The following is a 57,285-nucleotide window of genomic DNA, read 5'->3' on the forward strand; positions in this document are numbered from 1 at the left end:
GAGCCGAGCCCGAACGATAATTTCAGGATGGAGCCTGACTGATCCGACGCGTCGTTCAGTCGACGCGTATCCGGACTTTCAGTCCGTAAGTCACTAACCCACCGACTTCAGTCGGTGGTTGTTGAGTCATTTTTGTGTCTCCTAGGCTCGGCGACTCGCGCCCTTCTCTATGCCTGGGACAGCAAAAAACCGCGACAAGTTCGACTTGCCGCGGCTTTCGCTGACTTTCATGATGCGAGTCACAACATCATGGACGACCGTCGTCTGCCTCGGCCTCGACCACTGGCGGAATCAGATCCTCCACGCTGAGCTTCAGCCATACCAGCACCGTGGCGCCGATGTAGACCGACGAGTAGGTCCCCACCACCACACCGACCAACAGGGTCAGGGCGAAGGCCGCCAGTACGTCACCACCGAAGAACAGCAGTGCCAACAAGGCCAGCGCAGTGGACAGCGAGGTGGCGATGGTACGCAGAAGGGTCTGAGTGATCGAAACGTCGATGTTCTCGATCAGCGAGGTCTTGCGCATTACACGGAAGTTCTCACGAATCCGGTCGTAGATGATGATGGTGTCGTTGAGCGAATAACCGATCATCGCCAGCACCGCCGCCAGCACCGTCAGGTCGAATGGAATCTGGAAGAACGCCAGCACACCCAAGGTGATGATCACGTCGTGCACCAAGGATGCGATGGCACCGACACCAAACTTCCACTGAAAGCGAAACGCCAGGTAGAGCATGATCCCGCCTAACGCCAGGAGCATGGCGATACCGCCCTGGTCACGCAGCTCTTCACCCACCTGCGGGCCGACGAACTCGACGCGCTTGACCTCGAAGCGCGCTGCCTCGTCGACCTTGCGCAGCGCAGCCGCGACCTCATTCCCCAGATCAGGGGAATCGCCAGCCAGACGCACCAGTACATCCGTGCTGGCGCCAAAGCTTTGCACCACGGCGTCGGTATAACCGGCCTGGCTCAACTCGGCCTTGATCAGCTCTAGGTTGGCCGGCTGCTCGTACTGCAACTCGATCAGGGTGCCACCGGTGAAATCCAGGCCGAAATTAAGCCCCTTGGTAAACAGCGCGCCGAGACCAATCAGCGTCAGCACGACCGTAATGGAGAAGGCGATATTGCGGACCGCCATGAAACGAATGGTTGACTTGATCATGGCTGCACCTCAGATCCACAGCTTCTTGAAGTTACGGCCACCGAAGATCAGGTTGACCAGACCACGGGTGAACATGATGGCGGTGAACATCGACGTAATGATGCCCAGCGACAGCGTTACCGCGAAGCCCTTCACCGGACCGGTCCCCATGGCGAATAGGATGCCGCCCACCAACAAGGTGGTCAGGTTACTGTCCAGAATCGCCGAATAGGCACGATCGAAGCCCTCGTGCAGGGCACGCTGCACCGGCAGTCCATTGGCCAGCTCCTCGCGTATCCGCGAGAAAATCAGTACGTTGGCGTCTACCGCCATACCCAGGGTCAGCACGATACCGGCGATACCCGGCAGGGTCAGGGTCGCGCCAATGGCAGACATCAGACCGACCAGCAGCACCAGGTTGAACGCCAGGGCAACGGTCGCCAGCACACCGAAGAAGCGATAGATGGCGATGATGAACAGGGACACGAAGATCATCGCCCACTCGGTGGAGGCGATACCTTTGGCAATGTTCTCGGCCCCCAGGCTCGGACCGATGGTGCGTTCTTCAGCGAAGTACATCGGTGCCGCCAGACCACCGGCACGCAGCAGCAGCGCCAGCTCTGACGACTCGCCCTGGCCGTTCAGGCCGGTGATGCGGAACTGGCTGCCCAGTGGTGACTGGATGGTCGCCAGGCTGATGATCTTCTTCTCTTCCACGAAGGAAGAAATGGCAACTTCCTGCTCGACGCCGTCGATAGTCTGACGCACGTAGCGGGTGACCGGCTTCTGCTCGATGAAGATCACCGCCATGCTGCGGCCAACGTTGTTGCGGGTGGCGCGGTTCATCAGCTCGCCGCCGTGACCGTCGAGGCGAATGTTCACCTGCGGGCGACCATTCTCGTCAAAACTGGCCTGGGCGTCGGTCACATGATCGCCAGTGATGATCAGCTCACGCTCCAGCTGTACCGGCGGACGACCTTCCTCACGGAAGCTGAAGGTCTCGGTGGCGCCACGCGGCGCATTGGGGTCGGCCTGCAGACGGAACTCCAGGCTGGCGGTCTTGCCGAGAATACGCTTGGCCTCGGCAGTGTCCTGCACACCCGGCAGCTCCACCACGATACGGTTGGCACCCTGGCGCTGCACCAGCGGCTCGGCCACGCCCAGTTCATTAACGCGATTGCGTACAGTGGTGAGGTTCTGGCGAATGGAGTACTCACGAATCTCGGCGATCTTCGCCTGAGTCAGACCCAGCTGCAGAATATGCTGGCCGCCACGCTCGACAGTGGTCAGTTCGAAATCGCTGTAATCCTTGCGAATCAGGCGCTGCGCCTTGTCCAGCGTGTCGCTGTCGGCAAAGCCGAGCTGAATCCGGCCATTGCTTTCCGGCATGCTGCGGTAGCGAATACGCTCCTTGCGCAGCAGGCTCTTGATCTCACCTTCATAAACCTTGCGGCGCACATCCAGCGCCTTGTCCATGTCGACTTCCAGCAGGAAGTGCACACCACCAGACAGATCCAGGCCGAGCTTCATCGGGCTCGCACCCAGGCTACGCAGCCAGTCGGGGGTGGTTTGCGCCAGGTTCAGCGCCACGACGTAATCATCGCCCAGCGCACGGCGGACGATGTCCTTGGCCGGCAACTGGTCATCCTGCTTGGTCAGACGAATCAGGCCAGCGCGGCCACGCTCGTCGATGCTGGCAGCCTTGACGGCAATACCGGCGTCCTGCAGCGCTTTGCTGGCACGGTCGACATCCGCCTGCTCGATGCTCAGCGCCGAGCTGGCGCCGCTGATCTGTATGGCAGGATCGTCTGGATAAAGGTTGGGAATGGAGTACACCAGGCCGATTGCCAGAACGGACAAAATCAGCAGGTACTTCCACAGAGGGTATTTATTGAGCATGAACGAGCCGCCCGCTTATGACGCGGGGCGCTAAAAGCGCCCCGTGGAATGGAAAAACCGAGAACCGAATCAGATGGCTTTCAGCGTGCCCTTGGGCAGAGTGGCGGCGATGGCCTGCTTCTGGAATTTCAGTTCGACGCTGTCGGACACTTCGATCACCACGAAATCGTCGGCAACCTTGGACACCTTGCCAGCGATACCGCCGCTGGTGACCACTTCGTCGCCCTTCTGCAGGCTGGCGAGCAGGTTCTTGTGTTCCTTGGCGCGTTTGGCCTGCGGACGCCAGATCATCAGATAGAAGATGACCAGAAAGCCGATCAGGAAAACCCACTCGAAACCGCTGCCGGCAGGGCCAGCAGCCGCGGTGTCAGCGTAAGCGGCGGGGATGAAAAAGCTCATGTATCACTCCTAATGGAAAAGATCTTGAATCGTTCGGGAATCAGTCAAGCGGCGGCACAGGCAGGCCGCGCTTGGCATAGAAGGTTTCGACGAAGGCGGCCAATGTACCCTGTCCGATAGCCTCGCGCAAACCAGCCATAACCCGCTGATAATGCCGCAAGTTATGGATGGTATTGAGCATGCTACCGAGCATTTCGCCGCACTTGTCCAGATGATGCAGATAAGCGCGCGAGAAATGTTTACAGGTGTAACAGTCGCAGGTCGGGTCCAGCGGCGAGTCGTCGTGTTTGTGCACGGCGTTGCGAATCTTCACCACGCCGGTATCGACGAACAGGTGGCCGTTGCGCGCATTGCGCGTCGGCATCACGCAGTCGAACATGTCCACGCCACGGCGCACACCCTCGACCAGGTCTTCCGGCTTGCCTACGCCCATCAGGTAGCGCGGCTTGTCGGCCGGCATGTGCGGCGGCAGAAAATCTAGCACACGGATCATCTCTTCCTTCGGCTCGCCGACCGACAGCCCGCCAATGGCCAGGCCGTCGAAGCCGATTTCGCAAAGCCCTTCGAGCGAGCGCATGCGCAGCTCTTCATGCATGCCACCCTGGACGATACCGAACAGCGCTGCGCTGCTCTCACCGTGTGCGGTCTTCGAGCGCTTGGCCCAACGCAGCGACAGCTCCATGGAACGCTTGGCTACATCGAATTCGGCCGGGTACGGCGTGCATTCATCGAAGATCATCACGATGTCCGAGCCCAGATCACGCTGTACCTGCATCGACTCTTCCGGCCCCATGAACACCTTGGTGCCATCGACCGGCGAGGCGAAGTACACGCCCTCCTCCTTGATCTTGCGCATGGCACCGAGGCTGAACACCTGAAAGCCGCCAGAGTCGGTGAGGATCGGCCCCTGCCACTGCATGAAATCGTGCAGGTCGCCGTGTTTCTTGATCACCTCCATGCCCGGACGCAGCCACAGGTGGAAGGTGTTGCCGAGGATGATCTGCGCGCCAATGGCCTCGATATCACGCGGCAACATGCCCTTGACCGTGCCATAGGTACCCACCGGCATGAACGCCGGGGTTTCCACCACGCCACGCGGAAAGGTCAGGCGACCGCGTCGGGCCTTGCCGTCGGTGGCCAGCAACTCGAAGGACATGCGACAGGTGCGCGACATACTCAAACCTCGGGCCCGCGCGCGGCGGGATTGCGGGTGATGAACATGGCATCACCGTAACTGAAGAAGCGATAGCCCTGCGCCACGGCCTCGCGGTAGGCGGCCATGGTTTCGGCATAACCGGCAAAGGCCGACACCAGCATCAGCAGGGTCGACTCGGGCAGGTGGAAGTTGGTCACCAGGGCATCGACCACATGGAAGGGGCGTCCTGGATAAATGAAGATATCGGTATCACCGCTGAAGGGTTTCAACTCGCCATCGCGAGCGGCCGTCTCCAGCGAACGCACGCTGGTGGTACCCACGGCAACCACGCGCCCGCCACGCGCACGACAGGCGGCGACAGCATCGACCACATCCTGGCCGACCTCCAGCCACTCGCTGTGCATGTGGTGATCTTCGATACGCTCGACCCGCACCGGCTGGAAGGTGCCCGCACCGACGTGCAAGGTCACGAATGCGGTTTCCACACCCTTGGCACGGATCGCCGCCAACAGCTCGTCATCGAAGTGCAGACCGGCAGTCGGCGCAGCGACGGCCCCCGCCTTCTGCGCATAGACGGTCTGATAACGCTCACGATCCGCTTCGTCGTCCGGTCTGTCTATATAAGGAGGCAGCGGCATATGGCCGACACGCTCCAGCAGCGGCAGCACCGGCTCGGCAAAACGCAGCTCGAACAGCGCATCGTGGCGCGCGACCATCTCGGCCTCTGCGCCACCGTCGATAAGAATCTGCGACCCCGGCTTGGGCGACTTGCTCGAACGCACATGCGCCAGCACCCGATACTGATCGAGCACACGCTCGACCAACACCTCCAGCTTGCCGCCCGAGGCCTTCTGGCCGAACAGACGCGCCGGGATCACCCGCGTGTCGTTGAACACCATCAGATCACCGGGGCGCAGTTGCTCCAGCACATCGGTGAACTGGCCATGGCGCAGCGCACCCGTTGGCCCGTCGAGCTGCAACAGGCGACTGGCACGACGCTCAGCCAACGGATGACGGGCAATCAGCGATTCGGGAAGGTCGAAGTGAAAATCGGCAACACGCATGATTCGGAGGGGGCATTTTTGCAGGGTCGCAGAGCTTACCGGATTTCCACTGGCCCGGCCACGTGAGCCTGCGGGGCATAGCGGGCAACGATACGCGCCAGGGTGCCATCGGCCTGCAGAGAACGGATCGCAGCATTAAAGGCCGCCAACCTGTTCGCCTGCTGCTGATGCAGGCGCAGACGCAACTGAGAGCGATTGATCGTCGGCCCCTCCTCTACCTGCCAACGAGCCCCCTGCAACATCGCATGCTCATGCTGCAGGTAGCGCCATTCCAGACGATCCAGAATGCCGACCTCGCTACGCCCCTGCGCGACCAGGTGAATCAGCGCCTGCACATCGGCACCATCGTGACGCTGGAAATACTCACTGCCGACGTAGCCATAACCACGCACGGTCGCGATCGAACGCCCACGCAAATTCTGCAGCCGTTGATAGGCAAAACGCCTGCCTGGCGCGAAAACCAGCATCTCCTCGGCCTCGAGCACCGGCACCGTCCACAACGACACCTCACCCTGCCCGGCATCACGGCGCCAGTGCTTGCTCACGCAACACTCAATCTGCAGCGCCCCCTCGCGAAACAGCTTCTGCGTGCGCAGCGGCGGCAAGGGACGACTGGCTTGCAACTGTTCTGGCAAGCGCTCATCCAGTGCGAGCATGAATTACAGGCCATAGCCATCACGCTCGCCGCCAAGGGCCGGCAAACCGTAACAACACCGCCGCGCCCGATGACAACGGCTTGCACGCAGACGGACTCAGCATTGACCAGAGAACAACAGCAACGCCGATTGACCGGCGCCAGACGCATCCCTATACTTCGCCGCCATCGTGCCCCGGTGGCGGAATCGGTAGACGCGGCGGATTCAAAATCCGTTTTCGAAAGGAGTGGGAGTTCGAGTCTCCCCCGGGGCACCACGATACAAGAAGCCCGTAAGACATTGGTCTTACGGGCTTTTTCGTTTGCGTCCGAGCAACCCGGACGCCACTCACGGGCAGCTTACTGCTACACCGGTATTGCGCCCGGACAGCCCCCGCAAAACCTGGCCGGCGACCTTGCCGGCAGGGGTTGGCATTTGCGCAAAACTTAGCGTAGAGTGAACCCACTGTTTGCATGGGTCGCTGTGAATCGTGACTCTGGTGCAGCAGATCATCAAGATCCGCTACATCCCGCTCGACTTCTATTACTCCTTGCAACCAGTCTCAGCCCTCTATCTATGTGGAGGCTGTCATCAACTCTAGTTTCAAGGAAAAAGACATGTCGAATCGTCAGAACGGTACCGTCAAGTGGTTTAACGACGAGAAAGGTTTTGGTTTTATCACTCCCGAAAGCGGTCCGGATCTGTTCGTGCACTTCCGCGCGATCGAAGGTAATGGCTTCAAGAGCCTGAAAGAAGGCCAGAAAGTCAGCTTCGTAGCTGTGCAAGGTCAAAAAGGTATGCAGGCTGACCAGGTTCAAGTCCTGGGCTAATCGCCGCCGCCTTGAAAAACCCCTGATAACTGTCAGGGGTTTTTTTTGCCTGTCTTTCCCGCAGCAGCGCCAGGTTACAGATAGCCTGCGCACATCTTTATGCCGACAGAGAAGTCGCGGTTAGAATGGCGCGCACTTTCGTCTCAGCGAGCCCATCATGCCGAAACACCCGTTACGCCCGCAGGGTGACTTCCCCACTGCAGGGCCGATTCGTCGCCTGGCGGCCCTCTTCTACGATTCTCTGCTCTGTGTGGCATTGATCATGGTGGTCACCCTGATCTATCAGCAGGGCATTTTGCGCCTGATCCACGGCGGCGATAGGCTGATGGCCATGTCCGAAGCCGGCGCACTGGATAATGACCCGCTGCTTGCCAGCCTGGTGCTGCTGTCACTGTTCGCCTTCTTCGCCAAGTTCTGGACGCACAATGGCCAGACGCTGGGCATGCAGGCCTGGGGATTGCGCATTCAGAACGCCGACGGCAGCGCCATCGACCTGTGGCAGGCTCTGCTGCGCTTCGTGGTCGCCATTGGCTCCTGGCTGTTTGCCGGCCTGGGCTTTCTCTGGCTGCTGTGGGACAAGCAGGGCCGCACCTGGCACGACATCTACTCCGACAGCCGCGTGGTGCAACTGCCGAAGAACATTCACAAGAAGTAGTGGCGCAGATGCAAAAAAGCCGGTTCATCGAACCGGCTTTTCATGCCCACGACAATCTGCTCAACCGGCACGCCGCAGCAACCACACCCCGGCCAGCGCACAGATACCGGCCGGCACCAGCACCGCCAGCAGCGGCGAGAAACCGAACACCAGGCTCGATGGGCCGAGCAGGTCCTGGGCAATACGGAAGATGAAACCCACCAGCACCCCCGTGAACACACGCTGCCCCAGGGTCACCGAGCGCAGCGGGCCGAAGATGAAGGAAATCGCCATCAATACCAGCGCGCCGGTTACCAGTGGCTGCAGCACCTTGGTCCAAAATGCCAGCCAGTAGCGCGCGTTATTCAACCCCTGCTCGCCCAGATAATGGATGTACTGCCACAGCCCGGTGACCGACAGCGCCTCGGGCTCCATCACGACAGTGCCGAGCAGTTCCGGATTGAGCTCGATATCCCAGCGCTCTTCAGGCTGGTTGATCACCTCGGAGCGATCCTCATGCAGCACGGTGGTCTGCACATTGCGCAGCATCCAGTGGCTGTCCCGGTACTCGGCACGACGGGCAAAGCTGGCCGAGAGCAGGCGACGCTCGTCATCGAAGCGATAACGCGTCACCCCCAACAGGATGCCATTGGGCTGCACGGCGTTGATATGCACGTACTCCTGGCCCTGGCGATGCCACATGCCACGCTTGGAGCTTTGCGCCGCGCCACCGCCCTGGGCCAATGCGCGATCCGCCTGGGCCTGATTCTCGGTCAGAGGTGCGACGTATTCGCCGATCAGAATACCGGCCAGCATCAGCACCAGCATGGGTTTCATCACCGCCCAGACGATACGCCCGATGGAGACACCGGCGGCGCGCATGATGGTCAGCTCACTGTTGCTGGCCAGCGTACCGAGGCCGATCAGGCAACCGATCAGCGCCGCCATCGGCAGCATTTCATAGGCGCGGCGCGGCGCCGTCAGCAGCACATACCAGAGCACCTGACCCAGGCCATAGTCGCCCTTGTTGAGGTCGCTGAGCTCGTCGATGAAGGCGAACAGCAATGCCAGCCCGAGAATGATCCCCAGTACTGCCAGAATGGCGAAGAACACCTGTGTGCCGATGTAGCGATCCAACTTAGCCATGAGCCACCTCCGCCACCGACGCACGACGAGTGGCCCACCACAGACTCAGACGCTCCCAGTACAACAACAGCATGCCGACGGCGAAGAAGATGCCATGCACCCACCACAAGCCCAGGGCCGGCGGCAGCCTGCCCTTGTCCAGCGCACCACGGGCGGCGATCAGCAGGCCGAGGTAGGCCATGTAGAGGAAAATTGCCGGCAGCAGCTTGAGAAAGCGCCCCTGACGCGGATTGACTTTCGACAGCGGCACCGCCAGCAAGGTGACGATGAAGACCAGCAGCGGCAGCGACAGGCGCCATTGCAGTTCAGCCTGCAGGCGTGGATCGTCGCTACCGAACAACTCGCGAGTCGGTGTGGCCTCGCGCTCACTGGCTTCGACGGCGACTTCAGGCTTGGGCAGCAACACGCCATAGGTGTCGTACTGGATGGCACGGTAATCCGCCTCGCCCGGCTCACCATCATAGCGATAGCCGTTTTCCAGAATCAGATAACGACTGCCATCCGCCTGAATTTCCTGACGACCACTTTCGGCGACCAGCACGGTGATACCGCGCTCGGTACGACCATCGGCGGCGAAGCGCTTCTCCGACATGAACACGCCGCGCAGCTCGCTACGATCCGCTGACAGCTCCTGCGAATAGGTCACCCGCGAGCCATCCTTGAGCGACTGAAAGCGCCCCGGCACCAGGGTATCGAGTTCGGTCAGGGCATCCTGCTCATTGAGGATGCGCGCCACGCTGGCCACGCCTTGCGGCGCCAGGCCCATGCTCAGCCAGGCGACCAACAGGGCGACGACCAGCGCCGGTGCCATGCTGTAAACAGTAAGGCGCTGCTGGCTGACACCGGTGGCCGACAGCACGGTCATCTCGCTGTCCAGGTAGAGGCGCCCGTAGGCCAGCAGAAAACCGAGGAACAGGCCGAGCGGCAGAATCAGCTGCAGGAAGCCGGGAATCCGGTAACCCATGATCAGAAACAGTACGCCCGGGTCGAGTACGCCCTGCGCGGCCTGGGCCAGATACTTGATGAAACGACCGCTCATGATGATCACCAGCAGCACGGCACTCACCGCACTGAGGGTCACCAGCACTTCGCGGGACAGATAACGGAAGACGATCAAACCGGACGCTCCAGGGTTGTCAGGCTCAGGCGCGAGCGCTCACACTAGCCGCACCTACTTGCCGGCCCACCGCAGGGTGGACCCTCGAAAAATGGCGGCTATTATCCGTCAAACCCGACTCTTTGTCTTGGGGACAGCTCACTATGGAATTCCTCGTCAAAAGCACCCGCCCGGAAACCCTGAAAACCGCGACCCTGGTCGTCGCCATCGGCGAAGGCCGCAAGCTCGGCATTGCGGCCAAGGCCGTCGACCTGGCCAGCAACGGTGCGCTGAGCGCCATGCTCAAGCGTGGCGACATCGCCGGCAAGCCGGGCCAGACCCTGCTGCTGCACAGCCTACCGGGACTCAAGGCCGAGCGTGTATTGCTGGTGGGCTGCGGCAAGGGTGATCTATCCGACCGTCAACTACGCAAGTTGGTTGCAAGCGTGCATGGCGTACTCAAGGGCCTGGGCGGCAGCGATGCCCTGCTCGCCCTCGACGAGCTCAAGGTCAAGGGCCGCGATACCTACGGCAAGACTCGTCTGATCATCGAAACCCTGGCCGACGGCAGCTACCTGTTCGAGCAGTTCAAGAGCCAGAAGACCGACCCACGTGCCCTGAAGAAGATCACCCTGGTCGTCGACAAGGCCGAGCTGGCCGATGCCGAACGCGGCCTGCAGCATGCCCGCGCCATCGCCGCGGGTGTCGCCTTCACCAAGAACCTGGGCAACCTGCCGCCCAACCTCTGCCACCCCAGCTACCTGGCCGAAGAAGCCAAGACCCTGGGCAAGGCCTACAAGAACCTCAAGGTGGAAATCCTCGACGAGAAGAAACTCAAGGAACTCGGCGCCGGCGCCTTCCTCGCCGTCGCTCAGGGCAGCGAGCAGCCGCCACGGATGATCGTCATGCACTACCAGGGCGGTAAGAAGGACGACAAACCCTTCGCCCTGGTCGGCAAGGGCATCACCTTCGACACCGGCGGTATCAGCATCAAACCGGCCGCCGGCATGGACGAGATGAAGTACGACATGTGCGGCGCCGCCAGCGTGTTCGGCACCCTGAAAGCCGTGCTCGAGCTACAACTGCCGATCAACCTGGTGTGCCTGCTGGCCTGCGCCGAGAACATGCCCAGCGGCCGCGCCACCCGCCCTGGCGACATCGTCACCACCATGAGCGGGCAGACCGTGGAGATCCTCAACACCGACGCCGAAGGCCGTCTGGTGCTGTGCGATACCCTGACCTACGCAGAGCGCTTCAAGCCGCAGGCGGTGATCGACATCGCCACGCTGACCGGTGCGTGCATCGTCGCCCTGGGCAGCAACGTCTCCGGCCTGATGGGCAACAACGACGCGCTGGTCAAGCAGATACTCAAGGCTGGCGAAAGCGCCGACGACCGCGCCTGGCAACTGCCGCTGTACGACGAGTATCAGGAGCAGCTGGACAGCCCCTTCGCCGACATCGCCAACATCGGCGGGCCGAAGGCCGGCACCATCACCGCTGGCTGCTTCCTGTCGCGCTTTGCCAAGAACTTCCATTGGGCGCACCTGGATATCGCCGGCACCGCCTGGATCAGCGGCGGCAAGGACAAAGGCGGCACTGGCCGCCCGGTGCCGATGCTGACCCAGTACCTGCTGGATCGCGCCAAGGTCTGATGCGCCTGTAGCCCGGACATAGTCCGGGCTACGATGGATATCGTAGGAGCGAGCTCTGCTCGCGAAGCTTTTGTATTGCCAAGATTCGCGAGCAGAGCTCGCTCCTACAGCCGCCCTTCAATATCGAAAATCTTCAGATGCCCAGAATCGAGTTCTACGTTCTCTCCTCCAACGACGCCACGGGCCGCCTGCGCGCCGCCTGCCAACTGGCGCTCAAGGCCTGGAGTGCCGGCCTGCCGGTGTTCGTTCGCGGCAGCGACGAGGCGCAGTGTGGTGAACTCGACGAACTGCTGTGGACATTCAAAGCCGAACGCTTTGTACCCCATGACCTGCACCATGAAGCGCCACTGTCACCCGTGGTATTGGGCATCGACGAAGTGCCGAGTAGCGAGCAGGGCGTGCTGATCAACCTCGGCAGCAGCCTGTCGCCGCATGTCGAGCGCTTTTCCCGCATTATCGAGATCGTCAATCAGCAGCCTGAACTGCTCAACGCCTGTCGCGAGAATTTCCGTACCTATCGCCAGCGCGGGTATGATCCGCAACGCGTCGAACTTTAGTGTCCGTGCACGCTCACAACACAAGCCATTCCAGCCCCTTTTCTCGCTGCGCCGATAACCATGGACACCCCCAAGCCTCCGCAAAAACCTGCTCAGTTGCTGCACGACCTGGAGTCGATACGCGAGCTGCTGGGTGATGACAGCACTGAGCCGCCACTGCTGATCGACTCGCTGGACCCGGACAGCATCCCCGTGCTGTCCGATATCGTCAGCGCGCCGCCCGGCCCGCCGCCGCCCTTTCATGCCACGCCGACGCCCAAACCAACGCCAGCCCCGCAGCCAGCGCCAAGCACGCTGCGCGAGCGCATCGAACCGCACCTGCCTGACAGCGCCCGCGATCTGCAGCATGTGCATGGCGAGTTGCGCGCCGCTGCCCAGTTGATCCTGCAGGACGTGATCGACGATTTCGTGCCGCAGATCGAGGCTGAACTCAAGCGCCGCCTCGAAGCCCGCCTGCCGCGTCTGCTGCCGCCACGCAAGTAAGCCCTGCCCTGTAGGAGCCCCGCCCCGGGGCGAATGCCAGACAGCAAAGAGCAAAAGCTTCGCCCCGAGGCGGGGCTCCTACAAAAGGTCTGCTCTGCCGCGCGGGGCTTATGGCTTGGCGCTCAGAAGCGGTATACTTGTCGGCTTTTCCGATCAGCCGTCAAAGGGTCCCGCCGCGCATGGACAAGACCTACCAGCCGCACGCCATTGAAACCGCCCTGTACCAGAACTGGGAAGCCAAGGGCTATTTCGCCCCGCAAGGCTCGGGCGAGCCCTACACCATCATGATCCCGCCGCCGAACGTCACCGGCAGCCTGCACATGGGCCACGGCTTCAACAACTCGATCATGGACTGCCTGATCCGCTTCCGCCGCATGCAGGGCCGCAATACCCTGTGGCAGCCAGGCACCGACCACGCGGGTATCGCCACGCAGATGGTGGTCGAGCGCCAGTTGGCCGCCGATGGCATCGGTCGCCACGACCTGGGCCGCGAGAAATTCCTCGAGAAAGTCTGGGAGTGGAAGGAACAGTCCGGCGGCACCATCACCCGCCAGATCCGTCGCCTGGGCAGCTCGGTGGACTGGTCGCGCGAGCGCTTCACCATGGACGAAGGTCTGTCCGAAGCCGTGAAAGAAGCCTTCGTCCGCCTGCACGAGGACGGCCTGATCTATCGTGGCAAGCGCCTGGTCAACTGGGACACCAAGTTCCACACCGCGATTTCCGACCTCGAAGTGGAAAACCACGACGAGAAAGGCCACCTGTGGAACCTGCGCTACCCGCTGGCCGATGGCAAGAAAACCGCTGAAGGCAAGGACTACCTGATCGTCGCCACCACCCGTCCGGAAACCATGCTCGGCGACTCCGCCGTGGCCGTGCACCCGGAAGACGAGCGCTACAAGGCGCTGATCGGCAGCTACATCGAACTGCCGCTGGTGGGCCGGCGCATCCCGATCATCGCCGATGACTACTGCGACCCCGAGTTCGGCACCGGCTGCGTGAAGATCACCCCGGCGCACGACTTCAACGACTACGAAGTGGGCAAGCGCCACAACCTGCCGCTGATCAACATCTTCGACAAGAACGCTGCCGTGCTGGCCACCGCCCAGGTGTTCAACCTCGATGGCAGCGTCAACGAGCAGATCGAAGCGAACATTCCAGCGCAGTTCGCCGGTCTGGATCGCTTCGAGGCGCGCAAGCAGATCGTCGCCGCCTTCGAGGCTGCCGGCCTGCTGGAGAAGATCGAAGACCACGCCCTGAAAGTGCCGAAAGGCGACCGCTCCGGCACCGTTATCGAGCCGTGGCTGACCGACCAGTGGTACGTCTCCACCAAGCCGCTGGCCGAGAAAGCCATCGCCGTGGTCGAGAGCGGTGAAATCCAGTTCGTGCCCAAGCAGTACGAGAACATGTACTTCAGCTGGATGCGTGACATCCAGGACTGGTGCATCAGCCGTCAGCTGTGGTGGGGCCACCGCATTCCGGCCTGGTACGACGATGCCGGCAACGTCTACGTCGGCCGTGACGAAGCGGAAGTGCGCGCCAAGCACAACCTCGGTGACATCGCCCTGCGCCAGGACGAAGACGTGCTGGACACCTGGTTCAGCTCCGGCCTGTGGACCTTCTCCACCCTCGGCTGGCCGCAGCAGACCGATTTTCTCAAGACCTTCCACCCAACGGATGTCTTGGTGACGGGCTTCGATATCATCTTCTTCTGGGTCGCCCGGATGATCATGCTGTCGACCCACCTGACCGGGCAGATCCCGTTCAAGACCGTCTACGTGCACGGTCTGGTGCGCGACGGACAGGGCCAGAAGATGTCCAAGTCCAAGGGCAACGTGCTCGACCCGCTGGACATCGTCGACGGCATCGACCTCGAAGCCCTGGTGGCCAAGCGCACCAGCGGCATGATGCAGCCCAAGCTGGCCGAGAAGATCGCCAAGCAGACCCGCGCCGAATTCCCCGAAGGCATCGCCGCCTACGGCACCGACGCCCTGCGCTTCACCAACCTGGCGCTGGCCTCCACCGGCCGCGACATCAAGTTCGACATGGGCCGCGTCGAGGGCTACCGCAACTTCTGCAACAAGCTGTGGAACGCCGCCAACTTCGTTATCGAGAACACCGATAACCAGGACACCGGCATCAATGGCGAAACCGTAGACCTGTCGCCGGTAGACCGCTGGATCATCTCCGCCCTGCAGCGCTGCGAGCAGGACGTGACCCGCCACCTCGATGCCTTCCGCTTCGACCTGGCCGCCCAGGCCTTGTACGAGTTCATCTGGGACGAGTACTGCGCCTGGTACCTGGAACTGGTGAAGCCCGTTCTGTGGGACGAAAACGCGCCGATCGAGCGCCAGCGCGGCACCCGCCGCACCCTGGTGCGCGTGCTGGAAGTGATCCTGCGCCTGGCCCACCCGTTCATGCCCTTTATCACCGAAGAAATCTGGCAGCGCATCAAGGCCCAGGCTGGCGTCAGCGGCGAGACCATCATGCTGCAGGCCTGGCCGGTGGCCAACGAAAGCCGCATCGACACCGCTGCCGAAGGTGACATCGAGTGGGTCAAGCAACTGATGCTCGGCGTACGGCAGATTCGTGGCGAGATGAAAATCTCCATGGCCAAGCGCATCGACATCATCGTCGCCAACGCCAGTGCCGAAGACCTACGCCGCCTGGCCGACTTCGAGCCGCTGCTGAGCAAGCTGGCCAAGCTGGAGTCGGTGCGCGTACTGGCTGCCGGTGAAGAAGCGCCGATGTCCGCCACCACCCTGGTCGGCGAGATGGAAGTGCTGGTGCCGATGGCCGGGCTGATCGACAAGGACGCCGAACTGGCGCGCCTGGACAAGGAAGTTGCCCGCCTCGAAGGCGAGGTCAAGCGCGTCGGTGGCAAGCTGGCCAACGAAGGCTTCGTCGCCAAAGCCCCGGCCGAAGTGCTGGAGAAGGAGCGCGCCAAGCTGGCCGAGGCCGAGCAGGCCCTGGCCAAGATGGTCGAGCAGCGCAGCAAGATCGCCGCACTCTAAGCACCGCGCGACACCCACAGGCCCGCGCCCTAACCGGCGCGGGCTTGCTTTTTTGTGGGGCCCCGCCCGTAGGGTGGGCTTCAGCTCGTAGGGTGGGCTTCAGCCCACAATCGATACTGCGCCTCAATTGAGCCGCCCTCGCAAAGCCCGTCCAACAATAGACTTGGCCTTTTCATAAGAGCGCCGCCACGGCCTCTACCCCTTGTTTGATCGATCCCCCGGAACACCCATGACCGCCCGTGCCCCTTCCCTGTCCGACGCCTTGCTACCCATTGGCGTGCTCGTCGTACTGCTCAGCCTCTCCGTTTACCTGTTCGGTGACGCCTCCTCCAGCGGCCCGAACCAGATCGCCCTGATGAGCGCCGCCTTCATCGCCGGCCTGGTCGGCCTGAAGAATGGCCTGCGCTGGACCGAGATCGAGGAAGGCATCCTCGCCGGCATCCATATGGCGATGAAGGCCAACCTGATCCTGCTGGCGGTCGGTGCGCTGATCGGCACCTGGATTCTCGCCGGCACGGTGCCGACCATGATCTGGCTGGGCCTGAAGCTGATCAGCGCCGAGTACTTCTACCTCACCAGTTGCCTGATCTGCGCGCTCACCGCACTGTCCATCGGCAGCTCGTGGACGGTGGCCGGCACCCTCGGCATCGGCCTGATGGGCGTGGCGGCCGGGTTGGGCCTGGACCCGGCGATCACCGCCGGCGCGATCATTTCCGGCGCCTACTTCGGCGACAAGCTGTCACCGCTGTCGGACACCACCAACCTGGCCCCGGCCGCAGCCGGCGCCGAGCTGTTCGCGCATATCCGCAACATGTTGCGTACCACTGTGCCGGCGCTGCTGATCGCCCTGGTGATCTTCTTCGCCCTCGGCCAGCAGGCCAGCGCCGAACATGACACCGGGCGCATCATCGAAGTGCTGGGCGCGCTGGAGGGGCAGTTCAACCTGGGCTGGCACCTGCTGCTGCCGGTGGCCTTCCTGCTGCTGCTCGCGGTGCGCCAGTGGGCCGCCTTCCCGGCGGTGTTTCTCGCCGCCCTGCTCGGCGCCGTATTCGCCATAGTGTTCCAGCCAGAAGTGATGGCGCGCCTGGCTGACCCACAAGCCGGCGTCCTGGCGCCACTGAAAACGGTATGGACTGCGCTTTTCGCCGGCTACGCGTCGGCCAGCGGCAACGCCGAACTCGATGGCCTGCTGTCCAAGGGCGGCATGGCCAGCATGCTCACCACCGTCTGGCTGATCATCTGCGCCATGTGCTTCGGTGGCGTACTGGAGCGCCTCGACCTGCTGCAACGCCTGCTGCAAAGCGCACTGCGTTTGGTACGCAGCAACAGCGGCCTGGTCGCCAGCACCATCACCACCACTATCGGCACCAACATCATTACCGCCGACCAGTACATCGCCCTGGTGCTGCCGGGGCGCATGTACCGTGCCGAATACGAGAAACGCGGCCTGGCGCCGACCAGCCTGTCACGCGCGCTGGAAGACGGCGGCACCCTGACCTCGGTGCTGGTGCCGTGGAACACTTGCGGCGCCTACATGGCCGCCACACTGGGCGTGGCAACGCTAAGCTACCTGCCGTACTGCTTCTTCAACCTGATCATGCCGGTGCTGGCCATCGCCCTCGCCTATCTGCTGCCACCCAGGGTGCAAACGGCCGTTTGAGTCATACGCACTGACGCCGCCGAACGCCCGGCACCTCTGCATTGGCTGACGGCCTGGCATGCGGGGCTACCTCAACGGTGCCAGCGGCTATATGCTCAGGCCATTCGCCGGCTTCGGTGGCGAGGATCAACGCATAAGGACTTCTCATGCAGACGAGCAAGACCCGCACCAGCTTCTACCGTCGCCTCTACGTGGCCTGGCTGATCGACAGCGGCCAGGCCGTCAGTGTGCCGGCACTGATGGACGTTACCGGCATGCCCAGGCGCACCGCGCAGGACACCCTGGCCGCCCTTTCCGAGCTGGATATCGACTGCCAATTCGAGCAGAGCGAGGGCGAACGCAACAACGCCGGTCACTACCAGATTCGCGACTGGGGGCCGATCGACAAACGCTGGATTGCCGCCAACCTGCAGCAGATCAAAACCACGCTCGGTTATCCCTGAGATAATTCTTCCCATACCTCCTGGGAATTACGATGAATCCGGATCTGTTCTGGGTGCTCGGCCTGCTGGCCGGCGCCGTCACTCTCTTCATCATCGGCAAACCGCGCATGGACGTGGTCGCCCTGCTGGTGCTGGTCGCCCTGCCGCTGACCGGCGTACTCGACTTGCAGCAGGCTCTGGCCGGTTTCAGCGACGCCAACGTCATCCTGATTGCCGCATTGTTCGTCATCGGCGACGGCCTGGTGCGCACCGGCATCGCCTATCGCCTGGGTGACTGGCTGGTGGCCAAGGCCGGCAGCAGCGAGACGCGCCTGCTGATTCTGCTGATGTTGGCCGTGGCCGGGCTCGGCTCGGTGATGAGTTCCACCGGCGTGGTGGCGATCTTCATCCCGGTGGTACTTGGCGTCGCCGCCCGCCTGCGCATTGCTCCGGCACGCCTGATGATGCCGCTGGCCTTCGCCGGGCTGATCAGCGGCATGCTGACCCTGGTGGCCACCCCGCCCAACCTGGTGGTGCATGCCGAACTGCGCCGTGCCGGGCTGGAGGGTTTCGACTTTTTCGCCTTTACCCCCATCGGCCTCACCGTGCTGCTGCTCGGTATCGGCTACATGCTGCTGGCGCGCCGCTGGCTGGTGCGCAGCGAAGCAGGAGGCAACGACGAACCGCCACACCTGACTCTGGCCGATCTGGCCGAGCGCTATCGCCTGGGTGAGCGCGAGCGACGCCTGCAGGTGCGCGCCAACTCGCCCCTGGCCAATCAGGTGCTCAACGAACTGCAACTGCGCCGCGAACATGGCATCAACGTCATCGCCGTCGAACGTCGCCAGCGCCTGCGCACCCTGCTGCTGATGGCCAGCGGCAATACCCTGCTGGAGCCGGGCGACGTACTGCTGGTGGATATCGCCAGCCCCACCATCGGCCTGCTCGGCAGCTACCAGGCGCTGGGCCTGGAGCCCATGCCGCTGCCGCATTCGTATTTCAGCCTGCACGCCCATGAACTGGGCCTGGCCGAAGTGGCGCTGCCGCCGGAGTCGCAGCTACCCGGCAAAACGATTCAGGAACTGGGTTTTCGCTCGCGGCACAAGCTCAACGTGGTCGGTCTGCGCCGTCAGGGCCAGGCGCTGGAAGGCGTGCTGGTGGACGAGAAACTCAAGGCCTCCGACACCCTGCTGGTGGCCGGCGCCTGGCGCGACATCCACCGCCTGCAGGGGCTGAGCCGCGACTTTCTGGTGCTCAGCCTACCAGCGGAAGTGGCCGAGGTGGCACCTGCCGCGCGCAAGGCACCCTATGCGCTGCTGAGCCTGGTAGTGATGGTGGGTTTGATGGTCAGCGGGCTGGTGCCCAATGTGCAGGCCGCACTGATCGCCTGCCTGCTGATGGGGGCATTCCGCTGCATCGATCTGGACAGCGCCTACCGCGCCATTCACTGGCCGACGCTGATTCTCATCGTCGGCATGCTGCCCTTCGCCCAGGCGCTGCAGCAGACCGGCGGCGTCGAGCTGGCCGTGCAGGGCCTGGTCGGCGGCCTGGGCGATGCCGGGCCGCATCTAATCCTGGCCAGCCTGTTCGCCCTCACCGCGGTGATTGGCCTGTTCATTTCCAACACCGCCACGGCGGTACTGATGGCCCCGGTGGCCATCGCCACGGCGCAGGCGCTGGATGTGTCGCCCCTGCCCTTCGCCATGACCGTGGCCCTGGCTGCCTCGGCCGCCTTCATGACGCCGATCTCCTCGCCGGTGAATACCCTGGTGCTCGGTCCCGGCCAGTACCGTTTCGGCGACTTCGTGCGCATCGGCGTGCCCTTCACCCTGCTGGTGATGATGGTCAGCGTGCTGCTGGTGCCGCTGATCTTTCCGCTGTAGGAGCTGACTTGCCAGCGATCATCCGCTACCGCTGATCGCCCGCAAGCGGGCTCCTACAAGAGCAGAGACCTAGGGTCTGTTGCCGTTTCGCGCACGGCCGCGACGAAACGGCAACAGACCCTAGGGTGCGCCGCGCTCACCGGCTTCCCTTGTCCCGAATGCAGTGCGTGCTCGGCCCGACTGTGGGAAAATCCGCGCCCCAATCGCTAGATGCCCGTTCATGCCCCAGCCGCCGAAACGCCCGCGCAAGCCCACCCCCGCCGCCGTAAAAACCGCGCCGAGCAAGGGCGAGCTGCACCCTCGCAACCGTCACCAGGGGCGCTACGATTTTCCCGCGCTGATCAAGGCAAGTCCCGAGCTGGGTGACTTCGTCATCAGCAATCCCTATGGCAAGCCGAGCATCGACTTCGCCAACCCGGCAGCGGTCAAGGTGTTCAACCGCGCGCTGCTGGCGCAGTACTACGGCATCCGCCACTGGGATATTCCCGACGGCTACCTGTGCCCACCGATCCCCGGTCGCGCCGATTACCTGCACAACCTTGCCGACCTGCTGGCGAGCGACAACGACGGGCAGATTCCCCACGGAGAGAAGGTGCGAGCCCTGGATATTGGCGTCGGCGCCAACTGCATCTATCCACTGATTGGTCGCTGCGAATATGGCTGGCAGTTCATGGGGACCGACATTGCCAGCGAAGCACTGGCATCGGCGCGTGCCATCGTCGCTGCCAACCCGCAACTGGCCGACGGCGTCGAGCTGCGCCAACAGGCCAATGCCGAGCACATCTTCCTCGGCCTGCTGCAGGCGCAGGAGTATGTCGATCTGACCCTGTGCAACCCGCCCTTCCACGCCAGCGCCGACGAAGCCAGCAGCGGCAGCATGCGCAAATGGCGCAACCTCGGCAAGCTCGACCCCAAACGCCAGTTACCGGTACTCAACTTCGGCGGGCAGGCGGCCGAGCTGTGGTGCCCCGGTGGCGAGGCCGCCTTTCTCAAGCGCATGGCCAGCGAAAGCGCGCAGGTCGCCGAGCAGGTGCTGTGGTTCAGCAGCCTGGTATCGAAAGGCGGTAACGTTGAACTGCTGCAAGGCTGGCTGGCCAGGGCCGGTGCGGTCGAGGTACGCATCCTCGGCATGTCTCAGGGTCAGAAGCAGAGCCGCCTGGTGGCCTGGACGTTCAAGGACGGACAAGCCCGCTGCGCCTGGCGCGACAGCCGCTGGCGCTGAGACCTACTGGTGCGCACGGCGCACCCTACCCGGAGGCGACGTTGATACCGGGTTGGGCCGCAGGATGTGCCGTGCGCACTGCTCGCCCTACCAGGGCAACCAGCCGCCCAGCGCCAGCCAAAGCCCGGCCACGGCCATGCTCAGCGACGCCCTGCTCGATGAACAGTTCGTGTTCTTTCACTTGAAAACGCAGCCCTTCGACTGGCTGCACTTCGATGACCTCAGCGGCATGACCCTCGGCGGCGGCCTGAAATACAGCTATGGGCCGGCGTTCGATGCCTTTCTCGCCGAAGGCAAGGTACGCCTCGAACGGGTCTCCAGCGACCGACAGAACTTCGAAAAGCTGCTCAAGGAGCGCGTGGTGCTCTACCCGCAGGAGATCAATGTCGGTTACGCCGCGCTGCGCAACACGTTCACCAGTGCGGAGGCCGAGCGCATCACCCATCACCCCAAGCCGCTGCTGGTCAATCGCAGTTACCTGATGCTGCCCAGGCAACTGGCGCAAAGCGACGTGCTACGCGAACGCTTCAACGCCCGCCTGCAGCAGTTTCGCGACGACGGCCGTTACCAGCAGTATTTCGACGCTCTGCAGACTGGCCACTACCAACCCGTGCCGGAAGATGCCGCGCCATAACTGAAAAAACGTGGTGCCTGGATTCCCGCCTGCGCGGAAATGACGAGGACTCCAGACAGTCGTCATCCCCGCGAAGGCGGGGACCCAAAAATAAGCAGTCAATGATCAGCGAATAAAGCCCTTGCTGACCTCGCGAAACAGCTCGGTGCCAGCCTGTTCCAGCCACTCGAAGGCGACCATCTCACGCGACACGATCACCGCCCCGGCACGCTCCATGCGCCCCAGGCCCAGTGCCTTGTCGCGCGGGCGGCGCGAGCCAACGGCTTCATCCACCACGAATACTTCACGCCCGGCCGCCAGCAGGCCCATTACCGTCTGCAGCACGCAGACATGGGTTTCCGTACCGCAGACCACGAACTGCTGGCGCTCGCCACCGGGCAAATCAAACACCCCGGCCCCGGCCGTGGCGGAAAAATGAATCTTCTCGCGCAGGCCATCGCCCGGCAGCAGTTCATGCAGGGCCGGCTCGGTGTAGCCCAGCCCCTTGGGATATTGCTCGGTGGCGATCACCGGCACCTGCAGGCGCTGCGCCACGCGTACCAGCCAAGTGGCATGCTCGACCACCGCCGCGCCGCCATCGATGGCGGGCAACAGGCGTTCCTGCAGGTCGATCACCAGCAGGGTGGAATCCTTCGCTCGCATCAACATCGTCATGCCCCTTCTTTGACTGCAAAACGTGCGTCGAGCCGGCTGTAACCCAGGCCAACGCCCTTGTGTACCCGTAACTGCACCGGAATACGTTCCTTCATTGCCTCGACATGGCTGATCACGCCGATGGTCTTGCCGCTGGCGTTGAGGTTATCCAGCGCGTCCAGCGCCACCTCCAGCGTCTCGCCATCGAGGGTGCCGAAGCCTTCGTCGAGAAACAGCGAGTCGATGCTGGTCTTGTGGCTGACCAGATCCGACAGCGCCAGGGCCAACGCCAGGCTGACCAGGAAACTCTCGCCACCGGACAGCGTGCGGCAGTCGCGTGCCACATCAGCCTGCCAGGTGTCGCAGACCTCCAGCTCGAGTTCGCCGCTACCCTTGCGCGCCAACTGGTAACGCCCGTGCAGACGCGTCAGTTGGCGATTGGCCAGGTGGATCAGATGATCGAGGGTCAGGCCCTGGGCGAACTTGCGGAACTTGGCGCCGTCGGCCGAGCCGATCAGGCCGTTGAGCTGTTGCCACAGGCGCTGCTCACTCTCCTGTGCACTAATTTCGGCGAACAGCGACTGCTGGCTGCTGCGCCGCGTCTCGTCGGCCTGCAACTGCGCACGCAGCTCGCCCTGGCGCTGGCTCAGGGCACGCAATTCGCTCTGCAGTATCTGTAACTGCTCATCCAGTTCACCAAGCGCCAGCTCGGTCTGCTGCGTGGCGCTGAGTTGCTGCAGCTGCGCGTCGGCGGCAGCCAACAGCGTCGAAGCCTCGGTCAAGGCGCGCTCCACACGTGCCTGCAAAGCCGCCAGACGCTCTCGCTCGCCCTCTTCCAGCAGCGCAGCGAGAAACGCCGCAAGATCGCTGAAAGGACTGCCCGTCAGAGCCGTCAGCCAGTGCTGCTCGGCCTCGCTCGAGCGTTGCTGCAGCTGCAGCAACAAGGTCTGCTGACTCTGCTCGCGGCCGCGCAACGCATCGCTTTCGCGCTGGGCACTGGCCAGGCTGTTGGCGGCCTCATTCAACGCCAGTTGCGGCTGTGCCGATGGCTCGGGTTCAGCCAGCGTCAGCGCACCTTCGTCCTGCCAGCGCTGTTGCCAGTGCCCGGCCTGTGTCTCGGCGTCGGCGAGCAGGCGCTGCGCCTCGCGCTGCTGCTCCTGCAGTTGCTGATCCTGCGCCTGGGCCTGCTGCCAGTCGCGCCAGGCCTGCTCCTGCTCGTCCAGCCAGAGGCCAGCGTCCGACGGCAACTCAACAGCAAAGCCCTCGAGACTGCTCAGCAGCATTTGCTCGTGGCGCCGAAGCGCCTGCTGCAAACGCTGCAGGTCCTGGCCCTGCTCGGCTTGTCGCGCCTGCAGGTTCTCCTCATCACGCGCCAGTAGCGCCAGGCGCTGCTGCGCATCAGCCAACGCCCGCTCGGCCACTTCACGTGCACCACGCGCCTGTGCCAGTTGCGCCTGCCCGGTCTCGACCAAGGCGAGTCGTGACTGCAGATGCGTCAGACTCTGCTCATGCTGGCGCTGCAATTCGCGCAAAGCGGTGCCGTCAGAAATCTGCAAGGCCTGCTCGGTCAGTTGCTGCTGCCACTGCGCATCCTGCTGAGCGGCCTGCTGGCTCGCCTGCTCCAGCTGCTGCTGAACCTGAGCGATCTGCGTGACCAGCCGAGTCAGCTCGTCACGCAGGGTGCCGCCTTGGCTTTCCAGCTGCGCCAGTTCGTTGCGGCACTGTTCCAGCGCCTGGCGCGTGGCGGAGACGTTGAGCGCCTGGTACTGACTGACCGCCGGATGCTCGTGCGAACCACACAACGGGCAGGCTTCGCCGGGCTGCAGCTGGGCGCGGTAGGCTTCCAGATCCTGAATGCGCTGCTCCTGTTCAAGCAGCTTTTCCTTGTCGGCCTGCTGTTGCTTGAGCGCCTTGTAACGCTCGCGCAGGCCGGTGATTTCATCGTTCTTGCGGGTGTGCTGTTGCTGCAACTGAGCCAGACGCGGGGTCAACTCGGCGACCTGTGCAGCCGTTTGCTCACGGCTCTGCGCCAACTGTTCCAGACGATCCAATACGCGCCCTTGCACTTGCAGTTGCTGCCAACGCTGGCGCAGTCCGGCCTCGTCGCCCTCGCCCAGCAGGGCCTGCAGCTCGCTCTGCTGCCTGGCCTCGCTGGCGCGCGCATCCTCCAGCCGCTTCAGCGCGTCGGCCTGCTGCACACCGAGCTGATCACGCTGCTGCTGCAAGGCGGCGAGCTGCTCACCCTCCTGCGCCATGCGTGCGTGCAGTGCCTGTTGCTCCTTGAGCAGTTGCCCGCGCTGATCGAACTGCACACGCCAACTACCCAGAAGCTCGCCCAGGCGTTCCCGTTGCGGCGCAGTACTCATGCGTGCGTGCAGCGTTTCACGCTGCCCGGCCAGACGCTGCAGCTCCTCGTGACGCAGGCTCACGCTTTGCTGGGCATAGCGGCTGGCCAGCCAGAGTTGCTGGTGCTCGCGCTCAGCGCTGTGGCGTTGCTGCTGATGCAGGTCATCCAGCACCTGCTGTGCCTGCTGCCTGTCCTGCTGCGCCTGCTGCCAGGCCAGATACAGCGGCTGCAATCGAGCTGCCGGCTCACTGGCGGCCAGGCGCTGCAGTTCACCGGCTGCCTCGTTACGAGCCTGCTGGGCCTGCTGCAGTCCGAGTCGCGCCTGCTCCCGTTGCTGCTCGGCCTGCTGCAGTGCCTCACGCCAACGGCGCTGGGCCTGCAGAGCCTGCTGCCGGGCCAGCAGCGGCGACTCCTCCAAGCTCAGACGCTGCTGCTCGGCCTGCAGCTCGGCGCGCTGCGCTTCGTCGAGCAACTCCATGCCCTGAGCGCGGCTTTTCAGCAGATTGAGTGCCTGTTCGGCAGCCTTGGTGCGCTCGTAGACCTGCTGCGAGATCTGCCCATACACCTCAGTGCCGGTCAGTTCCTCCAGCAGCTCCGCGCGCTGGTTGGCATTGGCTTCGAGAAACGCCGCAAAGCCGCCCTGGGCCAGCAGCATGGACTTGGTGAAGCGCTCGAAATCGAGGCCGGTCAGCTCGGCGGTGAGACTTTCCTTCTCGCGAATCTTGTCGGTGAGGATTTCACCATCGGCGATACGTGCCAGCTCGACCTTGGGCGCCTGCAACGCACCGTCGACCTTGTCGCGCGCGCGGCGCTGGCTCCAGAAGGCGCGGTAGCCCTGCCCCTTGACCTCGAACTCGACCTCGGCCAGGCAGTCGGCGGTATGCCGCGTCATCAGCTCGTTGCCACTGGCCGACAGCGTGCTCATGCGCGGCGTGCGGTGATACAGGGCTAGGCAAATGGCGTCGAGCAAGGTGGTCTTGCCCGCACCGGTCGGCCCGGTAATGGCGAACAGGCCGCTACCGGCGAAAGGCTCGGCAGCGAAGTCGATCTTCCACTCGCCCTTGAGGGAATTGAGGTTCTTGAGGCGCAGGCTGATGATTTTCATGCGGGAATGGCTAGCCGGGAATCAGGCAGGCATTCTGGCATTGTTGGCCGCTGGCTGCAGCGGCTTGGCTGGTTCAGCCGCCTGCGCGGACTGCAGAACGACCAAGGCGGTAGATTTCAAGAACAGCCTGAATATGTGAATGCAACCGCGCTGGCGACGGGATCGAAAAGCTATTAACCCGGCAATCAAATACCCCGAATCATGCTGCGTAGGCGATACGTGGATGCCGGAAATAAGAACGGATCTTTCAGGGTGTAATTGCAATCGTCTCATGACCGAGCGAACACGCCTTTCCAGTTCGTCCTGATTACACGCCGGCAAGCCCGTACGAACCTGATGTTTCAAATCACAATTCAGATACTCGGTCAGGGTTCAACTCCGGGGCATAGGCCGGCAAGAAGAACAGTTCGATTTGCTCTTTGCGGTCGCCGACCCAGGCACTCACCTTTTTGCTGTGGTGTACGCGCAGGTTGTCGAGAATCAGGAACACCTTGCGGCCCTGAGCATCGCGAATCAGGCGACTCAGGAAGCGAATCAGCGCTGGGGCTGTCAGCGTTTCCCGATACAGCATGAAGCGCAGTTTGCCCCGATTGGTCACGGTGGAAATCATGTTGGTGGAAAAACGACTGCCGCTGACCAGGCGCACCGGCCTTTCGCCAATAGGGGCGTAGCTGCGGCCAGCATGGCTGTCACTGCGCATACCGGTTTCGTCGCCCCACTGAATCTCACCATTCTCAGCCTTGGCCCGCTGTGCGATGCGTGGATATTCATTATCCAGCCAGTGCTGAACCACTTCAGGTTTCTGCTGATAAGCCCGATGCAGCGGTCGCTGCGGGGTGTAGCCCCAACGCTTGAGGTATTCACCAACCGTTCGAACCGGCATGAGAAAACCACAGCGCTGGCGGATCAGTTCTCGCACCGCATCACGCGTCCAGAGCGCAAAGCCGAGCTTGAGTTGCTCGGGCATCTTATCGGTCATCAAGGTGCGAATCAGCACTTCCTGGCTGGAGCTCAAACTGCGGCGATCACCCTGGCGCACACCACGCTGGCCGCCGGCTATGGCAGCCTTTTCGCCTTTATGTTCTGCGACCTGCGCCCAGTGAGCAATAGTGCGGGGGTGAACACCAACCGCTTCGCCAATAGCCTTGTAGGTGTAACCCTGCTCACGCATGCGTAGGGCCGTGGAGCGCTTTTCACGTTGTTCTTGGGGGCTGAGTTTGCGGGCATCTATTTTCATGGAGGTAGATTATGCAATATGCCCTATTTATTTGCCATATTAATAGAGCGCCGCGGACCACCAGATGCACTGAGCACGCTCACCGAGGAAGCCGACGAGGGGCCTCATTTGCAGCAGGGTGGATAGGTAGGATTCCTTCATTTCATTTCTCTTTGTTCGTTGGTTTTTCCAACACGACCCGCGTAGGCTGATGCATCTGTTGATCAGTCATTAGCAGCTCCCGCGCCAGAGCTACCTGGTGCCGCATATCCCGGGGCCAGCACAGCATTGCGCACGCCGTAGATGGCAAGGTGGTCTCTCAGCCAAAGCCGGTACTCATGCCCGCGGAGGCTGTGGTCAGGAGAGCAGTCGACACTCCATTTGCGCAGGATGTATCCAGCCGTGGCAGCGCGCAGCTTCATCCGCAGCACGCCGTCGCGCATGCCGTAATCCATTTCGGTGATCTCCGGCCGGGGCTGATCCGGGTGCGGCACCAACTCCAGTTCGACGATCCGCGTCCACTGGATGTCTTGATCGCTCATCTCATGGGCTGCAACTGGCCGCCCCTTGAGCACGACAGGGTTCTTGATCCGGGTGATGACGAAATCCCGGAACTCCTGGGACTTCCGGTCGAAGGCGCGGACATGCCAGCGCAGGCCGTTGTCGATCAATGCGAAGGGAACAATCTCTCGTTCGGACTTGCCACTTGAGATCGAGTAATAGTCGATAGCAAGTGCGCATTCCTGGTGAATCGCTCGAGTCACACTTGCCAACACATCCAGATCTGGGTGCGTAAGCCGCGACGGACTCTCGCTGGCCACCCACACCTTGAGTCGCATCGGCTCGCCGTCTCCAAAGCCTTGCGTTAGCCACGACATCACCCGTTCCGGGGGATAGTCGAACACGGGCCGGAAGTCCGACCCCAGGACGTAGGCCTTGCCTTTCGGGTCATATTCGATGTTGCCCGGAGACAACTCCTTATAAAGCGCTAAATCCCGAGTTGCCGCTGCGGACTGGATGCCAAACCGCGCAACCAAGTCCTGCCGGCGGATCTCCCCCACGAAGCGCACACGCAGCTCAATGAAGGCGAGCCGGTCGCGCTGAGACTGGGTCAGTTCTGCAAGTTGGTCTTTGGGCATTCCTGAGTGCTCTATCGGGTTAACGAATGCTTGTGCGGATTATTGCGCGAAGTATATAAGCTGCTCTAGAATGCGGCAATGCAATGTTTTTGATTCTTGCATGCGTTGCATTTTGATTACTACATGACGGGCGATGCCCGCACTTTGGAGCATGGGAGTGAAAGCAGACAAAGCCATCGCGACCTACCGACGCATGCGGGCGCAGCCGCTGTGGCGTCTGCTTGCCTCGACTACCGGGCCTACCGTCATTGGCCTGCTTCAATCTCATCTGTATGAGGGCGAGCGAAGCCTCCCTGCCTCCATTTTTCACGAACGCATCGCAAGGGATCTGGAAGAGCTGCGCGCCCAAGGCGAAGACTTTCCCCAAACGGCACAGGCGTATGTCGCCAGCTGGCTCGCCGATGGGTTCCTCGAGCGACGCTTCCCGGCTGGCGCTTCCGAAGAGGAATATGAACTCACCACGGCGGCCGTCGAAGCCATCCGGTTTGTCTCTGGCCTGGCACAGCCGCATTCCGCCGCCACCGAAAGCCGCCTGACGCTCGTCATCGAGGCCTTGACCAGACTTGCCGAGGACACCGACACCGACAAGTTCCGCCGCATCGACCGGCTCATGGCCGAGCAAGCCCGCATCGACAAGGAGATTGACGCCATCCAGAAGGGGCAGATGCGCGTGCTGCCCCATACGACGGCGCTCGAGCGCACGCGGGAGATCATCACGCTGGCTGACGATCTGGCCGGTGATTTCCGCCGCGTTCGAGATCAGTTCGACCAGCTTAATCGCGATCTTCGTGAACGCATCATGGACAACGATGGCAATCGTGGGGATGTGCTGGATTCGCTGTTCGCCGGAATCGACCTGATTTCAGAGAGTGACGCCGGAAGAACTTTCTCCGCTTTCTGGCGATTGCTTACGGACCCAGAGCAAGCGGCCACGCTTGATCAGGCGCTTGATAGCGTTATGTCGCGGGAGTTCGTGGGGCAGCTCGAAGCCAAGGAGCGACGATTCCTTCTGCGGCTGACGCGCACCCTTCTTGAGCAGGGCGGCATGGTTCACGAGGTGCTCCAGACCTTCGCGCGCAGCCTGAAGCACTTCGTCCAGAGTCGTGAATACCTCGAGCAACGCCGACTCAATCACCTGCTGAAAGACGCCCAGCGCGCAGCACTGGCCCTGAAGAACGAGGTCAGGGCCACAGAAACCCTCCAGTACACGCTTGAGCTAACGAGCAGTCGTTTGCGCTCATTGTCTCAATGGGTGCTGCACGACCCATCCCTACAAGCATTGCCCGGGCAGATGGCAGAAGGGGATGCGCCGCCAATCGACCTTGAGTCTGTGAGCGAACTGGTCGCACAGTCCGAGATCGACTTCCGAACACTGAAGGCCAACGTGCTGGCTGTCCTGGAGCAACGCTCCCAGGCATCCATTGCCGACGTGCTGGAGCAGTTCCCCGCTGCACAGGGGCTGGGCAGCGTCGTCGGCCTGCTGGCGTTGGGCAGTCGGCATGGGTTCAAAGCCGACCACAGTGAAACCGTAGGCTGGGTTGGAGGCGACGAGCAGCGTCGTAGCGCCCGAATTCCAAAGATCTTCTTTTTGAGGGAGCGGGCCAATGAACTGGTCTGAGAACGACGAATCGGCAATACCAGCCGAAACACAAGCGCCAGATGCTGCTCAAGCACCTACCAACACCCTCTTCATGGGTGACAGCGGCGAGTTGCCACTGGATACCCGGCGCGCATTAGTACAACTGTTGGCAGGGCCATCGCTCGACGGTCGTCGGCATCCAAAACTCTGGCCGATCTTGGCGCGAGACGAAGCGGTGATCCGTCGGCGTCTTGCCGAACTGTTTCTCGAACTGGTCATCGATCGGGATGTGCAAGTGGCCTTCACGCGTCAGGCAGATACCGGCGACCTTGAAGTGCCCCTGCTGCTGCGTCGCGCCCAACTGACGTTCATTGACTCCATTCTGTTGCTCCACCTTCGCCAGCGATTGACCCAGGCGGACTCGCAGGGGGATCGTGCCGTGGTGTCGACAGACGAGATCACGGAGTTTCTCTCCCTCTATGAGCGCGCCGCCAACACCGACCGTGCAGGGTTCGTGAAACGGGTTCATGCCTCCATCGAGAAGATCAAGAAGCACAGCATTCTTCAGAAAATTCGCTCGAGTGAGGATCGCTTCGAGATTTCGCCGACGCTGAAGCTCCTCTTCTCGGCAGAGGAAATACAAGCGCTGACGCACCTGTATCAGCGAATGGCTGCCGCAGAAACGCCAGCGCAGCTGGTTCAGACTGAAGCTGATGAGGAGGCTGACCAATGATCTCGGAACCCCAAACCGCCTCCTTGTTTGCCCGCGAGCAGTTCCGGATGACCCGCCTGCAGGTTTACAACTGGGGTACTTTCTCCGGCCTGCACGACGTACCAATCAGCGAGCGAGGCTTTCTGTTTGTGGGTCGATCCGGCGCAGGGAAGTCGACGCTGCTCGATGCATTTTCGGCGTTGCTGACGCCACCTCGCTGGATCGATTTCAACGCTGCTGCGCGTGAGGCAGACCGCAGTGGCCGAGACCGGAACCTCGTCACCTACATACGTGGTGCGTGGGCTGAACAGAAGGATGGGGAGTCGGGAGAGATCGCAACGCGCTACCTGCGCGCGGGGACGACCTGGTCAGCCTTGGCGCTGACCTACCAGAATGCCTTGGGCCAATCTGTGGCGTTGGTTCAGGTGTTCTGGCTGCGGGGCAATGCGAACGGCAGCACCGACGTCAAACGCCACTACCTTGTCATGGAGCGGGCCTTTGACCTGCGCGAGCTCGAGGACTTCGGCCAATCCAACTTCGACATCCGTAAGCTCAAGCAGTCCTTCCCGGAGGCATTCGCCCGCGACGAATTTCGTCCCTATTGCGAACGGTTCTGCCGTCTGCTCGGCATCGAGAGCGAAATGGCGCTACGTTTGCTGCACAAAACCCAATCCGCCAAAAACCTCGGCGACCTCAATACCTTCCTGCGCGACTTCATGCTCGACAAGCCCGAGACCTTCGAGGTAGCGGATCGCTTGGTCAGTGAATTTGGCGAGCTCAATGCGGCCCACCAGTCAGTCGTCACGGCCCGCGAGCAGGTTCAAACGCTCGCCCCAGCGCGGGACCAGCACCTGCGCAGGGACTCGCTGATGCTGCAGCGCAATGGCTTGGATGAGCTTCGGTTGGGCGTGGACGGCTACCGGGAGACCCGCCGCATTGATCTCCTCAAGGAGCACGTGGCATCCCTGGAGGTGCAAGCCAACGGCTCAGAAGGTGAAGTGGGGCGACGTCAAAGCACGCTGGATAACCACGCCGCAATCTTGCGCGATCTGGAGCGACAGCACCGTGAGGCAGGCGGTGATCAGATCGAGCAATGGGAAACCGAGAAATCGGGGCTGGAGGGCCAGCGCACGGATCGTTTGCGCAAACGCGCCCAGGCCGAAGATGCGTGCAAGAAGCTGGGCTGGAGTCTCCCGGATTCGCCTCAAGCCTTTGCGGAACTGTTGGGCAGCGCGCGGCAGGAGGTCGAAAACTGGGAGCAGCGCAGCAACGATAGCCGCGCCGAGCAGTTCCGCCTGGACAGAGAAAAGAAGGATGCCGAGACCGCGTTTTCGCAAGCATTGAAAGAGGTGCAGGCACTCCAGCGCCAGCCATCGAACATTCCGGCGGACATGCTGGAAATGCGTCGAAACATCGCCGCCGCCATCGGGATCTCGGAGTCGGCACTTCCCTTTGTTGGCGAACTCGTCGAGGTGAAGTCTGACGAGGTCGAATGGCAGGGGGCCATTGAGCGCGTACTGCACGGGTTTGCGCTCTCACTCCTGGTAGACGAGCGCCAGTATTCGGCATTGGCCAATCACATCAACACCACCCACCTTGGGCAGCGCTTGGTGTATTACCGGACTGGCCGCCCGGAGACGCGGCAGGCCAAGCCCATCGGGACCAATTCGCTCGTCCTCAAGCTGAACGTCAAGGAGGGGAGCTACGCTGATTGGCTCCAGGCCGAGCTGCGGCAACGCTTCGATTACGCGTGCGTCGATTCCATTCAGTCGTTCAGGAGCGCAGATCGCGCCATTACCCGCGAGGGTCAGGTCAAGCACAGCAAAACTCGGCATGAGAAAGACGACCGCAGAAGTGTCGGCGACCGGCGAAACTGGGTGCTCGGATTTGATAACCGGGAGAAGCTAGGGCTCTTTCAAGCTCAGGCGCAGGAGCAGGCTGACGCGGTTGCGCGCCTCGCCGGGGAGATCGACAAACTCTCCGAGCAAGACAAGAATCGTGCGGCCCGAGCGATGCAGTGCCAGACTCTGGTGAATCTCCAGTGGCAAGAAATAGATCTGCTCCCATTGCTGGATCGCATCTCCACCATTGAGCGGCAAATCCGCGAAGCGCGCGAGGGGAACACCACCCTGCTGCAAATCAGTGAGCAGATCGAGAAGCAAAAGAAACTCGTCGATGATGCTGACAAAGATCTTCGGCAGGCAACGCGTGCGCACGACTCGATTGTTGACCAGATCAAGACCAACACCCAGAAACTGGAATCCCTCCTGCAGGACGCGTCTATCGTTCCATTGACGTCCCATCAGGTTTCGGGTCTCGATGAGCGCTTCGCCAAGCAGTCAGATGCAGTCCGGCTCGACAACATCGACAAGGTGACAACTTCTGTAGAACGCGCACTCAATGCGGAGATCGAAGAGGTCAACCGTGGGATTGGTGCCTGCGAGAAGGAAATAGAAGCACGCTTTGCCGACTTCAAACGGCAATGGCCGATGGACGCGGGCGACATGGACACGAGCCTTGCCAGCGCGCCAGACTTCTTCGCCAAACTGGTTCGGCTGGAGACAGATGGGCTGCCCGCCTATGAGCAGCGATTCTTTGAATTGCTGCAGAACCAAAGTCACCAGAATCTGGCGGCGCTTTCCACCTACCTGAACGATGCGCGTAAGGCGATCCTGGAGCGGATGGATCTGGTCAACGACAGTCTTGGCCAGGTGCCCTTCAACCAGAGCGCCAATCAACGCACCTATCTCCACATCGACGCCAGTGACCGGCAGCTTGTCGACGTCAAGGAATTCAAGCGGGAGATCCAGCAGGCACTGAGCCACGCATGGACGGAGGATCGCGAGTTTGCCGAGGCGCGGTTCCTGGCCTTGCGGCGACTTGTTGATCGACTTGCCAGTCAGGACCCCGAGCAGAAACGCTGGCGTGAGACTGTGCTCGATGTTCGACAGCATGTTGAATTCATCGGGCGGGAGATCGACGAAAGCGGTGTCGAGGTCGAGATCTACCGCAGCGGAGCAGGCAAGTCCGGCGGCCAACGGCAGAAGCTAGCCACCACGTGCTTGGCCGCAGCCCTGCGATATCAACTGGGCGGGAACGACCACGGCGTGCCGATGTATGCCCCCGTCGTGCTGGATGAAGCCTTCGACAAGGCGGATAACGAGTTCACCGCGTTGGCGATGAACATCTTTACCAATTTCGGATTCCAGATGGTGGTCGCTACGCCGCTAAAGTCGGTCATGACCCTTGAGCCATTCATCGGTGGCGCCTGCTTTGTGGATATCAGCGATCGGCGCGTCTCAGGCGTCCTGCTCATCGAGTACGACGGTGATCGTCAGCGGTTGAAGCTGCCAGAGCACGCACGAGAGGAGGCTAGCGTTGAAGCTTCCTGAAGATGTTCGGCAGTTTCTTGCCCGTCGCTTTCAAAGCAAGCACCGCGAGTGGTTGGTCGGTGATCCGGGCGAGGGCCAATGGCCATTGGAAGTTCCCCTCGGCATACCGACGGAGCAGGCTGCGCTGAGGCAAGTCGACGGCGTTCGCGCTTGGGTGAGCGCATGGCAAGGCTGGCAAGGAGTCGGCACCCTGTCCTGGTGTGAGCGTCGGTGGAAAGCGCTTGGTGTCCAGCGACTGCCAGAGAAACTGGCGTTACGAGGCCCTGAAGATGTTGCCATGTGGATCGGTGCATCCGCACGGTGGGTTCGTTCCCTGTCTCGGTATCAGACGCTCACTGCTCGCTGGCCGGTGCTTGCACAGCAGTTGCCGAGATACTTTGATGTCCTCGCTGACTACAGCGATGCCGATTTCCGTCGACTGGCAGAGATGCTGGATTGGATCAGTCGCAATCCGAAATCGAATCTCTACCCACGACAAATTCCGGTTGCCGGTGCCGACAGCAAATGGCTGGATTCTAGAAAGGGCATCATCTCTGACTTGATTGCAACGCTCCAGGGTGACCCAACAGGAGAGCGCGACTTCTTCTGGCGCTGCGGCTTGAGGGCACAGCCGCAGTTAATGCGCATGCGCGTTCTAGACCCGGATCTAAGGGCCCATTTTGGCGGTCTTGGCGATATCTCTGCGCCTTGTGATGAGGTCGCGAGAATTGGTATACGACCAAAGAGTGTCTTCGTTGTTGAGAACCTTCAAACTGGCCTGGCCTTTGATGATCTGCCAGGGGCGGTTGTGATCATGCGACTGGGTTACGCGGTTGACGTTTTGGGACAGCTTCCATGGCTACAACAGGCGCAATGTATCTACTGGGGTGACATTGATACGCACGGCTTTGCCATTCTTAATCGAGCCAGAACATACATCCCAAGCCTGAAGTCTGTGCTTATGGACGAGTTTACGCTGATGAGTCATCGCGATTTATGGGTCGAAGAGAAAGACCAGCACTCTTCCACAGAGCTCCCACTACTCACCAATACCGAACAAAAGCTCTACCAGTCGATTAAAGGAAATGTCTGGGACCAACAAGTCCGCCTCGAGCAGGAGCGGATACGCTGGGATGTGGCGTGGAATGCCATACAGGCAAGTATTCGATGATCCAGGATCAGGGAAGTCAGTCGTGAGTGGAAATCGATGGGACCAGCCGGGTGTGCCCCACAAGGGATGGCACTGCGTTGACGTGGTCGATCTGAGGGCCGACGGCGAGTCAGCAGACGAGACCGACTAAGCGACCTGCCAAATGTGCGGCAACGAGAAGATCCGCTACGTCCACATCATGGAGCATCCCGATCTGGACGAGAGCTTCGACGTCGGGTGCGTCTGCGCCGAGAAGATGAGCGGCGACTACGAAGGGCCGAAACGGCGTGAAGCCAAGTTGCGCAACCGAGCAGCACGCCGAACCCGATGGCTGCAGTGCAAGTGGCGGATGTCCGCAGCAGGCGCAGATAGCGCACGCGGTAGCCGGCCCGGCAGGCCTGGTGGGCCAGGGTACAGGCCAGCCAGGTTTTACCGACACCGGTGGGGCCGCCGATGATCAGGTTGAGACCGTCGCGCAGCCACTGGCCACTGCTCAGTTGCAGGATCAGCGCCTTATCCAGCCCGCGCGGGCTGCGGTAGTCGATGTCTTCGATGCAGGCGTTGTGCTTGAGCCGGGCCTGGCGCAGGCGGCTACTCAGGCGCTTGTCGTCGCGGTCGGTCAGCTCGCGGTCGACCAGCAGGCCAACGAGCCTTTCGTGCTCGCCTGCCGGCGCGATCATCCCCTGGCCAAACGCTCGGAGGCGGCCTGGCGCGAGCTCAGCGACTATCGCCTGATTGGCGTCGGCCGTCTCAGTGGCAACCGCGTGCTGCTCGATCACGGCCTGGCCCATCTCGACTGGCGCCCGAGCTGGTTCTACGAGGTGCAGCACCTGTCGACCTCACTCGGCATGGTCGAGGCCGGCCTGGGCATCGCCGCCCTGCCCAGCCTGGCGATGCCGGCCGAGGATCACCCGATTCTGGTCAGCCGGCCGCTGGTCGCCCGGTAATCAGCCGTACCCTGGGCCTGGTACGCCGCCGTGGCTCTTCGCTGTCGCCGGCAGCCGAACAGTTCGTCGAAACCCTGCTGCGGCAATGGCCGAGCTACACCTCCATTGGCACCAGTAACACCGCCGAACTCGACAGCTGAGTCATTGCTCGGGCCACCGTCGCACTCGCCGCCGGTCCGACGCGCTTTCATCCGCAACCAGCGAGCAAGACAGACCGGCGAAAACCCGGATAATGGCGGCCATTTTGTTTCGCTCGCTGGTACTGCCCCATGGAAATCAAGGTCAACTTTCTCGACAACCTTCGCCTCGAAGCCAAGTTCGATGACTTCACGGTGATCGCCGATCAGCCGATCCGTTACAAGGGCGATGGCTCGGCGCCGGGGCCGTTCGACTATTTCCTGGCCTCCTCGGCGCTGTGCGCGGCGTACTTCGTCAAGCTGTACTGTCAGACGCGCGACATTCCCACCGAGAACATTCGCCTGTCGCAGAACAACATCGTCGACCCGGAGAACCGCTACGCGCAGATCTTCAAGATCCAGGTCGAGCTGCCGGCGGACATCTCCGAGAAGGATCGCCTGGGCATCCTGCGCTCCATCGACCGCTGCACGGTGAAGAAGGTGGTGCAGCAAGGCCCCGAGTTCATCATCGAGGAAGTGGAAAACCTCGACGCCGATGCCCAGGCGCTGCTGATGCCGGTGAGTGACACCACCACCTACATCCCGGGCAAGGATCTGCCGCTGGAGCAGACCATCGCCAACATGTCGGACATCCTCGCGGATCTCGGGATGAAGATCGAGATCGCTTCCTGGCGCAACATCGTGCCCAACGTCTGGTCGCTGCATATCCGCGACGCGCAGTCGAACCTGTGCTTCACCAACGGCAAGGGTTCGACCAAGGAAAGCGCCCTGGCCTCGGCCCTGGGCGAGTTCATCGAGCGGCTGAACTGCAACTTCTTCTACAACGACCAGTTCTGGGGCGAGGACATCGCCGCTGCCGAATTCGTCCACTACCCCAACGAGCGCTGGTTCAAGCCGGGGCCGAAGGATGCGCTGCCCAAGGAAATCCTCGACGAGCACTGCCTGGCCATCTACAACCCGGATGGCGAACTGCGCGGCTCGCACCTGTTCGACACCAACTCGGGCAACACCGCACGCGGCATCTGCTCGCTGCCCTTTGTGCGCCAGAGCGATGGCGAGACGGTGTATTTCCCGTCCAACCTGATCGAAAACCTGTACCTGTCCAACGGCATGAGCGCTGGCAACACCCTGGCCGAGGCGCAGGTGCAGTGCCTGTCGGAGATATTCGAGCGGGCGGTGAAACGCGAGATTCTGGAGAACGAGCTGTGCCTGCCGGACGTGCCGCAAGAAGTGCTGGCCAAGTACCCGGGCATCGTCGCCGGTATCCAGGGCCTGGAGGAACAAGGCTTCCCGGTGTTGGTCAAGGATGCATCGCTCGGCGGTGAATTTCCGGTTATGTGCGTGACCCTGATGAACCCGCGCACCGGCGGCGTATTCGCCTCCTTCGGCGCGCACCCGAGCCTGGAAGTGGCGCTGGAGCGCAGCCTCACCGAACTGCTGCAGGGGCGCAGCTTCGAAGGCCTCAACGACCTGCCGCAGCCGACCTTCGACAGTCTGGCGCTGACCGAGCCGAACAATTTCGTCGAGCACTTCATCGACTCCAGCGGCGTGGTGTCCTGGCGCTTCTTCGGCGCCACACCGGACTTCGAATTCGTCGAGTGGGACTTCTCCGGTGAAGGTGCCGACTCCAACGAGCAGGAAGCCGCCACTCTGTTCGGCATCCTCGAGGACATGGGCAAGGAGGTCTACGTAGCCACCTATGACGACCTCGGCGCCAACGCCTGCCGCATCCTGGTGCCCGGCTACTCGGAGATCTACCCAGTCGAGGACCTGATCTGGGACAACACCAACAAGGCGCTGCTGTTCCGCAAGGACATCCTCAACCTGCACGCCCTGAGCGACCGCGAGCTCAAGTCGCTGCTGCGCAACCTCAACAACACCGAAGTCGACGACTACACCGACATCACCACGCTGATCGGCGTGGAGTTCGACGACAACACGGTGTGGGGCCAGCTGACCATTCTCGAGCTGAAGCTGCTGATCAACCTGGCGCTGAAGAAATACGACGACGCCAAGGAGTTGGTCGAGGCCTTCCTGCAGTACAACGACAACACCGTCGAGCGCGGCCTGTTCTACCAGGCAGTCAACGCCGTGCTGGAGATCCAGCTGGACGACGAGCTGGAGCTGGCCAACTACGAGCACAACCTGCGGCGCATGTTCGGCAGCGAGCGCATGGACGCGGTGATCGGCTCGGTGGACGGCAGCGTGCGCTTCCATGGCCTGACCCCGACCAGCATGAAACTGGAAGGGCTGGACAAGCACCTGCGCCTAATCGACAGCTACAAGAAACTGCACGCTGCGCGCGCCAAAGCAGCCGGGCTGGCCGGTTGAACATGGTCAGCGAGCGCCCAGCCCACAGGGTCGCAGCGCTGATGCTGGCGGCCGGCTACAGCCGCCGCTTCGGCGCCGACAAGCGGCGTGCAACACTGGCAGACGGTCGCTCGCTACTGGCGGCCAGCCTGGCGCTACCCTGTTCGATGCTCGAAGAAGTCTGGCTGGTGTTGCGCCCGGACGAGTCCATCACGGAGCTGGGATTACCCGCCAACATCAAGCTCGTCCAGCATCCGCTAACGGCCCAGGGCATGGGCCACAGCCTGGCGGCAGGTGCCGAGCGACTACTGGCCGAATCGCGCGCTGACGCGGTGGCGATCTTTCTCGCCGATATGCCTGCGATTCGCCGTGACAGCCTGGAAACCCTGTTCGCTCACGCCAGCGCGAACGCCATCGTGCTGCCCAGCTATCAGGGCAAGCGCGGCCATCCGGTGCTGTTCGGCCGCGCTTTCTGGCCGCAGCTCGCGACGCTGAGCGGCGATGCTGGCGCCAAGCCGGTGCTGCAGCAACATCCCGAGGCTGTGCGCATCGTCGAGCTGAACGATCCTGGCGTACTGCAGGACATCGACACCCCGGCAGACCTGTCTCAGTTCTAGGCTCGTAGGGCGGGTGCAACCCGCCACAACGCAGGCGGCGGGTTTCACCCGCCCTACTGCCCGACCTGATGCAGCAGCACCTCGCTCAACGCCTGCGCCGCGCTGGACAGTTGATGCCCGGCCTGGTGCAGCAGGCCGACGCGGCGCGATACCTGCGGCTCGCTCAGCGGCAGGCAGCGCGCGCCGAGTTCTTCCATCTGCTGCCGGCACAGTTGCGGCACGGCGCTGACGCCGAGGCCTTCGGCAACCATGCGCCCGACCGTGACCAACTGATGACTCTCGAACGCCACCGGTAGCTTGCCGTGGCTGGCGGTCACGCTGTCTTCCAGTAGCAAACGCACCGCCGAGGGCCGTTGCAGGGTGATAAAGGGTTGTTCCAGCAGCTGTGCCCAGGTCAGCGCGGACTGTTCGGCCAACTCGCTGGCGACAGGCACCACGGCGACGAAACGGTCCTCGTACAGGGGGGTAAACTGCAAGCCATCCAGTGTCGTTGGTTCGAAGGCGATGCCCAGCTCGACGCGACCGTCGCGCACCATCTCCATCACCTGTTCGTTGATCACGTCGTGCACCGCCACGTTGACCCGCGGGTAGGCATCGCGAAACGCGCGCAGCGCCGCCGGCAAACGGTTGCCGGCGAACGACGGCATGGCCGCTACCGCCACCTTGCCCATCTGCAGGGTGAAGTGCTGACGCAGCAGATCCTCGGCGTTGTCCCAGTCGGCCAGCAGGCGCACGGCAATCGGCAACAACGTCTCACCCTCCGGCGTCAGCGCCACGCTGCGGGTGGTGCGCACCAGCAACTGGCCGCCGAGCGATTGCTCCAAGTTCTTGATCGCCAGGCTCAGTGCTGGCTGCGACAGATGCAGGCGCTCGCAGGCCTGGGCGAAGCTCAGGCTCTGCGCCACGGCGAGAAAGGCGCGTAGCTGCTTGACGGTCATTGATTTATTTACCTGATCAATCAAGAGGAAAAACAAACTTAACAAATAAGCCCATAGCGCAGAAGCTTGGTCTCACCCCAGATAACAACAAAAGAGGCAGCCTCTAATGAGCGGACTCGACAAACGCGTCGGCAGCTATGCAGAAGCCCTGGACGGCCTGCAGGACGGTATGACTGTGCTGGCCGGCGGTTTCGGCCTGTGTGGCATCCCCGAGAACCTGATCGCCGAGATCCGTCGTCGCGGCGTGCGTGACCTGACCGTGGTGTCCAACAACTGCGGTGTCGACGGGTTCGGCCTCGGCGTGCTGCTGGAAGACCGGCAGATCCGCAAGATGATCGCCTCCTACGTCGGCGAGAACGCCCTGTTCGAGCAGCAACTGCTCTCCGGCGAGCTGGAAGTCGAACTGACCCCACAAGGCACCCTGGCCGAGAAGCTGCGCGCTGGCGGCGCCGGCATCCCCGCGTTCTTCACCGCCACCGGCTACGGCACCCCGGTCGCCGAAGGCAAGGAAGCGCGCGAGATCAATGGCCGCCACTACATCCTCGAGCCGGCCATCACCGGCGACTTCGCCATCGTCAAAGGCTGGAAGGCCGACCACTTCGGTAACGTGGTCTACCGCCACACCGCGCAGAACTTCAACCCGGTGGTCGCCACCGCCGGGCGCATCACCGTGGTCGAGGTCGAAGAGATCGTCGAGCCCGGTGAACTCGACCCGACGCAGATTCACACCCCCGGCATCTACGTCGACCGGCTGATCTGCGGCAGCTTCGAGAAACGCATCGAAAAACGCACCCTGCGCGCCTGAGGAGAGACCAGCATGGCACTGACCCGTGAACAAATGGCCCAGCGCGTCGCCCGCGAGTTGCAGGACGGCTTCTACGTCAACCTCGGCATCGGCATCCCGACTCTGGTGGCCAACTATGTGCCCGAGGGCATGGCCGTGATGCTGCAGTCGGAGAACGGCCTGCTCGGCATGGGCGCCTTCCCCACCGAAGAGGAAGTGGACGCCGACATGATCAACGCCGGCAAACAGACCGTCACCGCAATCAAGGGCGCGGCGATCTTCGACTCGTCGCAATCCTTCGCCATGATCCGTGGCGGCCACGTCGACCTGACCGTGCTCGGCGCCTTCGAGGTGGACGTTAACGGCAACATCGCCTCGTGGATGATCCCCGGCAAGCTGGTCAAGGGCATGGGCGGCGCCATGGATCTGGTGGCCGGCGCCGACAACATCATCGTCACCATGACCCACGCCTCCAAGGACGGCGAATCCAAGCTGCTCGAGCGTTGCAGCCTGCCACTGACCGGCAGCGGTTGCATTCGCAGGGTACTGACCGACCTGGCCTACCTGGAGATCGAGAACGGCGCCTTCATCCTGCGCGAACGCGCACCGGGCGTGAGCGTCGAGGAAATCGTCGCCAAGACCGCCGGCAAGCTGATCGTCCCCGAGCACGTCCCGGAAATGCAGTTCTAGGTTGTCTACCGTCTCGAAGGCGCCACCACGCACGGCGTCTTCGAGGCGTTTTTCTACATTGTGGGAGGCGCTTTAGCGGCGAGACTTTCTCGTCGCGGCTAAAGCCCCTCCCACAATACGCGGCCCATCAGCCGAGAGGAGTCATCCCATGCAAGACGTCGTCATCGTCGCCGCCACCCGCACCGCCATCGGCAGCTTCCAGGGCAGCCTGGCCGATATTCCCGCGCCGGAACTCGGCGCCATCGTCATCAAGCGCCTGCTGGAACAAACCGGCCTCGACGCCGCCCAGGTCGATGAAGTCATCCTCGGCCAAGTACTCACTGCAGGTTCTGGTCAGAACCCCGCACGTCAGGCCGTTATCCGCGCCGGCCTGCCCCATGCCGTGCCGGCCATGACCCTGAACAAAGTCTGTGGCTCGGGCCTCAAAGCCCTGCACCTGGCGGCCCAGGCCATTCGCTGTGGCGACGCCGAGGTGATCATCGCTGGTGGCATGGAGAATATGAGCCTGTCGCCCTACGTGCTGCCGAAAGCCCGCACCGGCCTGCGCATGGGCCATGCACAGATGCTCGACAGCATGATCGTCGACGGCCTGTGGGACGCTTTCAACGACTACCACATGGGCATCACCGCCGAGAACCTGGTGGAAAAGTACGGCATCAGCCGTGAAGCCCAGGATGCCTTCGCCGCTGCGTCGCAGCAGAAAGCCGTGGCGGCCATCGAAGCCGGACGCTTCGATGCCGAGATCACTCCGGTGCTGATCGCGCAGCGCAAGGGCGACCCCATCGCCTTCGCCCGTGACGAGCAGCCGCGTGCCGGCACCACCGCCGAATCCCTGGCCAAGCTCAAGCCGGCGTTCAAGAAAGACGGCAGCGTCACCGCCGGCAACGCCTCCAGCCTCAACGACGGCGCCGCCGCCGTGCTGCTGATGAGCGCGGCCAAGGCACAGGCGCTGGGCCTGCCGGTGCTGGCGAAGATTGCCGGCTACGCCAATGCCGGCGTCGACCCGGCGATCATGGGCATCGGCCCGGTCTCGGCCACCCGTCGTTGCCTGGAAAAAGCTGGCTGGAGCCTGGCTGACCTGGATCTGATCGAAGCCAATGAAGCCTTCGCCGCCCAGGCGCTGTCGGTCGGCCAGGAGCTGGGGTGGAATGCCGACAAGGTCAACGTCAACGGCGGCGCCATCGCCCTCGGCCACCCCATCGGCGCCTCGGGCTGCCGCGTGCTGGTCAGCCTGTTGCACGAGATGATCCGCCGCGATGCCAAGAAAGGCCTTGCCACGCTGTGCATCGGTGGCGGCCAGGGCGTGGCCCTGGCCATCGAGCGCGAGTAAAGCGCGAAACCGTAGGGCGGGTGCAACCCGCCACTATCGGAACCGGCGGGTTTCACCCGCCCTACGGAGCAACACAACCATCCGCTCGGCTCCGGCCGGGCGTTGTCATTTCCACCCGCCAGGCACAACCGACCTGAATGCCTGGAACAGCCCTTACACAACCATAAGAAAGAGGCGTCATCGATGTTCAATACCCTCACCCGCATGAGCGTGAGCCTGGTACAGAAGTACCTGCCCTCGCCCTTCGTGTTCTCCGCCTTGCTCACGCTGGGCGTACTACTCGCCGGCATCCTCTCCACCGGCCAATCGCTACCGGCCATGGTGCAACACTGGAGCGGCGGCTTCTGGACGCTGCTCGGTTTTGCCATGCAGATGTCGCTGATCTTCGTCACCGGCCACGCCCTGGCCAGTGCGCCGATCATCAACCGTCAACTCGACCGCCTGGCCGGCCTGGCACGCACACCCGGTCAGGCAATCATCATGGTCACCCTGGTGGCGCTGGTCGGTTGCTGGGTCAACTGGGGCTTCGGCCTGGTCATCGGCGCGGTGTTCGCCCGCGCCCTGGCACGCAAGGTCGATGGCGTCGATTACCCGCTGCTGGTGGCCTCGGCCTACTCGGGCTTCCTGGTCTGGCACGGCGGCCTGGCCGGCTCGATTCCGCTGTCCATGGCCACCGGCGGCCCGGATCTGGCGCGCATCACCGCAGGCGTGCTGACCGACCCGGTAAGCATCACCGAAACCCTGTTCAGCCCGTTGAACCTGACCATCGTGGCGCTGCTGTTCATCGGCCTGCCGCTGCTCAACCGCGCCATGCATCCGCGCCAGGGTGCCAAGGTGGCCGACCCGGCCAAACTGGTGGAATCGCGCGCGGAACTGCCGGCTCGTGAAACCCCGGCGCAGCGCCTGGACGACAGCCGCATCCTCGGTCTGGCACTGGTGGCCATGGCCGGTATCTACCTGTTCAACCACTTCGCCACCAAGGGCTTCGTGCTTGGCCTGGATGTGGTCATCGCCATCTTCCTGTTCAGCGGCCTGCTGATGCACGGCACCCCGGAGCGCTACATGCGCGCGGTGGACGAGAGCGTGCGCGGCATCGGCGGCATCGTCCTGCTGTTCCCCTTCTACGCCGGGATCATGGGCATGATGATGGGCGCCAACGCCGACGGTATTTCCCTCGGCCGGCAGATCACCGAAGCGTTCATCTCCTGGTCCTCGGCCGACACCTTCCCACTGCTGGCCTTCCTCAGCGCTGGCGTGGTCAACGTGTTCGTGCCGTCCGGTGGTGGCCAGTGGGCCGTGCAAGGGCCGATCATGCTGCCGGCTGCCGAGGCGCTGGGTGTGTCGACCACCGTTACCGCCATGGCGATTGCCTGGGGCGACGCCTGGACCAACATGATCCAGCCGTTCTGGGCACTGCCCCTGCTCGGCATCGTCGGCCTCGGTGCACGCGACATCATGGGCTACTGCCTGATCATACTGCTGTACTCGGGCATCGTCATCAGTGGTGCGTTCTACTTCCTCGGCTAAAAGCCATCAGGCCCGCTCAGCGTTCCGAGCGAGCCTGTCTCAACGCCAGCGATCGAGCAGATTCACCGCCAGCCGATCCAGCCAACCCCACAGGCGCTGTTGCGCACGGCGCCACCAGGGGCGCTGGTGCCAATCATCGAGGGTGATCTCGCGGCTGACGCCGAAGTCCTCGATGAAGCTGGCCGTCACTGCCCGGGTGAAATCCGGATCCAGCGCCTCGACATTGGCGTCGAGGTTGAAGCGCAGGTTCCAGTGGTCGAAGTTGCACGAGCCGACGCTGACCCAATCGTCCACCAGCACCATCTTCAGGTGCAGGAAACGCGGCTGGTATTCGAAGATGCGCACCCCCGCCCTGAGCAACTTGGGGTAGTAACGCTGCTCGGCAAAACGCACCGGCGGATGATCGGTGTTGCGCCCGGCCAGCAGCAGGCGCACCTCGACACCGCGCGCTGCAGCGCGGCGCAGGGCACGGCGGATTTTCCAGGTCGGCAGGAAATAAGGCGTGGCCAGCCAGACGCGCTGCTTGGCGCCCTTCAGTGCGCGCAACAGCGACAGCAGAATGTCGCGATGCTGCGCAGCATCGGCATAGGCCACACGCCCCAGCCCAACGCCGGCAGGCGGACACTTAGGCAGGTTTAGCGCAGTCGGCTGATGATTCGGGCGCCATAAAAAACGCGTATGCCAGAGTTGCTCGAACAACTGCTGCCAGTCGCCGACCAGTGGCCCCTCGATTTCCACCATGACCTCATGCCAGGAGCTGCGAGCCTCATCCGGCTGCCAGAACTCGTCGGTAGAACCGGTGCCACCGACGTACGCCAGGCGCTGGTCCACCAGTAGCAGCTTGCGGTGATCGCGATGAAAGTTACGGATACCCCGCCGCAAGCGCACCGGGTTGTACCAGCGCAGCTGCACACCGGCGGTCTGCATGCGCTCACGTAGCGCGATGCCCAGGCCTGCGGAACCGTAGGCATCGAACAGACCACGTACCCTCACCCCACGCTCAGCCGCTCGGCACAGCGCATCGACCAGACGCTCACTGCAGCGGCCGTCCTCGATCAGGTAAAGCTCGATCTCCACTTGCTGGCTGGCGCCTTCGATGGCCGCCAGCATGCGTGGGAAGAACGCCGGCCCGTCCAGCAGCAATTCGAAGCGATTGCCACCCCGCCAGGGAAAGATGCGGCCGCGCTTGTGCACGCTCACCGCGCCGTGAAGATCAGCACGGCGCCCACCGGCACCGACAGGCTGATGGCCGGCAGGTCAGCGACCTTGCGCAGCGCCTCGACGCCACTGGCCAGGGCGAAGTCTTCGGCGTGCAACACCAGCGGAGCCAGGGTCACCACCTGGAAGCGGTGATCATCCAGCCGCGTTACCAGCAGTTCGCTGTGCAGCTCACGCGTGCGCTCGTTGAGGGTCAGTTGCAGCGGTAGTCGCAGTTCCAGCTGTGCCCCGGGTGCCAGGTCGGTGAGTTGCGGCAGGTTGACCTGGGCGCTGATGCGCGCCTCGGGCAGACGTGAAGTGTCGAACAACATGGTGCGCAGGCGCTCGTCACGCAGAGGGACACCGGTGCTCAGCGAGTCAAGATCCACGCGCAGGCGCGCGCGACCGTCGGCGGCGATCTGCCCGTGCAGGGTGAGAAAGCGATGCACCTCCGACTGACTGCCGGAATGGGTGGAGATGAACGACAGCCGCGAAGACTCGTTGTCCAGGTACCAGTCGGCGTGGACGGGCAAGGCAGCGGCAAGCAACAGGGCGAGAAGCGAACGGCGCATGAGAACTCGAAAAACGGCATGACCAGGCAGCAACGATAGTCGCCAGCGCGAGCCTTGCAAAGCCCGGCGCGCACAGAACCGTAGGGCGGGTGCAACCCGCCGCTGCCGAGGTGGCGGGTTTCACCCGCCCTACTTGCTCGGCAGCAACTGGCAGCCCTGCCGCTCACCCAGCCAGACAGCGCTGTGGTTGCGGCCAAGGCCGCTGGCGGTCACACGCTTGGCGCTTTCGTCATCCAGCAGGCTGCTAATCGGCACGTACTGCGCGACATAGCCTTCACAGTAGGCCGCCGGGTTGCCGCTGACGTAACGGCAGGAGCAGTATTCCTTGGCCGTGTAGGCGCCGATGATGTCGGGGAAGGCGGCCAGATGGGCGCGATTAGGCCAGGCCCAGGCCAGCAGCAGAACCAACAGCAGCACCAGCGCGCTGCGGATCGGATGGCGACGGATCATGGCTGCACCTCCGCGGCGAAGGCCGCACGCACGCGTTTGAGCAGGTCGTTGTGCTGGAAGCTGCCGTCACGGTCATCGGCGTAACGCACCACCAGCAGGTTTTCTTGTGGCATCACGTACAGCCCCTGCCCCCAATGCCCGAGCGCGGCGATGGTATCGGCCGGTGCATCCGGCCAGGGCCGCGTGCTGCCTGGCAGTTCGGCGTTGAGCCACCAATGCCCGCCTGGCACGGCATCCCCCGACTTGGCCAACTGCGGCTGGTAGCCAGCGAAAGGCGTGGAGACGAAATCGACCCAGGCAGCCGGCAGCAACTGGCGCTCGCCCCAGCGACCGCCGCGCTGCATCAGCAGGCCGACACGGGCCAGGTCGCGCGCGCTCAGGTAGGCATAGGACGACGCAACGAAGGTGCCGCTGGCGTCGCGCTCCCAGGTCGCGCTGGTAATGCCCAGCGGCTCGAACAGCGCTGTCCAGGGATAGTCGGCGTAAACCTGCTCGCCGACCATGCCGCGCAACGCGGCAGCCAGCACGTTGCTGTCGCCACTGGAATAACGAAAGCGCGTGCCCGGCGCAGCGTCCGCCGCATGCGCAGCGGTGAAGGCCGCCATGTCGGCGCGGCCGCGGGTGTAGAGCATGGCCACTACCGAGGATTTCAGCGGCGCGTACTCGTAGTCCTCTTCCCAGGCCAGGCCCGAGGCCCAGTTGAGCAGATGACCGATCTTGATCTGTGGGTGGTCCGCCATCGGCGGGTAGTACTGTGCCACCGGTGCATCGAGTTTGAAGCGCCCCTCGGCGTAAGCGACGCCGAGGGTGGTGGCGAGCAGGCTCTTGGCCATCGACCAGGTCAGGTGCGCGGTCCGCGCCGTGGTCGGCTCGGCGTAGCGTTCGTAGACGATCTGCCCATCGCGGATCACCAGCAGCGCATCGGTGCGCACGCCCGTACGCTCGACGTCATCGCGTTTCGGGAAGGCGTACTGTTCGAGCTCGGCCAGCGCGGGGCTCTCGATACGGGGTTGGCTCTGCCAGTCGGGTTGCGGCCAGTTTTCCGCCAAGGCATTGCTGGCAGCCAGGCTGAAACCGAGCGCCAGGCTCAGTCGACGAAGCAAGGAGATGGACATGGACGGCCTCGATCAGAAATCGTGGCGCACCCTAGCATGGCCATGATGACGGCTTGAAGCGACGAAAACGCCATCTCTCACCTTCATTTGGGCAGTTGGTAATCCTCCGGCCCCATCAGGTCGAGACCGCATTCCAGGTTCTCGATCCAGTAGAGGAAGGCGCTGATCATTTCCGGGCCGACGAAGGGCCGGCCGTGCTGCGGCACAATCATTTCCACATCCATCTGCCGCACCATCGCCGCCCACAGGCGACAGGCCTTGTTGCCGGCCATATAACGGCGATGGAAACCTTCCATGTTCGGTACGTGGTTGACGAAGTCGCGCACCGGCGAGGCATCATCGACCAGCGAGGCGCCCATGTCACCGGAGAACAGAATCTTGCTCACCGGGTCATAGACCTGGAAGTTGCCCACCGAGTGAAGAAAGTGCGCCGGCACGGCCTTGAGCGTGCATTTGCCCAACGGGATGCTCTGGCCACGATCGGGCAGCGCGATGATGCGGTCATAGGTATTGATGCCACGGCTCAACGCCAGGTAATTGGCCGTCAGGTGCGGCAAAAAACGCGCCCAAAGCTTGGAGCAGATTACCCGCGCGCGGGTGTGCAGCAGCCACTTGTCCAGCGAGGCGATGATGTCCGGGTCCTGGTGCGAGGCGAAGATGTAGGTCAGATCCTGCACCGGAATATGCTTGGACAGTTCCAGCGACAGCGGCGTATAGGTCAGGTCACCGCCCGGGTCGAGCAGCAGATACTGTTCGTTGTCGGTGATCAGGAACTGGTTGGATTGCACGCCCTCGCCGCTGACCAGGTCATCGAACATCAGGCATTGGTGGCTGCCGTTATCGAACAGCACGATGGGCTCGCGGCGCATGGAAACCTCGTAGAAGAAACGCGAGGCAAGCTTAGGCGCGCAAGCAACAATGGGTACTGATATGGGTCAACGGCCGGCGACAATCCGCCGCGCTTTCTCCAGGCGCTTGCTGCGTGCCGCCTCGGCGATGCGCAGCAAGCCCTTGTCGCGCTGCCACAGCTCGGCCCAGTGCACAGGCCCGCCGGCAAAGGCCACCTTCAGTTCAACGGCCAACGCCTGCTGCTCGGCGAACAACCCGGCCAGCAGCAGATGGGTGGTGGGCGCATCGGGCGCCTGCCGCGCGACCTCGGCACAACCGGCCAGCAGCGCTTGCAGGCGCAATAGCAGCGTTTCAGGCCAGGCACAATCGCGCCCCACGCCAAACTGCCAGGCGACAACAGCGGTAAGTACATGCACGTCTTCCAGGGTGCGGAAGGGTTTGACGTAGTCGCCCCAGCCGTCGCCGGCCAGGCGCTCGCCGTGGGCCTGTTCCAGGTGCAGTCGCGCATGGCCGATATCCGGCATCAACGGCAGGGCCGGCAGCGGCTCGATACGCACACCTGGCGCGCCCTGGCGTACCACGCCCAGAGCCAGACGCGGCGCCTGCCCCTCGTCCTCCTCGCGCGCCGCCACCAGCAGCCAGTCGGCACATTCGGCAGCGGTGACGAAATCCTTGCGCCCCGTGATCTGCAGGCCGTCGATACGTGTGTTCATGTCCGCCGGGCGGGTGCTGCGGTTCTCCGTCACGCACAGCGCGCCTGCCGTCCAGGGCGCCGCCGGCCACAGCATGCGCAACGCCGCCTGATAGCCGGCGAGAAACGCCAACCCCGGCGTGGCCGCCAGCAGGCCGCCCACCAGTGCCAGCTCGAAGGGTTGCGGCGTATCCCCCAGGCGGGTCAGCAGACGGGCGTACCAGTCCTCCAGGCCCTGCTCGGCAGACAGGCGCTCGACAGACTGAAACAGACTCGACCAGGGCATCACGGGCCTCCTCGCAGCAGCGCTTCGAGCGCCGTCATATAAGCATCAAAAAAGCGTCACGGTGGTGACACCACAGCTACCTAGCCTGAGCTTGCCCAACAAGATCGACCGGCTGCAAGCATTCAGCCGGCACACGGAGGATCTGGCATGACTCAAACCGCTCGCCGTCTGCAGGCCGAACGCCTGCAAGGCCCCGCCGCCCTGCGTGAAGCCCAGGCCTTGCGCTACCGCGTGTTCAGCGCGGAATTCGATGCCAAGCTCAACGGCGCCGAACTGGGTCTGGACATGGACGACTACGACATCCACTGCAGCCATATCGGCGTGCGTGATCTCAACAGCGGTGAACTGGTCGCCACCACTCGCCTGCTCGATCACCAGGCCGCCGCCGGTCTCGGCCGCTACTACAGCGAAGAGGAATTCGCCTTGCACGGCCTGGCCAGACTGGAAGGCCCGGTACTGGAAATCGGCCGCACCTGCGTCGATGTCACCTACCGCAACGGCGCCACCATCGCCGTGCTCTGGGGCGAACTGGCCGAGGTGCTCAACGAAGGCGGCTACCGCTACCTGATGGGCTGCGCCAGCATCTCCATGCAGGACGGCGGCATCCAGGCCCAGGCCATCATGCAGCGCCTGCGCGAACGCTACCTGTGCACCGAGCACCTGCGCGCCGAGCCCAAGCACCCGCTGCCACAGCTGGATCTGCCGGGCAACGTCATCGCCGAGATGCCACCGCTGCTCAAGGCCTACATGCGCCTGGGCGCGAAGATCTGCGGCGAGCCCTGCTGGGATCGCGACTTCCAGGTGGCCGACGTGTTCATCCTGCTCAAGCGCGACGAGCTGTGCCCGCGCTATGCCCGGCACTTCAAGGCGGCAGTCTGACACCCGGCTGTAGGAGCGAGCTCTGCTCGCGAACGAGAGTGTCCAGCATTCATGAGCAGAGCTCGCTCCTACACATCAGCATGCCCCCAAGCATCGCCAAACGACTCTATCAATGGATAATGCCGCCACTCGTCCTCAAGCGGAGGCCTCAATGGCCAAACTGCGTCTGTCCCTGCGCCTCTTTCATCTGGCCCTGGTAATCGCCTTTGGCGCCCTGCTGGCCGGCATCGTCAGCCTGTTCGAGCGGGTGGTTCGGCATGACCTGATGCCGCTGCGCCAACGTCTGACCCGCGGGTTCCTGGCACGCCTGGGTGGCGCCCTGCCGTTTCGCGTGCGGGTCGAGGGCGAGCTGCCGACGCAACCGATGCTGTGGGTCAGCAACCATGTGTCATGGACCGACATTCCGCTGTTGGGCGCTCTGCAGCCGCTGTCCTTCCTGTCCAAGGCGGAGGTGCGCGACTGGCCGGTCGCCGGCTGGCTGGCACACAAGGGTGGTACGCAGTTCATCCGCCGCGGTGCGGGCGACAGCAGCCAGGTCGGCCAGCAGCTCACTCGCCATCTGCAGCAGGGTCATCACCTGCTGATATTTCCCGAAGGCACCACCACCGACGGCCTGGCCCTGCGTACCTTCCATGGCCGTCTGCTGAGCAGCGCCATCGACAGCGGCGTGGCGCTGCAACCTGTGGCCATCCGTTATTTGCGCGATGGCCAACCGTGTCCGGTAGCGCCCTTCGTCGGCGATGACGACATGCTCTCGCACCTGCTGCGCCTGCTCTCGCAGCCGGCCTGCGAGGTGGAGATACACCTGCTCGCGCCGATTCCCAGCGCCTCACGCAGCCGTAACGAACTGGCCCGGCACAGCCAGGCCATGATCGCCAGCGCCCTGCAACTGGAAACGCCGGTCACGCTGCCGACCGAAGCCGAAGCCGAAGCCGCCTGATCCACCGCGTAACCCGGATGCAATCCGGGGGCTTTGCCAAGGGTGCCCCGGAGTTCATCCAGGCTACAGGTCGTAGCCGCTCAGTCAGCCGGCGGTACGATCAGCGCGTCGCTGTCGAGCGAGGCCAGCAGGCGACTGGCGACGCTGCCGAGGAAGAAGCGCGAAACCCCTTCACGGGCATGGGTACCGAGTACCAGCAGGTCCGCGCCACTCTGGCGTAGCGCCTCGCCGATCACCCCTTCCGGTGAGCCGATCTGCACCAGCAGGCGCTCGTCATTCAGGCACGCGCCGACCGCCGCCAGGCGTTCCTGCAGTTGCTGGCGCAGCAGTTGGCGCTGGTTTTCCAGCACCTCGGCACTGATCCCGGGCTCCATGATCGCGCCGGCGGCTAAAGGCTCGACGGCACTGGCCACATGCAGTTCATCCAGGCTCACCAGGCCCAAGTCGCGCGCCCGGCTCAATGCCTGCAGCGAGGTACGCGACAGATCCATCGCCAGCAAGGCATGCCGGTACTCGTGGGTGACCGGGCCGTTGACCCGCAGCACCGGCAGATGACTGCTGCGTACGACGCGCTCGAGCGTGGTGCCGACAAAGAAGTCACGCAGCGTCGACTTGCGATGCGCCCCCACCACCAGCAGATCGGCGCCCATGCCCTGCGCACTCTCGACGATCACCGCGGCCGCTTCGCCCGTGCCGACAATCACACGCGGCACACTGCCGGCCTGCTCCCCCAGGCGTTCGGCCTGGGTCTGCAAGAGACTCTCGGCCTGCTGTACCTGGCGCTGCACATAGGCGGCAGGGGCCTCATCATCGATCACATGCAACAGACCCCATTCACCGCCACCCTGACGACGAATCAGTTGCACGGCACGCTGCACCGCATGCGCCGAACGCTCGGACAGATCGGTTGCTACCAGAATCTTGATCATCTCGTTTCCTCCATTGCATTCCAGGGTCTGTACGAAAAGTCGCCGGGCGAAGATCAGGCGATACCGATGGCGCCCCCATAAAAACGGATAAGATCCGGACTGGGCTCGCACTCGGGTTTACGAGCTGTAGATGAGCATTCCGGCCCCATTTTCACCAAGCACAGGCACTTTTCGTACAGAACCTAACACCGCGTTACATTCAAACGCCTGCCGACGCCCCAGTCCTTGATGCAGGTCAGCTCCTGTGCGTTAACGCGCACTTAGGGTAACCCGCAACACTCGCCGTCCCGCCGCACGCTGGCCCGCGAGCACGGCCCGGACACCGCAGGAGACTCGCCCCATGGGCAATGCCCCCTCAGAATATACCGACCACACCTGGCACGCCTTGACTGCACAGGACGCCCTGAAAGTGCAGCGCAGCAGCGCCAGCGGTCTCAGCCAGGACGAGGCGCAGCGGCGCCTGCAGCAGCATGGTGCCAATCGCCTGCCGCCGCCACAACGCCGGGGGCCATTGCTGCGCCTGCTCTACCAGTTCCACAACGTGCTGCTCTATCTGATGCTGGTGGCCGCCATCATCACCGCGCTGCTCGGCCATTGGGTCGACACCTCGGTGATCCTCGCCGCGGTGCTGATCAACGTGATCATCGGCTTCATCCAGGAAGGCAAGGCAGAGAACGCGCTGGACGCCATCCGCAGCATGCTCTCGCCCCACGCCATGGTGCTGCGTGGCGGTGAACGTCATGAAATCGATGCCGAGCGCCTGGTGCCCGGCGACATCGTGTTGCTGGCGTCCGGCGACAAGGTGCCGGCAGACCTGCGCCTGATCAGTGTGAAGAACCTGCTGGTGGAAGAAGCGGCGCTGACCGGCGAATCGGTACCGGTGGAAAAATCCGTAGCCCACTGCAACGCCGACGCCGCGCTCGGCGACCGCCGCTGCATGGCCTATTCCGGCACCCTGGTCAGCAGCGGACAGGCCAGCGGCGTGGTGGTGGCGACCGGTGCCAACACTGAACTCGGCCGAATCGGCGCGATGCTGCAGCAGGTGCAGGCGTTGTCCACGCCACTGCTGCGACAGATCGAACAGTTCAGCCGCTGGCTGGCGGTGATCATCCTGATCCTGGCGTTCGCCACCTTCATCCTCGGCATCCTCTGGCACGGCCAGAACCCCGGCGAGATGTTCATGATGGTGGTGGCACTGACTGCCTCGGCCATCCCCGAGGGGCTGCCGGCGATCATGACGGTGATCCTGGCCCTCGGCGTGCAGCGCATGGCCGGCCACAACGCCATCGTGCGGCGCCTGCCGGCGGTGGAAACCCTCGGTTCGGTGACGGTGATCTGCTCGGACAAGACCGGCACCCTGACCCGCAACGAAATGACCGTGCAGCGTGTGGTCAGCGCCAGCCGCATCCTCGATGTCTCGGGGGTGGGCTATGCCCCGGAAGGCGCCTTTCATCAGGACGGTGCGCTGTGTGAGCCTGACGCCGCCCTGCTGGAAGTCGCCCGCGCCGCGCAGTTGTGCAACGACGCCCGCCTGCAACAAGATGATGCCGGCCACTGGCGGCTGCATGGCGACCCGACCGAAGGCGCACTGCTGACCCTGGCGCTGAAAAGCGGTGTGGATGGTCCGACCCTGCACGCGCAACTGCCGCGCAGCGATGCGATCCCGTTCGAGTCCGAACACCGCTTCATGGCCACCCTGCACCATGACCACGCCGGCCATGGCTTGATCTATCTCAAGGGCGCTCCCGAGCGCGTGCTGGAGATGTGCAGCAACCAGCGCAGCGCCGATGGCAGCAGTGAGGCGCTGGATACCGACTACTGGCGCCGCCAGGCCACCGACCTGGCCGCGCGTGGCCTGCGCCTGCTGGCACTGGCCAGCAAGCCGGCGACGGCCGAACAACGCACGCTGAATTTCGCCGACGTGGAAAGCGGCCTGACCCTGCTGGCACTGGTCGGCATCATCGACCCGCCGCGTGCCGAGGCCATCGCCGCCGTCGCCGAATGCCAGCGCGCCGGCATCCGGGTGAAGATGATCACCGGCGATCACGCAGAAACCGCCCGCGCCATCGGCGCGCAACTGGGCATCGGCGTCAGCATGCCGGCGATGACCGGGGCGGAACTGGAACTGCTCGACGAGCGCCGCCTGCGCGAGGTACTGCCCGGCATCGAGGTGTTCGCCCGCGCCAGCCCCGAGCACAAGCTGCGTCTGGTGCAATGCATGCAGGACAGTGGCCAGGTGGTGGCGATGACTGGCGACGGGGTCAACGATGCCCCGGCGCTCAAGCGCGCCGACGTCGGCGTGGCCATGGGGCTCAAGGGCACCGAGGCGGCCAAGGAAGCGGCCGAAGTGGTGCTGGCCGACGACAACTTCGCCACCATCGCCGGCGCCGTGCGCGAAGGCCGGGCGATCTACGACAACCTGAAGAAATTCATCCTCTTCGCCCTGCCCACCAACGGCGGCCAATCGCTGATCGTGATCTTCGCCATCCTCTTTCAGGTGGTGCTGCCACTGACCCCGGCACAGGTACTGTGGGTCAACATGGTCACCTCCAGCACCCTGGGCCTGGCGCTAGCCTTCGAGCCCTCCGAACGCGGGCTGATGAAACGCGCGCCACGGGCGCCCAACGAGCCGCTGCTATCGGGCTTCTTCGTCTGGCGCGTGGTGATGGTGTCGGTACTGATCGCCGGCGCCGGCATCGGCCTGTTCCTCTGGGAGCTTGAGCGTGGCAACAGCCTGGAGAGCGCCCGCACCATCGCGGTCAATGCCGTGGTGATGTGCGAGATTTTCTATCTGCTCAACAGCCGCAGCATCTTCGGCTCGGTACTCAGCCGCGACGGCCTGTTGGGCAATCGGGTCGTGCTGCTGACCATCGCCGCCTGCATCGTGCTGCAGATGCTGTTCACCTATGCCCCGCCGCTGCAACAGGTGTTCGGCTCCACCGGGCTGAGCTTTGATGAATGGCTGCGCGTGCTGCTGGCCGGCCTGGCACTGTTCTGCGCGGCGGAACTGGAGAAGTGGGTGGTGCGGCGCTTCGGCCTGCATGCACAGGCCCGTAGGGCGGGTGCAACCCGCCGTTAGCCGGGCTGGCGGGGTACCCCCGCCCTACGCCTGACGGGCGAAGGCGATCAGCTCGGGGTAGAAGGCGCGGAAATCCTCGCTGAGCGGCTGGTACAGCCGCTCCAGCTCGGCCAGGCTGCCGTCGAGCAACTGCGGCCTGGACAGGCGCCGCTGCATGCCGGCGATCACCTGCTCCAGCACCGCGAACTCGCGGTAGCTGCCGAGCCAGTCCTGCGCCGCCATGCGCGGCGCCATCAGCGCCAGGCGTCCCGGCAACTCCGGTTCGGCGGCCAGCACCCGGTACACCTCGCGGGTGAAATGATCCAGCGGCTGCGCCGCATACTCGACCCAATCGCGGGCCAGGCAATGGTCGAAGAACAGATCCAGCAGCATGCCGGCCGTGCGGCGCCGCGCGGCGGGAAACCGGGCACGCGCGCGCGCCTGTAGCGGGTGGCTGTCGGTAAAGGCGTCGATACGCCGGTGCAGGCGGATGGCCGCTTCGATCTCAGTCGGCCAGCGTCCGGCCAGGGGGCCCTTGACGAAGTCGCCATACAGGCTGCCGAGCAGTTGCGGCGGCGCATCGCCGCCAAGATGAAGATGGGCCAGGTAGTTCATGACACGAGCTTACCGCCCTGAGCAGGACAATCGAAGCTGTTGATGGGGACTATTGGCACAATCAATCTGTATATCGCCCAGAGACGATATAAAGTTCGCCCCATGACGATACACACCGACACTGCCATGGACATCGACACCATCATCAAGGCCCTCGCCCACCCCGTGCGCCGCGACATCCTCTACTGGCTGAAGGAGCCCGAGCGCCACTTCGCCGAGCAGGAGCATCCGCTGGAGATCGGCGTCTGCGCCGGCAAGATCTACCTGCGTACCGGGCTTTCGCAATCCACCGTTTCCGCCCACCTGACCACCCTGCAACGCGCCGATCTGGTGACCAGCCGCAAGGTCGGCCAGTGGCACGTCTTCAAGCGCAACGACGAGCTGATCCAGGCTTTCGTCGAGCGCCTCGGCCAGCAACTCTGATTTGACCTTTCCCTCGGAGAAACCACCATGCCCACACTGTTCGACCCCATCCAGATCGGTGATCTGCACCTGAACAACCGCATCATCATGGCGCCGCTGACCCGCTGCCGCGCCGACGAAGACCGCGTGCCCAACGCGCTGATGGCCGAGTACTACGTACAGCGTGCCTCGGCCGGTCTGATCATCAGCGAAGCCACTGCCGTCACGCCGATGGGCGTGGGCTACCCGAACACCCCCGGCATCTGGTCGGATGCGCAGATCCGCGGCTGGAGCAACATCACCCAGGCGGTGCATGCCAATGGCGGCAAGATCGTCCTGCAGCTGTGGCACGTCGGCCGCATCTCCGACCCCATCTACCTGAACGGCGAACTGCCGGTCGCTCCCAGCGCGATCAAGCCGGCCGGCCACGTCAGCCTGATCCGTCCGCTTAAGGACTACGTCACCCCACGTGCGCTGGAGACCGAAGAAATCGCCGATATCGTCGAGGCTTATCGTCAAGGCGCCGAGAACGCCATGGCCGCCGGTTTCGATGGCGTGGAGATCCACGGTGCCAACGGCTACCTGCTCGACCAGTTCCTGCAGAGCAGCACCAACCAGCGCACCGACCAGTACGGCGGCAGCGTCGAGAATCGCGCGCGTCTGCTGCTGGAAGTGACCGACGCCGCCATCTCGGTGTGGGGCGCCGGCCGCGTCGGCGTGCACCTGGCGCCGCGCGCCGACGCCCACGACATGGGCGACGCCAACCGCGCCGAGACCTTCGGCTACGTCGCCCGCGAACTGGGCAAGCGCGGCATCGCCTTCATCTGCGCCCGCGAGAAGGAGGGTGACGACAGCCTGTCGCCGCAACTGAAGAAGGAATTCGGCGGCGTGTTCATCGCCAACGAGCGCTTCACCAAGGAGCAGGCCAATGCCTGGTTGGCCGAAGGCAAGGCCGATGCCGTGGCGTTCGGCATCCCCTTCATCGCCAACCCGGACCTGCCCGAGCGCCTGCAGAAGGACGCGCCGCTGAACGAGCCGCACCCGGAAACCTTCTACGGCTCCGGCCCGGTCGGCTATATCGACTATCCGCGTCTGTGAGATCGCAGCTAATGCACCTCCCGCAAGCGATATCCCGTGGGAGGGGCTTTAGCCGCGACCAATAAACGAACGCCCCGCATTGCTGGGCGTTCGTTTATCGAGATGGTGGCACTCAGCGCTGATTGATCTGCTGCTGCAGATTCAT

General features: G+C 63.3%; 47 protein-coding genes, 1 tRNA gene and 3 pseudogenes (1 of these 51 only partly in view). 28 read left to right on the forward strand and 23 right to left on the reverse strand.

Annotated features, from left to right (window positions below; translation table 11 throughout):
* Positions 1-247: 247 nt before the first annotated feature.
* The 6 genes from secF to PSOLE_RS12790 all read right to left on the reverse strand — a co-directional run bounded on the left by secF (position 248) and on the right by PSOLE_RS12790 (position 6,318).
* The gene (gene secF, locus PSOLE_RS12765; RefSeq protein ID WP_074859254.1) at positions 248-1,165 is read right to left on the reverse strand and encodes a protein translocase subunit SecF; all 918 of its coding nucleotides are present in this window, start codon (positions 1,163-1,165) and stop codon (positions 248-250) included.
* Positions 1,166-1,174: 9 nt separating this feature from the next.
* On the reverse strand, positions 1,175-3,043 hold the full coding sequence (gene secD, locus PSOLE_RS12770) for a protein translocase subunit SecD (protein ID WP_003459675.1): 1,869 nt from the start codon (positions 3,041-3,043) through the stop codon (positions 1,175-1,177).
* 69 nt (positions 3,044-3,112) lie between these two features.
* Entirely contained in the window at positions 3,113-3,442 is a 330-nt protein-coding gene (gene yajC / locus PSOLE_RS12775; RefSeq protein ID WP_003459673.1) for a preprotein translocase subunit YajC, read from the reverse strand.
* A 40-nt stretch (positions 3,443-3,482) separates the two neighbouring features.
* Positions 3,483-4,598: a tRNA guanosine(34) transglycosylase Tgt gene (gene tgt, locus PSOLE_RS12780; protein ID WP_088339319.1), complete on the reverse strand. Its 1,116-nt coding sequence runs from the start codon at positions 4,596-4,598 to the stop codon at positions 3,483-3,485.
* 20 nt (positions 4,599-4,618) lie between these two features.
* Positions 4,619-5,662 (reverse strand): tRNA preQ1(34) S-adenosylmethionine ribosyltransferase-isomerase QueA, encoded by a 1,044-nt coding sequence (queA, locus tag PSOLE_RS12785; protein ID WP_074859261.1) that lies wholly within the window; start codon positions 5,660-5,662, stop codon positions 4,619-4,621.
* Between the two features lie 35 nt (positions 5,663-5,697).
* The gene (locus tag PSOLE_RS12790) at positions 5,698-6,318 is read right to left on the reverse strand and encodes a substrate-binding periplasmic protein (RefSeq protein WP_074859264.1); all 621 of its coding nucleotides are present in this window, start codon (positions 6,316-6,318) and stop codon (positions 5,698-5,700) included.
* A 171-nt stretch (positions 6,319-6,489) separates the two neighbouring features.
* Between PSOLE_RS12790 and PSOLE_RS12795 the strand changes: the two genes are divergently transcribed.
* From PSOLE_RS12795 to PSOLE_RS12805, 3 genes are all read left to right on the forward strand, one after another.
* Positions 6,490-6,574 (forward strand) — tRNA-Leu (locus PSOLE_RS12795).
* A gap of 340 nt (positions 6,575-6,914) precedes the next feature.
* On the forward strand, positions 6,915-7,127 hold the full coding sequence (locus PSOLE_RS12800) for a cold-shock protein (protein ID WP_003459665.1): 213 nt from the start codon (positions 6,915-6,917) through the stop codon (positions 7,125-7,127).
* Between the two features lie 157 nt (positions 7,128-7,284).
* A complete protein-coding gene (locus PSOLE_RS12805) occupies positions 7,285-7,782 on the forward strand; it encodes an RDD family protein (RefSeq protein ID WP_003459663.1) in 498 nt (165 codons plus the stop codon).
* Positions 7,783-7,842: 60 nt separating this feature from the next.
* Here PSOLE_RS12805 and lptG read toward each other — a convergent pair whose 3' ends face one another.
* The gene (gene lptG, locus PSOLE_RS12810) at positions 7,843-8,907 is read right to left on the reverse strand and encodes an LPS export ABC transporter permease LptG (protein WP_074859267.1); all 1,065 of its coding nucleotides are present in this window, start codon (positions 8,905-8,907) and stop codon (positions 7,843-7,845) included.
* Entirely contained in the window at positions 8,900-10,024 is a 1,125-nt protein-coding gene (lptF, locus tag PSOLE_RS12815; RefSeq protein ID WP_074859270.1) for an LPS export ABC transporter permease LptF, read from the reverse strand. Before lptF ends, lptG begins: the two co-directional genes overlap by 8 nt.
* A 143-nt stretch (positions 10,025-10,167) precedes the next feature.
* On the opposite strand from lptF, the gene PSOLE_RS12820 reads away from it, so the two are divergent.
* The 9 genes from PSOLE_RS12820 (at position 10,168) to PSOLE_RS12860 (ending at position 21,527) form a co-directional block, all read left to right on the forward strand.
* Positions 10,168-11,655 (forward strand): leucyl aminopeptidase, encoded by a 1,488-nt coding sequence (locus tag PSOLE_RS12820; RefSeq protein WP_074859273.1) that lies wholly within the window; start codon positions 10,168-10,170, stop codon positions 11,653-11,655.
* 137 nt (positions 11,656-11,792) lie between these two features.
* Positions 11,793-12,212, forward strand: a complete 420-nt coding sequence (locus PSOLE_RS12825) for a DNA polymerase III subunit chi (RefSeq protein WP_074859276.1) — start codon at positions 11,793-11,795, stop codon at positions 12,210-12,212.
* Between the two features lie 60 nt (positions 12,213-12,272).
* Complete coding sequence (locus PSOLE_RS12830; RefSeq protein WP_074859279.1) at positions 12,273-12,695, forward strand: DNA polymerase III subunit chi; 423 nt, start codon at positions 12,273-12,275, stop codon at positions 12,693-12,695.
* A gap of 179 nt (positions 12,696-12,874) precedes the next feature.
* A complete protein-coding gene (locus tag PSOLE_RS12835; RefSeq protein ID WP_074859282.1) occupies positions 12,875-15,706 on the forward strand; it encodes a valine--tRNA ligase in 2,832 nt (943 codons plus the stop codon).
* A 229-nt stretch (positions 15,707-15,935) separates the two neighbouring features.
* Complete coding sequence (gene nhaC, locus PSOLE_RS12840) at positions 15,936-17,366, forward strand: Na+/H+ antiporter NhaC (RefSeq protein WP_074859284.1); 1,431 nt, start codon at positions 15,936-15,938, stop codon at positions 17,364-17,366.
* A gap of 146 nt (positions 17,367-17,512) precedes the next feature.
* Positions 17,513-17,809: a winged helix-turn-helix domain-containing protein gene (locus PSOLE_RS12845; protein WP_074859287.1), complete on the forward strand. Its 297-nt coding sequence runs from the start codon at positions 17,513-17,515 to the stop codon at positions 17,807-17,809.
* A gap of 32 nt (positions 17,810-17,841) precedes the next feature.
* The gene (locus tag PSOLE_RS12850) at positions 17,842-19,671 is read left to right on the forward strand and encodes an SLC13 family permease (protein ID WP_074859290.1); all 1,830 of its coding nucleotides are present in this window, start codon (positions 17,842-17,844) and stop codon (positions 19,669-19,671) included.
* Positions 19,672-19,891: 220 nt separating this feature from the next.
* The gene (gene rlmF / locus PSOLE_RS12855) at positions 19,892-20,893 is read left to right on the forward strand and encodes a 23S rRNA (adenine(1618)-N(6))-methyltransferase RlmF (protein ID WP_074859292.1); all 1,002 of its coding nucleotides are present in this window, start codon (positions 19,892-19,894) and stop codon (positions 20,891-20,893) included.
* A 64-nt stretch (positions 20,894-20,957) separates the two neighbouring features.
* A complete protein-coding gene (locus PSOLE_RS12860) occupies positions 20,958-21,527 on the forward strand; it encodes an ABC transporter substrate-binding protein (protein ID WP_174575449.1) in 570 nt (189 codons plus the stop codon).
* A gap of 105 nt (positions 21,528-21,632) precedes the next feature.
* Here PSOLE_RS12860 and PSOLE_RS12865 read toward each other — a convergent pair whose 3' ends face one another.
* From PSOLE_RS12865 to PSOLE_RS12880, 4 genes and pseudogenes are all read right to left on the reverse strand, one after another.
* Positions 21,633-22,175, reverse strand: a complete 543-nt coding sequence (locus PSOLE_RS12865; protein ID WP_074859295.1) for a hydrolase — start codon at positions 22,173-22,175, stop codon at positions 21,633-21,635.
* A gap of 2 nt (positions 22,176-22,177) precedes the next feature.
* Entirely contained in the window at positions 22,178-25,612 is a 3,435-nt protein-coding gene (locus PSOLE_RS12870) for an AAA family ATPase (protein ID WP_074859296.1), read from the reverse strand.
* A 199-nt stretch (positions 25,613-25,811) separates the two neighbouring features.
* A pseudogene (locus tag PSOLE_RS12875) lies at positions 25,812-26,849 on the reverse strand (IS630 family transposase).
* A gap of 203 nt (positions 26,850-27,052) precedes the next feature.
* Entirely contained in the window at positions 27,053-27,967 is a 915-nt protein-coding gene (locus PSOLE_RS12880; RefSeq protein ID WP_003459634.1) for a WYL domain-containing protein, read from the reverse strand.
* A 151-nt stretch (positions 27,968-28,118) separates the two neighbouring features.
* Between PSOLE_RS12880 and PSOLE_RS12885 the strand changes: the two genes are divergently transcribed.
* The 4 genes from PSOLE_RS12885 to PSOLE_RS12900 are packed head-to-tail and all read left to right on the forward strand — an operon-like array spanning position 28,119 to position 34,800.
* Positions 28,119-29,585: a DUF3375 domain-containing protein gene (locus tag PSOLE_RS12885; RefSeq protein ID WP_249044922.1), complete on the forward strand. Its 1,467-nt coding sequence runs from the start codon at positions 28,119-28,121 to the stop codon at positions 29,583-29,585.
* Entirely contained in the window at positions 29,572-30,279 is a 708-nt protein-coding gene (locus tag PSOLE_RS12890; protein ID WP_003459631.1) for a DUF4194 domain-containing protein, read from the forward strand. The genes PSOLE_RS12885 and PSOLE_RS12890 overlap by 14 nt, the downstream gene beginning before the upstream one ends.
* Positions 30,276-33,650, forward strand: a complete 3,375-nt coding sequence (locus PSOLE_RS12895; RefSeq protein ID WP_074859299.1) for an ATP-binding protein — start codon at positions 30,276-30,278, stop codon at positions 33,648-33,650. Before PSOLE_RS12890 ends, PSOLE_RS12895 begins: the two co-directional genes overlap by 4 nt.
* Complete coding sequence (locus PSOLE_RS12900; RefSeq protein WP_003459627.1) at positions 33,637-34,800, forward strand: Wadjet anti-phage system protein JetD domain-containing protein; 1,164 nt, start codon at positions 33,637-33,639, stop codon at positions 34,798-34,800. Before PSOLE_RS12895 ends, PSOLE_RS12900 begins: the two co-directional genes overlap by 14 nt.
* 296 nt (positions 34,801-35,096) lie before the next feature.
* On the opposite strand, the pseudogene PSOLE_RS12910 reads toward PSOLE_RS12900, so the two are convergent.
* Positions 35,097-35,507 (reverse strand): annotated as a pseudogene (locus PSOLE_RS12910) (ATP-binding protein); the annotation flags it as partial.
* On the opposite strand from PSOLE_RS12910, the pseudogene PSOLE_RS12915 reads away from it, so the two are divergent.
* From PSOLE_RS12915 to PSOLE_RS12925, 3 genes and pseudogenes are all read left to right on the forward strand, one after another.
* Positions 35,427-35,866 (forward strand): annotated as a pseudogene (locus tag PSOLE_RS12915) (LysR substrate-binding domain-containing protein); the annotation flags it as partial. The pseudogenes PSOLE_RS12910 and PSOLE_RS12915 overlap by 81 nt on opposite strands.
* 129 nt (positions 35,867-35,995) lie before the next feature.
* The gene (locus PSOLE_RS12920) at positions 35,996-38,194 is read left to right on the forward strand and encodes an OsmC domain/YcaO domain-containing protein (RefSeq protein ID WP_074859302.1); all 2,199 of its coding nucleotides are present in this window, start codon (positions 35,996-35,998) and stop codon (positions 38,192-38,194) included.
* Between the two features lie 2 nt (positions 38,195-38,196).
* On the forward strand, positions 38,197-38,790 hold the full coding sequence (locus PSOLE_RS12925; protein ID WP_074859305.1) for a nucleotidyltransferase family protein: 594 nt from the start codon (positions 38,197-38,199) through the stop codon (positions 38,788-38,790).
* A gap of 53 nt (positions 38,791-38,843) precedes the next feature.
* Here the strand turns inward: PSOLE_RS12925 and PSOLE_RS12930 are convergent, their stop codons facing one another.
* Complete coding sequence (locus PSOLE_RS12930; RefSeq protein WP_003459617.1) at positions 38,844-39,728, reverse strand: LysR family transcriptional regulator; 885 nt, start codon at positions 39,726-39,728, stop codon at positions 38,844-38,846.
* Positions 39,729-39,834: 106 nt separating this feature from the next.
* Here PSOLE_RS12930 and PSOLE_RS12935 point away from each other — a divergent pair, with 106 nt between their 5' ends.
* The 4 genes from PSOLE_RS12935 (at position 39,835) to PSOLE_RS12950 (ending at position 44,059) form a co-directional block, all read left to right on the forward strand.
* A complete protein-coding gene (locus tag PSOLE_RS12935; protein WP_074859308.1) occupies positions 39,835-40,533 on the forward strand; it encodes a CoA transferase subunit A in 699 nt (232 codons plus the stop codon).
* 12 nt (positions 40,534-40,545) lie between these two features.
* A complete protein-coding gene (locus tag PSOLE_RS12940; protein WP_074859311.1) occupies positions 40,546-41,202 on the forward strand; it encodes a CoA transferase subunit B in 657 nt (218 codons plus the stop codon).
* Positions 41,203-41,350: 148 nt separating this feature from the next.
* Complete coding sequence (locus PSOLE_RS12945; RefSeq protein ID WP_074859314.1) at positions 41,351-42,532, forward strand: acetyl-CoA C-acetyltransferase; 1,182 nt, start codon at positions 41,351-41,353, stop codon at positions 42,530-42,532.
* Between the two features lie 183 nt (positions 42,533-42,715).
* Positions 42,716-44,059 carry a short-chain fatty acid transporter gene (locus PSOLE_RS12950; RefSeq protein WP_074859317.1) on the forward strand — a complete coding sequence of 448 codons (1,344 nt, stop codon included), beginning with the start codon at positions 42,716-42,718 and terminating at the stop codon, positions 44,057-44,059.
* Between the two features lie 39 nt (positions 44,060-44,098).
* On the opposite strand, the gene PSOLE_RS12955 is transcribed toward PSOLE_RS12950, so the two are convergent.
* The 6 genes from PSOLE_RS12955 to PSOLE_RS12980 all read right to left on the reverse strand — a co-directional run bounded on the left by PSOLE_RS12955 (position 44,099) and on the right by PSOLE_RS12980 (position 49,219).
* On the reverse strand, positions 44,099-45,253 hold the full coding sequence (locus PSOLE_RS12955; RefSeq protein WP_172480658.1) for a phospholipase D-like domain-containing protein: 1,155 nt from the start codon (positions 45,251-45,253) through the stop codon (positions 44,099-44,101).
* Between the two features lie 2 nt (positions 45,254-45,255).
* On the reverse strand, positions 45,256-45,828 hold the full coding sequence (locus PSOLE_RS12960) for a YceI family protein (protein WP_074859324.1): 573 nt from the start codon (positions 45,826-45,828) through the stop codon (positions 45,256-45,258).
* 129 nt (positions 45,829-45,957) lie between these two features.
* Complete coding sequence (locus PSOLE_RS12965; RefSeq protein WP_074859327.1) at positions 45,958-46,278, reverse strand: amidase; 321 nt, start codon at positions 46,276-46,278, stop codon at positions 45,958-45,960.
* Positions 46,275-47,393: a serine hydrolase domain-containing protein gene (locus tag PSOLE_RS12970; RefSeq protein ID WP_074859329.1), complete on the reverse strand. Its 1,119-nt coding sequence runs from the start codon at positions 47,391-47,393 to the stop codon at positions 46,275-46,277. The genes PSOLE_RS12965 and PSOLE_RS12970 overlap by 4 nt, the downstream gene beginning before the upstream one ends.
* A gap of 83 nt (positions 47,394-47,476) precedes the next feature.
* Positions 47,477-48,262, reverse strand: a complete 786-nt coding sequence (locus PSOLE_RS12975; RefSeq protein ID WP_003459601.1) for an oxygen-binding di-iron domain-containing protein — start codon at positions 48,260-48,262, stop codon at positions 47,477-47,479.
* A 66-nt stretch (positions 48,263-48,328) separates the two neighbouring features.
* Positions 48,329-49,219 carry an acyl-CoA dehydrogenase family protein gene (locus tag PSOLE_RS12980; RefSeq protein WP_074859332.1) on the reverse strand — a complete coding sequence of 297 codons (891 nt, stop codon included), beginning with the start codon at positions 49,217-49,219 and terminating at the stop codon, positions 48,329-48,331.
* A gap of 147 nt (positions 49,220-49,366) precedes the next feature.
* Here PSOLE_RS12980 and olsB point away from each other — a divergent pair, with 147 nt between their 5' ends.
* Both olsB and PSOLE_RS12990 read left to right on the forward strand, forming a co-directional pair.
* Positions 49,367-50,098: an L-ornithine N(alpha)-acyltransferase gene (gene olsB, locus PSOLE_RS12985; protein WP_003459597.1), complete on the forward strand. Its 732-nt coding sequence runs from the start codon at positions 49,367-49,369 to the stop codon at positions 50,096-50,098.
* A gap of 151 nt (positions 50,099-50,249) precedes the next feature.
* Positions 50,250-51,038 (forward strand): lysophospholipid acyltransferase family protein, encoded by a 789-nt coding sequence (locus tag PSOLE_RS12990; RefSeq protein ID WP_074859335.1) that lies wholly within the window; start codon positions 50,250-50,252, stop codon positions 51,036-51,038.
* 80 nt (positions 51,039-51,118) lie between these two features.
* On the opposite strand, the gene PSOLE_RS12995 is transcribed toward PSOLE_RS12990, so the two are convergent.
* Positions 51,119-51,967, reverse strand: coding sequence for a universal stress protein (locus PSOLE_RS12995; RefSeq protein ID WP_003459594.1), 849 nt, complete (start codon positions 51,965-51,967; stop codon positions 51,119-51,121).
* A gap of 340 nt (positions 51,968-52,307) precedes the next feature.
* Between PSOLE_RS12995 and PSOLE_RS13000 the strand changes: the two genes are divergently transcribed.
* A complete protein-coding gene (locus PSOLE_RS13000) occupies positions 52,308-55,046 on the forward strand; it encodes a cation-transporting P-type ATPase (RefSeq protein ID WP_074860202.1) in 2,739 nt (912 codons plus the stop codon).
* Positions 55,047-55,070: 24 nt separating this feature from the next.
* Here the strand turns inward: PSOLE_RS13000 and PSOLE_RS13005 are convergent, their stop codons facing one another.
* Positions 55,071-55,640 (reverse strand): acyl carrier protein phosphodiesterase, encoded by a 570-nt coding sequence (locus tag PSOLE_RS13005; RefSeq protein WP_003459592.1) that lies wholly within the window; start codon positions 55,638-55,640, stop codon positions 55,071-55,073.
* A gap of 102 nt (positions 55,641-55,742) precedes the next feature.
* Here PSOLE_RS13005 and PSOLE_RS13010 point away from each other — a divergent pair, with 102 nt between their 5' ends.
* Positions 55,743-56,063: an ArsR/SmtB family transcription factor gene (locus PSOLE_RS13010; RefSeq protein ID WP_039964365.1), complete on the forward strand. Its 321-nt coding sequence runs from the start codon at positions 55,743-55,745 to the stop codon at positions 56,061-56,063.
* Between the two features lie 27 nt (positions 56,064-56,090).
* Entirely contained in the window at positions 56,091-57,140 is a 1,050-nt protein-coding gene (locus PSOLE_RS13015) for an alkene reductase (protein ID WP_003459590.1), read from the forward strand.
* A 112-nt stretch (positions 57,141-57,252) separates the two neighbouring features.
* On the opposite strand, the gene PSOLE_RS13020 is transcribed toward PSOLE_RS13015, so the two are convergent.
* On the reverse strand, positions 57,253-57,285 hold the 3' portion of the coding sequence (locus PSOLE_RS13020) for a hypothetical protein (protein ID WP_003459589.1). It continues 816 nt past the right edge of the window; 33 of the gene's 849 nt are visible here — the last part of the coding sequence; its start codon lies off the right edge, out of view — the gene reads right to left on this strand; its stop codon occupies positions 57,253-57,255.

The sequence above is a fragment of the Pseudomonas oleovorans subsp. oleovorans genome (genome assembly GCF_002197815.1).
Lineage (GTDB): Bacteria > Pseudomonadota > Gammaproteobacteria > Pseudomonadales > Pseudomonadaceae > Aquipseudomonas > Aquipseudomonas oleovorans.

Bases quoted from the DNA above. Each gene is read 5' to 3' on its own strand.
- PSOLE_RS12990 (WP_074859335.1), top strand. From the start codon at position 50,250: ATGGCCAAACTGCGTCTGTCCCTGCGCCTCTTTCATCTGGCCCTGGTA.
- PSOLE_RS12880 (WP_003459634.1), bottom strand. From the start codon at position 27,967: ATGCCCAAAGACCAACTTGCAGAACTGACCCAGTCTCAGCGCGACCGG.
- PSOLE_RS12820 (WP_074859273.1), top strand. From the start codon at position 10,168: ATGGAATTCCTCGTCAAAAGCACCCGCCCGGAAACCCTGAAAACCGCG.
- nhaC (WP_074859284.1), top strand. From the start codon at position 15,936: ATGACCGCCCGTGCCCCTTCCCTGTCCGACGCCTTGCTACCCATTGGC.
- PSOLE_RS12975 (WP_003459601.1), bottom strand. From the start codon at position 48,262: ATGCGCCGCGAGCCCATCGTGCTGTTCGATAACGGCAGCCACCAATGC.
- PSOLE_RS12860 (WP_174575449.1), top strand. From the start codon at position 20,958: ATGTGCCGTGCGCACTGCTCGCCCTACCAGGGCAACCAGCCGCCCAGC.
- secF (WP_074859254.1), bottom strand. From the start codon at position 1,165: ATGATCAAGTCAACCATTCGTTTCATGGCGGTCCGCAATATCGCCTTC.
- PSOLE_RS12920 (WP_074859302.1), top strand. From the start codon at position 35,996: ATGGAAATCAAGGTCAACTTTCTCGACAACCTTCGCCTCGAAGCCAAG.
- PSOLE_RS12965 (WP_074859327.1), bottom strand. From the start codon at position 46,278: ATGATCCGTCGCCATCCGATCCGCAGCGCGCTGGTGCTGCTGTTGGTT.
- PSOLE_RS12850 (WP_074859290.1), top strand. From the start codon at position 17,842: ATGAATCCGGATCTGTTCTGGGTGCTCGGCCTGCTGGCCGGCGCCGTC.
- PSOLE_RS12835 (WP_074859282.1), top strand. From the start codon at position 12,875: ATGGACAAGACCTACCAGCCGCACGCCATTGAAACCGCCCTGTACCAG.
- PSOLE_RS12790 (WP_074859264.1), bottom strand. From the start codon at position 6,318: ATGCTCGCACTGGATGAGCGCTTGCCAGAACAGTTGCAAGCCAGTCGT.
- tgt (WP_088339319.1), bottom strand. From the start codon at position 4,598: ATGTCCTTCGAGTTGCTGGCCACCGACGGCAAGGCCCGACGCGGTCGC.
- PSOLE_RS12940 (WP_074859311.1), top strand. From the start codon at position 40,546: ATGGCACTGACCCGTGAACAAATGGCCCAGCGCGTCGCCCGCGAGTTG.
- PSOLE_RS12865 (WP_074859295.1), bottom strand. From the start codon at position 22,175: ATGTTGATGCGAGCGAAGGATTCCACCCTGCTGGTGATCGACCTGCAG.
- PSOLE_RS12970 (WP_074859329.1), bottom strand. From the start codon at position 47,393: ATGTCCATCTCCTTGCTTCGTCGACTGAGCCTGGCGCTCGGTTTCAGC.
- PSOLE_RS12950 (WP_074859317.1), top strand. From the start codon at position 42,716: ATGTTCAATACCCTCACCCGCATGAGCGTGAGCCTGGTACAGAAGTAC.
- PSOLE_RS12995 (WP_003459594.1), bottom strand. From the start codon at position 51,967: ATGATCAAGATTCTGGTAGCAACCGATCTGTCCGAGCGTTCGGCGCAT.
- lptG (WP_074859267.1), bottom strand. From the start codon at position 8,907: ATGGCTAAGTTGGATCGCTACATCGGCACACAGGTGTTCTTCGCCATT.
- PSOLE_RS12960 (WP_074859324.1), bottom strand. From the start codon at position 45,828: ATGCGCCGTTCGCTTCTCGCCCTGTTGCTTGCCGCTGCCTTGCCCGTC.
- rlmF (WP_074859292.1), top strand. From the start codon at position 19,892: ATGCCCCAGCCGCCGAAACGCCCGCGCAAGCCCACCCCCGCCGCCGTA.
- queA (WP_074859261.1), bottom strand. From the start codon at position 5,662: ATGCGTGTTGCCGATTTTCACTTCGACCTTCCCGAATCGCTGATTGCC.
- PSOLE_RS12870 (WP_074859296.1), bottom strand. From the start codon at position 25,612: ATGAAAATCATCAGCCTGCGCCTCAAGAACCTCAATTCCCTCAAGGGC.
- PSOLE_RS12830 (WP_074859279.1), top strand. From the start codon at position 12,273: ATGGACACCCCCAAGCCTCCGCAAAAACCTGCTCAGTTGCTGCACGAC.
- PSOLE_RS12895 (WP_074859299.1), top strand. From the start codon at position 30,276: ATGATCTCGGAACCCCAAACCGCCTCCTTGTTTGCCCGCGAGCAGTTC.
- secD (WP_003459675.1), bottom strand. From the start codon at position 3,043: ATGCTCAATAAATACCCTCTGTGGAAGTACCTGCTGATTTTGTCCGTT.
- PSOLE_RS12805 (WP_003459663.1), top strand. From the start codon at position 7,285: ATGCCGAAACACCCGTTACGCCCGCAGGGTGACTTCCCCACTGCAGGG.
- PSOLE_RS12800 (WP_003459665.1), top strand. From the start codon at position 6,915: ATGTCGAATCGTCAGAACGGTACCGTCAAGTGGTTTAACGACGAGAAA.
- PSOLE_RS12890 (WP_003459631.1), top strand. From the start codon at position 29,572: ATGAACTGGTCTGAGAACGACGAATCGGCAATACCAGCCGAAACACAA.
- PSOLE_RS12930 (WP_003459617.1), bottom strand. From the start codon at position 39,728: ATGACCGTCAAGCAGCTACGCGCCTTTCTCGCCGTGGCGCAGAGCCTG.
- PSOLE_RS12885 (WP_249044922.1), top strand. From the start codon at position 28,119: ATGGGAGTGAAAGCAGACAAAGCCATCGCGACCTACCGACGCATGCGG.
- PSOLE_RS13005 (WP_003459592.1), bottom strand. From the start codon at position 55,640: ATGAACTACCTGGCCCATCTTCATCTTGGCGGCGATGCGCCGCCGCAA.
- yajC (WP_003459673.1), bottom strand. From the start codon at position 3,442: ATGAGCTTTTTCATCCCCGCCGCTTACGCTGACACCGCGGCTGCTGGC.
- PSOLE_RS12825 (WP_074859276.1), top strand. From the start codon at position 11,793: ATGCCCAGAATCGAGTTCTACGTTCTCTCCTCCAACGACGCCACGGGC.
- PSOLE_RS13000 (WP_074860202.1), top strand. From the start codon at position 52,308: ATGGGCAATGCCCCCTCAGAATATACCGACCACACCTGGCACGCCTTG.
- PSOLE_RS12945 (WP_074859314.1), top strand. From the start codon at position 41,351: ATGCAAGACGTCGTCATCGTCGCCGCCACCCGCACCGCCATCGGCAGC.
- PSOLE_RS13010 (WP_039964365.1), top strand. From the start codon at position 55,743: ATGACGATACACACCGACACTGCCATGGACATCGACACCATCATCAAG.
- PSOLE_RS12935 (WP_074859308.1), top strand. From the start codon at position 39,835: ATGAGCGGACTCGACAAACGCGTCGGCAGCTATGCAGAAGCCCTGGAC.
- PSOLE_RS13015 (WP_003459590.1), top strand. From the start codon at position 56,091: ATGCCCACACTGTTCGACCCCATCCAGATCGGTGATCTGCACCTGAAC.
- PSOLE_RS12925 (WP_074859305.1), top strand. From the start codon at position 38,197: ATGGTCAGCGAGCGCCCAGCCCACAGGGTCGCAGCGCTGATGCTGGCG.
- olsB (WP_003459597.1), top strand. From the start codon at position 49,367: ATGACTCAAACCGCTCGCCGTCTGCAGGCCGAACGCCTGCAAGGCCCC.
- PSOLE_RS12980 (WP_074859332.1), bottom strand. From the start codon at position 49,219: ATGCCCTGGTCGAGTCTGTTTCAGTCTGTCGAGCGCCTGTCTGCCGAG.
- PSOLE_RS12845 (WP_074859287.1), top strand. From the start codon at position 17,513: ATGCAGACGAGCAAGACCCGCACCAGCTTCTACCGTCGCCTCTACGTG.